Raw genomic sequence first — 57671 nt, 5'->3', positions numbered from 1 at the left:
GTCAATCGACGGCAGATCATAGATCAGCATCATCACCCGCGCGCCATCGCCGCCAAAGTCCCATCCCAGGGAAGGGCCTTGCCAGAACATTTTGTGTGTTCCGGCGTTGCGTGTGAAAAGGTCTCCCTCGCCGTAACGGGCGCCTGCAACAAATGCTCCTGAGCCCTCTTCGCCCAGAATGTAGCCGTTTGGTTCGCCAAACTTACTGAACGCACGTTCGATGACAGAGGCCAATCCGCCAGATACAGACCCAAAGAATTGGTGACCGGCGGTGACAATTTCATCTTCGCCATAGGTTTTAGGCGGGATTACTGACCCTTGATCTGCTCTTCCTGGTGCTGTTGCAATTGAGAGGGCACCCAGGGCGAAAAATGCGATGAGCAGGGTCCGCGCGAAGTGTGTCGAAAACCGGTTCATCAAGTTATTCTCCTTTGTGCAGACTTTCCTGCAGTGCATGGCGATAAGCTGCATTGGTATAGAATGGCAAATGCCGACATGTGATTCGCTTTATCTGTCGGACGAACACGGACCCGAATCAATGATAAAGTGTAGGGCAAATGGGACGAGGATGTGGCTGTGCCTTTGGGTCGCTTGCTGCCTATGCTTTGTTTCCACTCATACTCTGGCACGCCCTGAAGTGTTTCTTCCCGACCCAATTGGCGGTTATGCCATCGGCGGGCACGACCCCGTCGCTTATTTCGTTGATGGAATACCGCGTCAAGGAAGCCGAAAATATGAGTTCTACTGGGGCGGGGTAGAATGGGTTTTTGTCAACGAGGGGAACTTCAAGGCTTTCAAGAGATCGCCAGAGATTTATGCGCCTTTGTTTGCCGGTTGCGGTGGGTACGCGCTTGCAGAAGGCTTTGCGACGGCGGGAAATCCCTTGATTTTTGCGATGGTGGACGGAAAGTTGGTTTTCTTCCATTCGGTCGTCAGTCGTTTCCTTTTTCTAGTGAATGGAAAGCAGTTGATGGCGGATGCGTTGATGCATCAGGACAGAGCAGGCTGTAAACCCACGTTTTGATTGAACGCGATGACTTGGCAGAGAAGTCTTCGATGTGTATCTCTATGGTTAATTAATCGAATCACCATGCCGCTTGGCGGCTTGAAGAGCTTTGACCCGCGATGACCGAACTCAAAGAACTTTCCTCTCTCGATTTGGCCGCCTTGGTCGCAAGTCGTGTTTGCCATGACATTATCAGTCCGGTAGGGGCGATAACCAATGGGCTGGAGGTTCTCGACGAGGAAGGCTCCGAGGACATGCGCGAGTTCGCAATGGACCTCATTCGCAAGAGCGCACGGCAAGCTTCTGCAAAGTTACAATTTGCCCGCCTTGCTTTTGGAGCTGCAGGTTCTGCGGGTGCGGAAATTGATCTGGGAGATGCTCAGGTCGTTGCAACTGGCTTTATGGAAAATGAAAAATCTGATCTGAATTGGCAGATCGGCCGGCATCTAATGCCGAAAAACTATGTGAAGTTGCTGTTGAATTTGATCCTTATTGCCAATCAATGCATACCGCGCGGCGGTGAAATTTCTGTTTCAATGGAAGGAGAGGCAAGTTCTCCTAGCTTCACATTGCTGGCTAAGGGCCTTAATCCGCGCATTCCTTTGGGTATGCAGGAGACATTGTCTGGCGAGGAGCCTGAGCGTGTAGATGGGCATTCTGTTCAACCTATCTATACAGTTCTTCTGTCGCGCGAATGCGGTATGGATCTAAAGATGATCAAAGAAGACGATACCGTTCGCATCGAGGCTTTAAAGGCTCTTTAGACTTACTTCTCAAAAGACTTTGCCTGCTTCAGCGTATCTTAACTGTTTCGGCTCAACCTGACTGACATGGACATAGTGATCCAGCCGCCTTTCTAAGGCGCGGAACCAGTAACCAAGTCGGGTGAGAGCAGGCAATGGACGACCTTCTCAGGGAATTTATTACAGAGACGAATGAAAGTCTCGATGTTGTTGATGTTGAGCTTGTTAAGTTCGAACAAGAACCGAACAATGCTACGATCTTGAACAATATTTTTCGCCTTGTTCATACGATCAAAGGCACTTGCGGCTTCTTGGGCCTTCCCCGACTTGAGGGAATTGCACACGCAGCGGAAACCCTTATGGGTAAGTTCCGCGATGGTGTGCCGGTCAACTCGGAAGCAGTATCGCTCATTCTGAATTCGATTGATCGAATTAAAGCTATTCTGGCTGAGCTGGAAGCTGCTGAAGGCGATGAACCTCAGGGAGATGACAGCGACCTTATCTCTGAACTTGAGCGGATGTCGAACAGCGCTGGCGCTCCTGCTGTTGAAGAAGAGGCTGCTGCGGACGACAACTTCACGCTGCCAGAACAGACCATGGATCGTGAGTTGCGTCCTGGGGAAGTTTCCCTCGATGATCTGGAGCGGGCGTTCCGCGAAACAGAGATCGAAGTTGAAGTTGCCGAGCCTATCGAGGATGTGGTTGAAGCTCCCGCGCCCGTTGAAAAAGCTCCGGAGCCGGTGAAAGCGGTTGCGAAGCCTCCTGCGAAAAAAGAAGAAGCTGCAAAAGCTGATTCTACTGAAAAGAAGTCAGGCGGTCCGTCTGTTTCCAATCAGTCGATTCGTGTTGCGGTCGATACGCTTGAACACCTGATGACAATGGTTTCCGAACTGGTGCTGACACGCAATCAGCTCCTCGAGATCGTTCGTCGTCATGAAGATAGCGAATTCAAAGTTCCGCTTCAACGCCTGTCAAATGTGACGGCTGAGTTGCAAGAAGGCGTCATGGCGACGCGGATGCAGCCAATCGGGAATGCATGGCAGAAGTTGCCGCGGATTGTCCGCGACCTGAGCCAGGATCTGGATAAGCCGATCGAACTTGAAATGATCGGGGCGGAAACAGAATTGGATCGCCAGGTTCTTGAGATGATCAAGGATCCGTTGACCCACATGGTTCGGAATTCCGCCGATCATGGCCTGGAAATGCCAGCCGAACGTAAGGCTGCCGGCAAGCACGAAAAGGGCACTATTACCCTTGCTGCTTACCACGAAGGCGGTCACATCATCATCGAAGTGCGTGATGATGGTAAAGGCCTCGATGTTGAGAAGATCAAGTCCAAGGTGATCGAACGCGGCATTGCGACTGAAGCTGAAATTGAAAAGATGTCGGATGCTCAAATCCACAAGTACATCTTTGCTGCTGGCTTCTCGACCGCAGCCTCAGTTACCAGTGTGTCCGGCCGTGGTGTCGGTATGGATGTTGTCCGAAACAACATTGAGGTCATTGGCGGTACGGTAGATCTGCGCTCTACGCCTGGTAAGGGCAGCAGCTTTATCATCAAGATCCCGCTGACGCTTGCGATTGTCTCGACGCTCATTATTGAAGCTGCTGGGGATCGTTTTGCAATTCCTCAGCTGTCCGTTGTTGAGCTTGTGCGTGTTCAGACCAATTCCGAGCACCGGATCGAGCGGATCAAGGACACGCCTGTTCTGCGACTTCGCAACAAACTGTTGCCGCTTGTGCATATGTCTCAGTTGCTGGGTATCTACAAAGGCGAAGATGTCGCGAACGCAATCGATGACGAGAATGGCTTCATTGTTGTCATGCAGGTTGGTAGCCAAACGTTTGGTGTAGTTGTCGATGGTGTCTTCCATACGGAAGAAATCGTGGTCAAGCCGATGTCGACCATGCTTCGGAATCTCAACATGTTCTCCGGAAACACGATTCTAGGGGATGGATCTGTGATCATGATCATTGATCCGAACGGAGTTGCGAACGCCATGGCCAGCCATGCATCCAGCGCTGTTGCCGAGCAAGTTGTGGAAGAGGCGGAAGATCTGCATCGTCAGACGCAGAGCAGCCAGTCTACTATCTCTCTTCTTCTGTTCCGTTCAGGAGCGGCAGAGCCGAAGGCGGTTCCACTTTCCCTTGTTACGCGCCTCGAAGAGTTCGAGGTTTCGAAAATCGAACGCTCGAATGGTCGAGATCTTGTCCAGTACCGTGGCTCATTGATGCCGCTGGTCTACATCAACGATGGAGATCAACACAAACTCGAAGGCACTCAGCCCATGCTGGTGTTCTCCGACAGTGGCAGATCCATGGGTCTTGTGGTCGATGAAATCGTCGATATTGTTGAAGACCGCATGAACATCGAGGTGGGCTCTGAGCGTCCTGGTGTTCTGGGATCGGCAGTTGTCAAAGAGCGTGCAACTGAAATCATCGACCTTGGCTACTACTTGCCGCAGGCCTTTGAAGATTGGTTCATGCGTAAGGAAATGGACATCTCGTCACTCACCAAAAAGGTGCTGTTTGTCGACGATTCCTCCTTCTTCCGCAACATGCTGACGCCGGTTCTCAAAGCTGCTGGTTATGACGTGACCACATGCAACAGTCCGAAGCAGGCACTTGAATTGCTGGAAACAGGCGTGAAGTTCAACGCGGTTGTCAGCGATATCGAGATGCCGGAAATCAACGGCTTTGAATTCTGTGAAGCCCTGCGGCGTGATCCGCGTTTCCGGAACATGCCGATCCTGGCCTTGTCTGCGATGGTTACACCAGCCTCCATTGAACGTGGGCGCCAGGCCGGATTTGATGACTATGTCGCCAAGTTCGACCGCCCAGGTTTGATTGCGGCTCTTAAAGATGTGTTTTCTGGTGAAATGGAAGTTGCAGCATGACCATTCTCGATACAACTGCTTCAGCCGATAGCGATACAATCCAATACGTCACCATAGTGATCGGAGGCCAGTTGTTTGGCCTCCCGATTTCCCAAGTGCACGATGTTTTTGTTCCAGAAAGTGTCACCCGGGTGCCGCTTTCTGCGCCGGAAGTTGCTGGCGTTCTGAACTTGCGTGGACGGATTGTAACCGCAATTGACATGCGTCGACGTTTGCATTTGCCGCCTCAGGAAGGCGAACAGATGATGGCCGTCGGGATTGAGTACAAGCAAGAAAGTTACGGGCTGGTCATTGATGCTGTTGGGGAGGTTCTTAGCCTGCCGGGCAGCACAGCCGAGGCCAATCCATCCAACCTGGACAAACGCTGGGCCGAGATCTCCGGAGGTGTGCACAGGCTTGATGGAAGGCTGATGGTCATTCTCGACGTTGCTCGACTGCTTGGCTCATTGTTCACAGAGCCGCTTGTCGCAGCAGCTTGATTTTCGGCCGGGATTTCCCGGCCGTCCAGAGGAGACTAACGAGATGAAACAGTGTCTTGTCGTCGATGACTCAAGCGTAATCCGGAAAGTGGCCCGCCGCATTCTTGAAGACTTGAGCTTCAACATCACAGAAGCCGAAGATGGTCAGCAGGCCTTGGACGCATGTCGTAAAGAAATGCCCGATGCGATCCTTCTGGATTGGAATATGCCCGTCATGGACGGGCTTGAGTTCCTGACCAGCCTGCGCGCCGAAGAGGGTGGTGACAGCCCTATCGTGGTGTTCTGCACAACAGAAAACGATGTCGCACACATCGCTCGTGCAATCAGGGCAGGTGCAAACGAGTACATCATGAAACCCTTCGACCGTGACATCGTTGAAGCCAAGTTTCAGGAAGTTGGCCTCATCTAAATTGTGACTGGACCCTCTTATGGCCTTCGCGCAACAAAATATTACAACCGGGGCAAACCCGGGTACGGATCCCATCCGAGTCATGGTTGTTGACGATGCAGTCGTAATCCGAGGCCTTCTGACCCGTTGGTTGGATTCAGATCCCGGATTGACGGTTGTTGGTTCTCATCGGAACGGCAAGCTCGCAGTTGACGACGTCGAAAAGAGCAATCCAGATGTGGTTGTTCTTGATATCGAAATGCCAGAAATGGATGGCATGACTGCGTTGCCACTGATGCTGGCGAAAAAGCGTGACCTGATTGTTATCATGGCCTCCACGCTCACGCGTAGAAATGCTGAAATCAGTTTCAAGGCTTTATCTCTTGGCGCGTCAGACTACGTTCCGAAGCCCGAATCTACGTCTGAGATTACAACGTCTGTGGACTTCCGCAGAGAGTTGGTCGACAAGGTGAAAGCACTTGGGACCCGTGCACGAAGAATTCGTGGTCCAGTCAGAACAATGCGGGCGGAAACAAATGCAGGTCGTACGGCCTCGCAAGCACCAGCCGGTCGTCTTGACAGTGCTCGCGACTCCTTTCGCCGTACTGCGGGAGCCGCAGCCCCTGCTGTTGCTAAAAGCTCCTTCACGATACGTCCTTACGCCGCGGTTCGTCCTAGGATTCTGGCAATCGGGTCGTCTACGGGTGGTCCGCAGGCCCTGCAGCATGTGATGAAAGACATCGGAACAGCGATCAACGACGTTCCTGTGGTGATAACCCAACACATGCCACCGACGTTTACCGCCATTCTTGCTGAACACATTGGAAAGGCTGCAATGCGTCCTGCCAAGGAAGGCGAGGATGGTGATATATTGCAGCCGGGCCACATTTATGTGGCTCCTGGTGGCAAGCACATGATCCTTGAGAAAGATGGTGGTGCAGTCAAAGTGCGCCTTACCAACGGTGAACCAGTCAATTTCTGTAAGCCAGCAGTTGATCCTCTGTTTGACAGCGTTGCCAAGATTTACGGCTCTGCAACATTGGGGCTGATCCTGACCGGAATGGGTCATGATGGGGCTCAAGGTGTCAAGACGATCTCTGCGGGCGGTGGAAGCATCATTACCCAGGATGAAGCAACAAGCGTTGTCTGGGGTATGCCAGGTGCAGCCGCGAATACAGGGCAGTGCAGCGATGTGTTGCCATTGCAGGAAATTGGACCAAAAGTTGCTAGAGTATTGAAGGGGACTGCAAGATGACCCCAGTAGAATTCGACTTTTTGAAAAAGTTTCTACAGGATCGTTCCGGCCTCGTTTTGTCAAATGACAAACAGTATCTGGTTGAGAGCCGTTTGCTCCCAATCGCCCGGACAGCGAAATACGATACACTGAGTGTCCTGATTGGGCATGTGAAGCGAGGCGGTAACGCCAAGCTCGAGAACGAAGTGATTGAGGCAATGACGACGAATGAGTCGTTCTTCTTTCGCGACAAGACGCCGTTTGACCACTTCAATGACACGATGCTGCCTGCACTGCTTGAATCACGGGCGCGTACTCGGACGTTGAAGATCTGGTGTGCTGCAGCGTCTTCTGGCCAAGAGCCGTATTCATTGGGCATCTGCATCAAGGAAGCTGGAGCCAAGCTGACAGGCTGGCGCACTCGGATCCTTGGTACTGATCTTTCCAACGAGGTTCTTGAAAAAGCCAAAGCTGGAATCTACAGCCAGTTTGAAGTTCAGCGCGGACTGCCTATCCAGTTGCTGCTGAAATACTTCGATCAGACTGGCGATCTGTGGCAGATCACGCCTGAAATGCGGGCGATGATTGAGTGGAAAAAACTGAACCTGCTGGATAGTTTCTCTCATCTTGGCGAGTTCGACATTCTGTTTTGCCGTAACGTCTTGATCTACTTTGATCAGAAAACAAAATCAGAGATCCTGGATCGGTTGGCCAAAATGGTTCCCGATGACGGTTATCTGGTTCTGGGTGCTGCTGAGACAGTTGTCGGCTTGACGGATGCGTTCAAGCCTGTTGCTGGGAAACGTGGACTGTTTCAACGCAAGCAGAGCGTTTCCAGAGCCGCAACTTCTGCTGCTGCTCCTCGATTGGTTGCCAGTGGTACGTTGCGCCGCTGAGTTGATCTGTGGATTGAATATTTGGAAACGGCGGCCTCGGGTCGCCGTTTCTGTTTCTACTAAGCATTGCAGAAAGCTAAAATACGCCAAATTATGTTCACGTTGCCGTGACTTTTGGGCGTGATCACCTTTCCATTGAAATCAAATATGCCACTTTAATCTGCAGGCTGAACCAACAGTGAGGATGCAGTGGCATGTTTATGACCTCAAAATGCATTCATTGCTGGGGGAAAAGAGCTCAGCCAGTGAAATGGCCTGTTTCATAAAGGCCTATTGGAGGGTGACATGAGTGATACACAAGTTCAAATCTCGCGACGTACAGCATTGCTGGGAGCTGGTGGCGCTGCGGCTGGGGTTGTTCTGATGAACTCTGCGCCGAGCCTGGCAGCCGCTGACAAGCAAAGTGCTCTTCACAACCCGGTTGCGCGGTATGGGGTCGGTGAGTTTGAAGTGAACACGTTGATGGATGGAGCTGTGCCGGTTTCGGCCCCACAGAAGACATTCGGTATGAATGTTGCTGCGGAAGAGTTTGCAGCGGTCTCGTCCAATAATTTTATCTCGGCGGACAGCTTCAAGACGTTCTTTACACCGACATTGATCAACACAGGGTCTGAGTTGATCTTGTTTGACACTGGCGTTGGTGCAGGTGGACGCCCTGCGCGTGGTAATATGCGTGCGGCTGTCGAGAGCGCCGGGTACACGCCGGAGCAAGTTGACATCGTGGTTTTGACCCATATGCATCCAGATCACATAGGCGGGTTGTTTGAGGGCGCTGCCCCAGCTTTCCCAAATGCGCGCTATATAACTGGTGCCAAAGAGTATGATTTCTGGGCAAAGATGGACCCGGAGGCCAATGGTGTGACCAAACTGCTGGCTAAAAATGTGAAGCCTCTTGCTGAGAAGATGACATTCCTGAATGACGGTGGTGCTGTAACTTCAGGGATAACGGCTGTGGCGGCCGAAGGTCATACACCTGGCCACATGATTTATATGGTTGAGAATGGTGGCAAGCAGCTTCTCTTGGCTGCGGATACTGCGAACCACTATGTCTGGTCTCTGGCGAAGCCGGATTGGGAAGTGCGTTTCGATATGGATAAGGAAGCTGCGGCGGCAACACGCCGGAAGGTTCTGGGCATGTTGGCTGCCGACAAGACTCCCTTCATCGGTTATCATATGCCCTTTCCGGCTGTTGGCTTTGTCGAGGTTGACGGCGACGGGTTTCGCTATGTTGCAGAGAGCTATCAGCTCAGCCTCTAATTACCTGTCTGGGGTCAAAACTCAGCGGAAAACGAAAAAACCCTCGCTTTACAGCGAGGGTTTTAGGCAATCCAGAGAGGATCGGAACGTCGTATCAGATGCTTTTAAGCAGCTTGTTCGATTTCCGGTTCGCGCAGCACATAGCCACGGCCCCAAACTGTTTCGATGTAGTTTTTGCCGGATGTGGCTGCAGCAAGTTTCTTCCGCAGCTTACAGATGAAGACATCGATGATCTTCAGTTCCGGTTCGTCCATACCGCCATAAAGGTGGTTGAGGAACATTTCCTTGGTCAAGGTGGTCCCTTTGCGGAGCGATAGAAGCTCCAGCATCTGGTATTCCTTGCCTGTCAAATGAACACGCTGCCCGCCAACTTCAACGGTTTTAGTGTCCAGATTGACCTTCAAGTCGCCTGTGACGATGATCGACTGGGCGTGGCCCTTCGAACGACGTACAATTGCATGGATCCGAGCAACCAATTCGTCCTTATGGAACGGCTTGGTCATATAGTCGTCGGCGCCGAAGCCCAAACCGCGAACCTTGTCCTCAATGCCGGCATTGCCGGAAAGAATGAGGATTGGCGTCTTAACTTTCGAGACGCGCAAGGTGCGCAGAACCTCGTAACCCGACATATCGGGAAGGTTCAGATCCAGCATAATGATGTCGTAGTCGTATAGTTTGCCGAGGTCGATACCTTCCTCGCCAAGATCCGTCGTGTAGACGTTGAAGTTTTCAGACTTCAGCATGAGCTCTATGCTCTGTGCTGTCGCGCTGTCATCTTCAATCAACAATACACGCATGCCAATCCCCTTCTGTTGCCTTTTCTGGGCAAGTCGCAACGGCTGTGTCGGTGCCTGCTACGTAGGACTGCCTTTAACCCCGACTCATATTATGTGAGTTATGGTTAACAAATTCTGTTTCCTAGCAGCAAGCTCCAAGTGAAGGAATCTGTGAGAAACATGCAAGATATTGAGTCAACTGAAAAACTTCAGTTTCAATAGCCTTAATGTTTAACTTTAGGAAATCGGCGTAACCGACTCCTTTCAGATTCATTCTCTACAAAGCAACTGGACTTTGAAATGGCTCTCGCCTGTCAACGTTCCATTCACTAAGATTAACCAGATACGTAAACGATAGGTTACCAAAACCATTAACTCCTGAAAGGAATCCGCTTTGAAGTCACTTTTTGCCGAAATTGATTCGCTGATTGCGACAGAAATTTACGGACGTGTGGCCGCGGTTCAGGGGCTGCTGGTTGAAATTGCTGGGCCAATTCACGAAATGAGTGTTGGTTCGAGGCTCCTGATAGATAGTGGTGAAGACAATCCTAAGGTCCCGGCGGAAGTTGTGGGTTTCAGGGATAACCATGCCTTGTGCATGCCATTTTCCGGACTTGAAGGGGTTCGGATGGGCTGTAAGGCCGTCATCAGTGCCCGTGACAGTGTTGTTCATCCTGAAAATGGCTGGCTTGGTCGGGTCGTGAACGCCATGGGCGAACCGATTGACGGCAAGGGTGATTTGCCGCGCGGCGAGGTTCCCAGGAAATTACGCAGTGCACCGCCTCCGGCATCCGAGCGAGCTCGTGTTGGTCCGGCGATTGATCTGGGAGTGCGGGCTCTCAATACTTTTGTGACCTGTTGCGAAGGTCAACGCATGGGCATTTTTGCCGGATCCGGCGTGGGTAAGTCTGTGCTGATGTCGATGTTGGCGCGCAATACGGACTGTGATGTCTCGGTCATCGGCTTGATTGGTGAACGAGGTCGTGAAGTTCAGGAGTTTATCGAAGACGATTTGGGCGAAGAAGGCCTGGCACGGTCGGTTGTTGTTGTTGCGACTTCCGATGAAAGTGTGTTGATGCGTCGCCAGGCAGCTTACTTAACGATGACGGTTGCCGAACATTTTCGCGATGACGGGCAGAATGTTCTTTGCATGATGGATTCGATCACCCGGTTTGCGATGGCCCAGCGGGAAATCGGACTGTCGATTGGCGAACCTCCAACCTCAAAGGGTTACACGCCAACTGTCTTTACGGAATTACCACGTTTGCTCGAGCGAGCGGGGCCAGGGCGGGTCGGTGATGGCGCGATCACCGGATTGTTCACCGTGCTTGTCGAGGGAGATAATCACAACGAGCCGGTGGCGGATGCGGTTCGTGGTATTCTTGATGGCCATGTTGTTATGGAGCGCAGTATTGCGGAGCGCGGGCGTTATCCGGCAATCAATGTGCTTAAGTCGGTTTCTCGAACCATGCCGCGCTGTGTACCCGAGGCTGAGCTTCCTGTTTTGCGTAAGGCCAAACAGCTCTTGTCTACCTATACAGATATGGAAGAACTTATCCGTTTGGGGGCTTATCGACGTGGTTCTGATCCTGTCGTGGATGAAGCCATAGAGCGGTTTGAACCGATGGAATCGTTTTTGAACCAGGGAAAAGGCGAAGCAACGTCCCTGCAGGAGGGATATTCTCAACTTGCCAACCTTTTGGAAATGACTCCGCGCTAGGATAAGGCAGCTAGGGGAGTATTGAGTGATGAAAACCCGAGACAGTTTAATTCGTCTGAAGCGCTTTCAGGTCGATGACAAGCGCCGCCAATTGGCGCAAATCGAGACCATGATTGCCGAGTTTAACAGAATGGCCGATGAGCTTGATGAGCAAATTCGGAGCGAGCAGGAACGTGTCGGTATCAACGATGTAGGCCATTTCGCCTATCCGACGTTTGCCAAAGCGGCAGCGACACGACGTGATAATTTGAAGAATTCTGCCCACGAGCTTGATGATCAGCTTGAACGTGCGCATGATGAACTCAATGAAGCGATTGGTGAACTGAAGAAGTTTGAGCAGCTGGAAGAACGCGACCAGCAGCGCGAACGCTCTGCACAGGAAGTTGCTGAGCAGGATGAACTCGACGAAATTGCGGCTCGGGCACGGTCACGCTAAATTTTGACTTCCTAGCTTTCTGTTGCAGATTTAGTGTCAAAAAGGCCTGAAGCACACGATGCTTCAGGCCTTTTTACGCTTAAATTGTTTGACCTGAGCCCGGAATAAACGCGGTTTGCAATTGCCGCATACATTTGGAGGAATTTACATGACCCGGTTTTTAGCGGCACTTGCTCTCTTGGCTTTCGCGTTTTCTCCGATTTCGGTGATGGCAGCCGATGTGACGCACAAGGTGGCGATCCATGTCGATCAAAATGATCATCAGGTCATGAATATGGCTCTTAACAACGCGAAGAACATTGATTCCTACTACAACGCGAAAGGCGAGACAGTTGAGATCGAACTCGTCGCCTATGGGCCGGGCTTGATGATGCTAAGGGATGACAAGAGCCCGGTGAAAGATCGGATTTCGGCGATGAGCCTGGAGATCGACAACATCAGTTTCTCAGCTTGCGGCAACACACATCGGGCCATGAGCAAGAAGGAAGGCAAGGAGGTTGAACTTCTTGATGAAGCCACAATGGTACCCTCAGGTGCCGTGCGGTTGATTGAATTGCAAGAGCAAGGTTTCGCTTACATCCGGCCATGATTTTGGAGCTCTGTTTGGTATTGAGTTGCTGGAGAATTGTGAGAGTGTCTTCCTACGTGTGCAGGGAATTGTTATAGGCTGTGCGGCCAGTTACCGACGGTCTCTGCCGCTTAGGAAGGAAAATACCTGTTCATGCGCTTTGCAATTGCCCTGCTGCTTCCGGTCGCGACCTTTTCCTTTGCGCTTGGTTTAACGCTGCCACTAATGCGGTTTGAAAGGCTGTTCATTCTCGAAGACAGACCGTCTCTGATTGAAATGGTTGCAGCTCTCTGGAACGATCAGGAGCATGCTCTGGCATTTCTGATCGGTGCGTTCTCTATTGGGTTTCCAGCTTTGAAAATCATTCTGACACATGTGGCGGCCTTGTCGGGCCAGCATAGCCGCTCGTTGCACATGCTGAGCATGGTCAGCAAATGGTCGATGCTGGACGTGATGTTGGTGGCTCTGGTGTTGTTTGCTGCCAAGACCAGTGGGTTAGCAGCGGCCAGCGTGCTTCCAGGTTTGTGGTTCTACGCCGGGGCGGCCCTCAGCACTGCTCTTGCGGCTTACTTGTGTTTGCAACGGCAGCTCAAACCGAGTGTTCCTGCCAATTGAAGTGGCAGTTGAAATTGTTGCTAGATAGGCACGAGACGTCGTGGACCTTTTCTCTTCGGACGCTCTTTGCGTTTGGCGGCAAATGCGCCACCGTGAGATTTTCTGGTGGGCGTGTTGCTTGGCGTTGATGTCCCTATGAATGCATTGATCCATTTTCCCGCTTGGTCGCTGGAAAGCTGAAGCTGCTTGCATCTTGCCTTGGCAAGCAGAGAAAATGTGTCCAGAGACAGCTCTGCCTTTTTCGCCATCGTAATCACCTGGTCCATTTTGCCACTGAAGATAGCGTTGCGGGCTATTACTGATGGTGTTTGGGTTCGTTCTCCCAGCAGATCGGCCACATGGGCCAGTCGCTGGTCTTTCAGCATCAGCAGGACAAGTTCATTCAATGTGATGTTGTTGGCTTCAGCATAGGGCCAAAGTTGTTTTTGTTTGAGATGATCCAATTTTGCGCCGTGCGTCTTGCGCAAATCACGCAGGCGGTTGAGTTTTGCGAGATCTTCATCGGACATCGCGCTCTTAACCAGAACTTGCAACCGCTTGCGCGCCGCTCCGTCTGCATGGGGTAAAAGCATGCTGCAAATCTTCGGAGTGAGATCAGTCCTAAGGGAGAGATCTTCCTGCAGCACTGCATCTTGCATCGCATGACGTACAAGTGCCCTCAGGGCAAGGTCTGACAAATGTATCTCGCGGTTACCGGCGATGATGCGGTGAACATTTTTTGTACCCCGCCGGACAATCGTATTCGAAACCTGATGACCAAGATCGCTGCGCCTGGCGAGAACCTGTAAGTGTTCATCATCCATTTTTTCGGCAAGCTGTAGCAAGTCGTGCTGTCCGAATGTGGTGTAGGACTCCAGAACAGGCAGAGCGATGTTGATGCGGTCAGACGCAATATTCATCGCCAGTGCCACAGGAACCAGGGGTTCTGTGGCCACCTTGCGGGACATCTGAACCCGATCTTGATTGGGGGCACTTTTGTAGAGAATCAGAGAAATATCAGCGTAAACTTCAAGCTCGCTTTGGGGGCGGTTTTCGATGCCAGATATGATTGCATCGGTTAGGCCAAGCATCAGTTCGCCGCGTGCTTGCGCGGAACTATCTCTTGCTAAATTCAACAGCTGAGTGCGAATCAAGTGTCCCATAAATTCAAGTTTTAGATAAAATATCGTTATAATACAGTTATCAAGATTTGAGAAAATTTCCAGACAGTCGATGTTCAGCAGGGCCAAGCTTGCTGGATTACGGCTTGCATTTGAGTGTTCCACATGGAAAGCCCTTCATGCAGTACCCGCACTTGCCTGAAGGCGCGACGGGACTTTGTTCTGGACCTGGGCAATTGCCGGATATTCGTCGGGCGATGGACTAAATACAAGATTGGGAGTGATAGCGATGCTGAGCGGAAAGCATTTGATCGATGGTTTGTGGGTTGAAGGTGGCAGCACTTTCAAAACTGTTGCACCTGCGACAGGGCAGACACTGCAAAATGAAGTTTGCGACGCGGATGCTGCGACTGTAGCGAAGGCTGCAGAAGCTGCTGAGCGTGCGTTCCCGGCTTATAGCGCGACTACGACATCTCAGCGGGCTGCCTTCTTGCGTGCAATCGCTGATGAAATTGAAGCGCGCGGCGCAGATCTGACAGAGATCGCTGGCAAAGAAACGGCATTGCCGGACATGCGTTTGAATGGCGAGCGTGGCCGCACGACAGGCCAACTTCGGCTTTTCGCTGACTGGATCGAAGACGGAAGCTGTTTCGATGCGCGCATTGACCGTGCCATGCCTGAGCGCAAGCCTCTGCCGCGCTCTGATATTCGTCTTATACTGAAGCCGATTGGTCCAGTCGGCGTGTTCGGGGCGTCCAACTTCCCGTTGGCGTTTTCAACAGCTGGCGGCGATACGGCTTCTGCTCTGGCTGCCGGGTGTCCGGTCGTCGTGAAGGGGCATCCAGCTCATGCGGGAACGGCTGAGATCGTTGCTGATGCAATCCGCGTGGCAATCGAAAAGACGGGTATGCCAAGCGGAACTTTTGGTTTGGTTCAGGGCGCAAGTCAGGCGTCCGGCGCTGCTTTGGTAACGCACCCTTTGATCACGGCAATTGGCTTCACCGGCTCTCTGCGCGGTGGTCGTGCACTTTTCGACCTGGCAGCTTCTCGTCCGCAGCCGATCCCATTTTATGGTGAGCTGGGATCGATCAATCCTACGTTCCTGATGCCGGCAGCTCTTGCATCTCGTGGTACGGACATTGCCACTGGTTGGGCGCAGTCGCTCACAATGGGTGTTGGCCAGTTCTGCACCAACCCTGGTTTGGTTGTTGCTCTTGATGGGCCTGATCTTGATGGGTTCGTTGAAGGTGCCTGTCAGGCGCTGGGCAATGTTCCGGCCCAGACCATGCTGACACCGGGCATTGCGAAGGCTTATGGCGCTGCCATTGCCGAGCGTGAAGCTGCAGGTACAGCTGTGGTTAAGATGAAGGGCGTCTCGGACGGCGGTGACTGTGATGTCGCTCCTGCCGTCTTTGAAGTGTCTGCTGATGTCTGGTTGGCTAACCCTGTTCTTCACGATGAGGTGTTTGGTCCAGCGGCAGTTGTCGTTCGGTGCCCGGATGCGGCGGCTGTCGCCAAGGTTGCCGAAGCATTGGAAGGTCAGTTGACTGCGACCTTCATCATGGATGACAGCGATATGGATGCTGTTGTGCCGCTCTTGCCGATCGTCGAACGTAAGGCTGGTCGTCTCATCCGCAATAACTATCCGACGGGTGTGGAAGTCTGTCACGCGATGATGCATGGTGGTCCTTATCCGGCATCCACTGATGTTCGTTCAACGTCGGTCGGTACCAAGGCTATTGAGCGTTTCCTCAGGCCTGTGTCCTACCAGGACTTCTTGCCCGATATGCTGCCAAGTGCTCTGCAGGACGGCTCAGATGTTCCTTGCCTGGATAATGGCAAGCGGTCTTGATGATGCCGTTGGCATTCCAATGATGACCATTTGAATAAATTTAAAAAGGCGCAATTCGTTGCGCCTTTTTTTATATTTCTGGTGCAACAAGGATATCATCTTGTCTGACGCTTATGTGATTTTGGCATTGCCTGCTTGCTAGAAACGAACCGGATTTTTCAGATGTTGCTATTTACCCGGGCCTGCGCGGCTTTCCTTCTCTTCCTGTCAATCGTGTGTTCTGTGTTTGGTGAAGGCTCTGCAATGGCCGAGACTGAAGTCTCTCAGAAGACTTCAACGGAAACTGCGGTACCCTCGTTGAATGCCGCAAGCGAAGCCTTGATCAAGGTGCTGCAGGATCCCCAAAGCCGCGAAGCGCTGATCGAAAAGCTTCTGCAGATTCCAGCCGTGGCGGATCAAACGTCTGACGGCGGGGATGTCGCTTCGGAAAAAGCTCAACTCGTTGCTGAGCAAGCCAAGGAAAGCAGTGTTCGTGCAAAACACATGGGCTTTGCTGTTCGGCTTGGAAAATATACCAAGTTTCTTGCCGATGAAATTGAGGCGAGCTTCTTCAAGATTCGGGATTCCTTGCAGGGCTTTGTTCAGTTCGCCGATGGAGAAGTCCAGGTTCAAAGAGCTGCGGCAAAGCTGGCTGCTTTTGAAATCTTTGTGGTTTTGGCTGCTGCGCTGATCGTTTTCATCCTCGGCCAGAAGGTGCTGGTCGCGGTTTTTAAACGCTATGCTGTCCAAGTGACATATGGCAGGGAAGCGCTGCGGGTGTTCATGCTTGTCCTGACCACCATTGGAGATGCGGCAACTGTTCTTATTGGTTGGGCTGCGGGCTACGGTGTGGCTCTGATAGAAATGGGTGACCTCAGAGGTGGCGTTTCGCTGATGGAAAGCCTCGCTCTGAATGCATTTTTGGTGACGGGTCTTGCCAAGGTTGCACTGCGATTCGTGTTCGCACCGGAGCGACCTGTTCTCAGGCTATTGCCTTTTGAAGACACTGCCTCGACTTATTGGGCTTCGCGGCTTGGCCTGGTTGTATCCTGGATTGGATATGGCGTGATGCTGGGCGTGCCGACTGCAAATTTAACCGTCTCGGATACATTGGGCAATGCAGTGCGGGTCTTTGTCGTTCTTCTGGCGGTGATCTATCTGCTGAGCTTGGTTCACCGAAACAGGAGACGTGTCGGAAGCGGTATCAAAGGCTATGGGGAGCACCTTACCAGCGAGCTTGCTAAGGGGGCTCTGGCTCGTCTCTCCGGCTTTTGGCACTGGGCTGCTTATCTTTATATCTTTGTGACCTTTGGCGTTTGGTGGTCCAGTCCGGTCGATGCGATGACAATCATCATACGTTCGACGGCCATGTCGATCCTGACCATCATGGGTGGTTCCTTGATTTCCGTCATGGTGACCCGGGCAATCATCGGCGGCATTCGCCTGCCAGCCGGGCTTCAGGAGAGCCTTCCTGCTCTGCAGGGCAGGTTGAATGCCTTTGTGCCGAGAATCCTGAAAATCATCCGGATCATTGTCTTTGTTGTGACAATCTCGATTTTGCTGGAGATCTGGGGCGCATTCAGTTTCAGCGGTTGGCTGGAATCTCCAACCGGATCTGACCTGGTTGGTAGTCTCAGCTCTGGCCTGCTTGTGTTGTTGGTTGCCTTCATGGTCTGGTTGGGCGTGATGTCCTGGGTTGATCTCAGACTGCGGGCGCATTCAGGTCATGTTGTGACGTCTCGTGTCCGCACCTTGTTTCAGCTCTTCCGGAATGGCTTCACAGTGGTTGTGATGGTCATGGCCACGCTGCTTGCCTTGTCCGAAATCGGGGTTGATATTGGCCCGCTGATTGCTGGTGCCGGTGTCCTTGGTCTTGCGTTTTCATTCGGTGCACAGACGTTGGTCAAGGATATTATTACAGGCGCTTTCATTCAAATTGAGAATGCGATCAACGAGGGGGATGTGGTCACGGTTGGTGGCACCACCGGAACAGTCGAGCGTTTGACGATCAGGTCTGTGTGTCTGCGAGATCTTCAGGGAACCACGCATATCGTACCGTTCTCATCGGTTACGATGGTGTCGAACTTCATGCGTGACTTCTCATACCATGTTGCCGTGATTGGCGTTTCCTATGATACGGATATCAAAACTGCGAAGCTGGCCATGGTGGAGGCTTTCCGACGGTTGAATGAAAGCGATTATGGCAATCGTATTCTCGGCGAACTGGAAATGCACGGCGTGATTAACTTCGGCGATAGCTCGATCGACATACGGGCGCGTATCAAGACAACGCCTGGTGATCAATGGTCAACTGGCCGTGCTTACAATGAAATCCTGAAGCAGGTCTTTGATGAGCAGGGGATCGAAATTCCATTCCCTCAGGTCACTTATCACACAGCAGTTCCGGCTGTTGCGGGTGCGGTGGTTGCCGCCGCTGCAGCAAGTGCGGATCCAGTTGCTGCGCAAAATGAAGAATACGACAGTGGCGAGCCTGCGCCGCCAGATAGCAGCGGTGAATGAGCCGTTTTTCTTGTTGATCTAACCGAAAACCGCCACAGAATCTCTGTGGCGGTTTTTGTTTGATTGAATTTCGTGAAGTTTCGTTTTATTTTCGTTTTAAGATGCAATCCGCGTTTTTTTCTGCGCGGTAGACAGGCTTCTGGAGGCATGCAATGACGCCCGACTATGATCTTGTGGTGATCGGTGGTGGGATCAATGGGACAGGTATTGCGCGCGATGCTGTCGGGCGGGGCGCGTCCGTGCTGCTGGCGGAAATGGGCGACCTTGCGGGTGCGACATCCTCTGCCTCGACCAAACTGATCCACGGTGGTCTTCGCTACCTGGAGTATTATGAATTCGATCTGGTACGCAAAGCGCTGAAAGAGCGCGAAGTGCTCTGGCGGTCCGCGCCGCATATTGCGTGGCCGATGCGTTTCATTCTGCCGCATCACAACGAGCTGCGCCCGGCCTGGTTGCTCCGCCTCGGGCTCTTTCTTTATGATCATTTGGGCGGGCGGAAGCTCTTGCCTGCGACCAAGACTGTCGCGCTGGATCAAGCGCCGTTCGCCAATGACCTCAAATCCATGTTCAAAAAGGGATTTGAATATTCGGATTGCTGGGTCGAAGACGCACGTTTGGTGGTGCTCAATGCGCGTGACGCGGCAGATCGGGGTGCGGAAATCCTGACCCGCACCAAATGCACACACGCGCGCCGGGAAGATGGGATCTGGAAGATCACATTACATGATCTGGGAAACGGTGAAGATCGCGTTGTGACCGCGCGGGTTCTTGTCAATGCGGCAGGGCCATGGGTTGCTGACTTGTTGTCCGGAGTGGTCGGGGCCAACCGGACTTCGAACGTGCGTCTGGTCAAGGGCAGCCATATTGTTGTACCGCGCCTGTTTGAGCATGATCGTTGTTTCATTTTTCAAAATGGCGACGGACGGATCATGTTTGCAATTCCCTATGAGCGGGACTTCACATTGATTGGCACCACGGATGTGGATTATGAGGCTGATCCGGGTGATGTGAAGATTTCGAAAGGTGAGATCGAGTATCTCTGCCAATCCGTAAGCGAGTATCTGAAAAAGCCGGTGAAGCCGGCAGATATCGTGCATACGTATTCCGGTGTCAGGCCGCTTTATGATGATGGTGCCGCTGATGCCAAGGCGGCGACACGAGACTATGTTCTTGAGCTGGAGGCAGCTGAGGGTGTCCCCGCGCTATTGTCTGTCTTTGGCGGAAAGATAACGACCTATCGCAAGTTGGCCGAGCAGGTTCTGGAAAAGCTGGATCCGTATTTGCCGTTCAAGCGTGGGGTGTGGACCGCCTATGCGCCGCTTCCAGGTGGGGATTTCAGGGTGCAGGATGTCGATGTCTTGATCGAAAGGCTCTGTGCGGAGTTTACGTTTCTCGATAACGTCCATGCAGCTCGGTTGATCCGTGGCTATGGCACGGATGCTAGCATGATGCTGTCAGGTTGCGAGAGCGCAGAAGGGCTTGGCAAATGCTTCGGTTACAATCTTTATGAGGCAGAAGTACGCTGGTTGATCGACCGGGAGTGGGCACGATCAGCCGATGATATTGTGTGGCGCCGCACGAAGCTGGGCTTGCGTTTGTCTGCAACCGAGATGGCGGCGTTGGACACATTCGTGGCCCGCTATCTTGCGGAAAAAGCCGAAGAAGCTGCATAAAATACAATGGATAGATTGGCCCGAACCTGAGGAGGGGCGGGGTCTTTATCTCATCAGGGAGAAGTTGCGATGTCTGGCGCTATACTGGCCATTGATCAGGGAACCACATCAAGCAGGGCTATTGTGTTCGGGGCTGATTTTGAACCAGTCAGCACTGGCCAGATGGAATTCGCGCAGCATTTTCCCAAATCCGGTTGGGTGGAGCATGATCCTGCCGATTTGTGGTCAACCACCCTTGCTGTCTGCAAGGAAGCTCTGAAAAGCTCAGCAATGCCGCTCTCCGACATTGCTGCGATCGGCATTACCAATCAGAGGGAAACGACGCTGGTCTGGGATCGCAAGACCGGGGAGCCTGTCTACAATGCGATTGTCTGGCAGGATCGGCGCACGTCAGACTTTTGTGCATACTTGCGCGGCGAAGGCCATGAAACGTTGTTCACGGAAAAGACCGGTCTGTTGCTGGATCCCTATTTTTCCGGCACGAAGGTTGCCTGGATCCTGAAGAACGTCGAGGGCGCAAGAGAGCGTGCAGAGCGCGGTGAATTGGCGTTTGGCACCGTCGACAGTTGGCTCATCTGGAATCTGACGGGAGGCGAGCGTCATGTCACCGATGCGACCAATGCGTCCCGGACACTCCTGTTTAACATTCACGACAATGTCTGGGATGTCGATCTTTGCCGCTTGCTTCATGTGCCGATGTCGATGTTGCCGGAGGTTTGCGATTGCTCTGATGATTTCGGTATGACCAAAGCGGACCTGTTCGGCAAATCACTGCCTATCCTGGGTGTTGCCGGGGATCAGCAAGCTGCGACAGTTGGTCAGGCCTGTTTTGCCCCCGGCATGGTCAAGTCGACCTATGGCACAGGGTGCTTTGCGCTGATCAACACAGGCGACAATCCGGTCTCTTCCCGAAACCGGCTTTTGACCACCATCGCTTACCGGCTTGATGGCAAGACCACCTATGCTCTGGAAGGCTCCATCTTCGTGGCAGGCGCAGCGGTTCAGTGGCTCAGGGATGGCCTTGGCCTGATTTCGGATGCCAGTGAAACGCAAGGGCTTGCCGAACAGGCTGACCCGGAGCAGCAAATCTATATGGTGCCAGCCTTTGTCGGGCTTGGGGCTCCGCATTGGGATGCTGAAGCGCGCGGGGCTATTTATGGTTTGACCCGTGCGACCGGTCCGCGTGAATTCGCGCGTGCGGCGCTGGAGAGCGTTGGTTATCAGACGCGCGATTTGATTGATGCCATGCAGGATGACTGGAGCGCTGAAGGGGAAACTGTTCTGCGTGTGGATGGCGGCATGACGGCCTCAGATTGGACGATGCAGTTCCTCGCAGACATCCTCGGAGCGCCGGTGGATCGACCAAGTGTGCCTGAGACAACAGCACTTGGGGCCGCATGGCTTGCCGGTTCTCGATCGGGCGCGTGGCCCGGACAAGAGGAATTTTCCGCAAAATGGCATCTGGATCGAAGATTTTCTCCGGCCATGGAGGATTCTGAGCGCACCAAACTTTTGGACGGTTGGCGTGATGCCGTGCGCCGAACCCGATCCTCTTAAGCGATGAAGAGCCTGCCAGCAGGTGGGTCACTTGATGTAATAGGTAAACAATTTCAATTATTTACCTAAGGTAATTCGGCGGTTTTCAGTTGATGAAATTTTCTATTTGAATGGTCTAAATTGTTACTTTGATTACGACAGTGATCCTTATGATTGGCCCCATCTGATTGGTCCATTTTGAAAGTTAGTGCATGCTTGGCCTTTGGTCCATCGGGCGGTGGCTTCCGGGGCAGGTGGGCGATAGCCCAATACTCAGTTTTCGGTGCACTGTGGGGTCGTTTTGTGTTGTCGTGTTTTCTCCAGCTTTCGATGATGACTTGAGCCTCCCGCAGAAATTTGAAGATCTCTCCTTTCAACAGTTCATCGCGCAAGCGCGCATCGAAGCCCTCATAGTATCCGTTCTCCCAGGGCGAGCCTGGTTCGATGTAGGCGGTTTGGGCTCCAACGGCCTTGATCCAGTCCCTGACTGCCTGAGCAACGAACTGAGGGCCGTAACACCTTCGGAACGACGTTGATTGAGAGGCTATGACCGCCTGTGCAGTCCTCCAATAGCACTCACTGGTGATCGTAGCCGTGCCTCAGGTTTCTAAAGTGGTTTTGGTCGCTTGATAGCCATCTGTGGTCCTCCGTTTTCCTAACTATACGGGTGGACTAATTCAAAGGGGGAAGATCACACCAAAACCCTCTTCGCCGCGACGCCTCAGGCGGGTGTCGAAAGCATCAAGAAACGATTGGCTGCGAAGGCGGGGTAGGTTTTTTCATTGCTTCAAAATGTGTGAAGGTGCGCGCTGCCGCGCCTTCAGTGCGTTTTGGGTGAGCTTGCAGGGGGTGTGAGCCCCTTTGAGTTTTATCTTGCGGTGAGCGAGTCTATCCGATAATGTAATGTAATAACATTACTAAATTGGAGAGCAAACTTGGCTGATCAACGTCTTCCTGTCACAGTTTTGTCGGGCTTTCTGGGGGCGGGAAAAACCACGCTTTTGAACACTGTTCTGAATGACCGCGAGGGGCGCCGTGTCGCGGTTATTGTCAATGATATGTCCGAGGTGAATATCGATGCGGATCTTGTACGCGCCGACACGGCGTTGAGCCGGACAGATGAAACACTGGTGGAGATGTCCAATGGCTGCATTTGCTGCACCTTGCGCGACGACCTGCTGGTTGAAGTCCAGCGTCTGGCTGCTGAAGGGCGTTTTGATTATCTGTTGATCGAGTCCACCGGTATTTCGGAACCGTTGCCGGTGGCGGCAACATTCGAATTTCGCGATGAAAATGGCGAGAGTCTGTCCGATGTTGCAAGGCTGGATACCATGGTGACCGTGGTGGATGCAGCGAATCTACTCAACGATTTCTCCTCTCATGATTTTTTGCGTGATCGTGGCGAGACGATGGGGGACGAAGACGAACGGACTTTGGTGCATTTGCTAACCGATCAGATCGAATTCGCGGATGTTGTTATTCTGAACAAGGTGGATGCTGCAGGACCGGATAAGGTTGATGCGGCCCGCAAAATCATTCGCAGCCTGAATGCGGATACCGAAATTGTTGAAACCAACCAGTCCGTCGTGGCGTCGGATAAGATCCTCGATACAGGTCTGTTCAACTTTGAGCGGGCGCATGAACATCCGATGTGGGCAAAAGAGCTTTACGGTTTCGCGGATCACGTTCCGGAAACCGAAGAATACGGCGTAGCTTCATTCGTATACCGCGCGCGTCGTCCCTTCGTTCCAGAACGTATCTTTGAGGCTCTGAACGGCGACCTGCCGGGAGTTATCCGCGCCAAGGGCCACTTTTGGATCTCTACCCGGCCTGACTGGGTTGCGGAGTTCTCGCTCACTGGGTCTTTGTCCAGCGTGACGCCGCTTGGAACATGGTGGGCGTCGGTCCCGAAAGAACGACAACCCACGCATGAGAGCGCGCAGGCCTATATGAAAACCCATTGGCAAGAGCCTTGGGGAGATCGCCGCCAGGAGCTCGTGTTTATCGGGGCTGGCATCGATTGGACTACGCTCAAGGCTATGCTCGACGCCTGTCTTGTTCCTGAGCATCTCGCCCTTGGACCTGATGCGCTCCCGAACCTGCCAGACCCGTTTCCGGCCTGGCGGCGAGCTCAGGAGGCCGCATGAAGCTTCAGCACGAATTTATGAAGGACGTGGTCGCTGGTGTTGGTCTCGCGACAACGCCCAACGGCCTGTCTTCCATTGAACATCCTGGATGCGCGGCTGCGATTTGGCAGCGCCAACCCCTCAAGACGTTTCAAGATTGGATTGACAGCCTGGAGAAGGAGGTACTGCCCAGGGCGCGTATTATTCTTCGTCCAGAAGTGGTGCGGGCCGCAATGACAGACCTTTTCGAGGGTTCCAGGTTACCAGAGTGCAACGAGCGCTCCATGCTCGTCGATGATATCGCTGCCATGGCGAATATTCTCGCCAGTGTTATGCAGGTGCCCTATCTCCGGCTTCGCCTTGACGTAATTTCAACCAATGCTTGCCGGAAGTTTCATGTTGATGCAGTCACAGCGCGGCTGATTTGCACCTACAGGGGCAGCGGGACTCAATACGGCATTTCAATGAATGGTGAGGAGCCGCGACGGATTTGCAGCGTCTCAACAGGGTCACCCATGATCTTGCGTGGAACACTCTGGCCTGAAGCGCCAAGATCCGGCCTGCTTCATAGGTCTCCCCCGATTGAAGGGACAGAAGAGACACGGCTCGTGCTCGTGCTTGATCCGATTTCAGATATCGATGGCGGTTTGGATCAACAGCTCATCCATTAGGAATTGCAATTAATAGGAGACCCGGAATGAAAACGCGCGCAGCTATTGCCTGGGAGCCAAATAGGCCCCTCGAAATCGAAGAGATAGACTTGGAAGGCCCAAAGGATGGTGAAGTTCTTGTTCGGATCGTTACAACCAGTCTGTGCCACACCGATGTCTTCACATTGTCTGGTGATGATCCGGAAGGCTTGTTCCCTTGCGTTCTGGGTCATGAAGGGTGCGGTGTCGTGGAAGAGGTCGGCAGGGGCGTCACCTCGGTAAAGCCCGGGGATCATGTGATTCCGCTCTATATTCCCGAGGACCCCAATTGTCCTTACATTAAATCGGGTAAGACCAATCTGTGCCAGACCATTCGCAAAACCCAGGGCGCGGGTGTCATGCCCGACGGTACGTCGCGATTTTCTTATAAAGGCAAGCAGATCCTGCATTATATGGGTACCAGCACATTTAGCGAATATACAGTTCTCCCCGAAATCTCAGTCGCCAAGATCTCCAAAGAGGCGCCCTTGTCCAAGGCCTCGGTCATGGGATGCGCGGTGCCGACGGGTATGGGAGCTGTCCGTAACACTGCCAAAGTTGAGGCTGGTGCGACGGTCGCGGTCTTTGGTCTCGGGGCCGTGGGCATGGCGGTGATCCAGGGAGCCGTGATGAGCGGTGCGTCCAGGATCATTGGTATCGACATCAACCCGTCGAAGTTTCTTTTGGCCAAAGCTCTAGGTGCCACGGAATGCCTCAACCCCAAAGACTATGATGCCCCGATTCAGGATGTGCTGGTCGACATGACGGGCGGTGGTCTAGATTATACATTTGAGGCCGTTGGCAGTGTGGACTTGATGCGTGCGGCGCTTGAATCTTGTCACAAAGGTTGGGGTGAAAGCACCGTGATCGGAGTTGCCGGTGCGGGACAGGAGATTGCAACGCGCCCATTTCAACTGGTCACGGGGCGCGTATGGCGCGGGACAGCCTTTGGCGGGGTCAGAGGCCGCAGTGAATTGCCGGGCATGGTTGATGAATGGATGAACGGTGATTTCAGTGTTGACCCCTACATCACGCACCATATGAACCATAATCAGATCAACACCGCCTTCGACCTGCTTAAGGCGGGCAAATCTATCCGGTCTGTCATCCACTTCCAGCCAGAGGAGACGATGATCGTCAATTCCTTGCCGGGAGAGTTCGTTCCAGAGTGATTTGAAATCGGACGACTTTTGTGGTCCCGTGCGTTTCCTATTTACTATGGGATTTGCGCGGGACTGATTTACGGCGCAACCTGCCTGATAGCCTTTTGATATCCAGCATTTGTTTTGTGATTGCACTTGATGCTTGATAAATTCCATATTTCGAGTATTCTCGAAATATGGAAAAAGAAATTGCTCTCGATGCTTTAGCTGCCCTGGGTCAAGAAACCCGCCTCGACGTCTTTCGCTTGTTGGTGAAGGTCGGACCAGAAGGCATGACCGCAGGCGCCATCTCCGAAAAGCTTGAAGTTCGACCGAATACCCTATCGACGCATCTTGGCGTTCTGTCCCGGTCTGGCCTTGTGCACGCCAGCCGGGATGGTCGCTCCATCATTTATTCCGCCAGACTGCCTGCGATGCAGGATCTTGTCATGTATCTGCTGCAGGATTGCTGCGGCGGAAATCCGGAGCTGTGCGCGCCAGTGTTTAAGACTTTGTCTGGTCCGGCATCAGGACCTGGCGGTTAATGCGAACGTATCAAGCGACTTAAAGCGCGTTTCCTTTGCAGGGACGCTTTATCAAACGTGGTTCTGGGCAAGGGCAATCTGCAGGTCTGGACCGTCGGCGTGACAGACTGACGATAGACCTATGACTTTCTTAAATGCCGTTTGCCCACGGTGAAATTAATTGAAACTGATACTCAGGAGATCGAAGTTTGGATTCCGTAGAACACTCACCCCTTGGACTTTTTGAGCGCTATCTCTCTCTCTGGGTAGCCTCGTGTATCGCAGCTGGCGTCGGATTGGGGCTCTTCGTTCCTGGTGTTTTTTCGACCATCGCCGCCTTGGAATATGCCAGCGTTAATCTGGTTGTTGCCGTGTTCATCTGGGTCATGATCTACCCGATGATGGTCAATGTGGATTTCGCCTCGCTGAAGGACGTTGGCAAGAAACCAAAGGGCCTTTGCATCACGCTGGTGATCAACTGGCTGATTAAGCCATTCACCATGGCGGCACTCGGCATTCTATTCTTTGAAATCATTTTTGCGGGGCTTGTCGATCCGCAAGATGCCAAGGAATACATCGCCGGCATGATCCTACTTGGGGTGGCACCATGTACGGCAATGGTTTTTGTCTGGAGCCAACTGGTCAGAGGTGATGCCAATTACACGCTTGTGCAGGTTTCAATCAACGACATCATCATGGTGTTTGCATTCGCGCCGATCACCGCTTTGCTGCTCGGTGTGACAGACATTGTTGTTCCTTGGGAAACCCTTCTGTTGTCGGTCGCTCTTTATGTGATCATCCCGCTCGCTGCTGGGTATGTGACGCGCAAGGCTCTGGACAGTTCCGGCAACAACGATCGTATCGAGCAGTTCACGGCTCGGATAAAACCGTTCTCTGTGATGGGGCTGCTGGCCACAGTTGTTTTGCTGTTCGGATTTCAAGCACAGACAATCGTTGACAAGCCGAGTGTCATTGCCCTGATCGCGGTGCCGCTGATTGTTCAAAGCTATGGAATTTTTGCCTTGGCCTATGCTTGGGGCTACCTGTGGCGGGTGCCATTCTCGACTGCGGCTCCGGCCGCGATGATTGGAACTTCCAACTTCTTCGAACTTGCCGTCGCCGTTGCGATCAGTCTGTTTGGGTTGAATTCGGGCGCAGCGCTTGCCACAGTCGTCGGCGTGCTGGTCGAGGTGCCTGTAATGCTGTCTTTGGTCGCATTTGCCAATCGGACCCGGCATTGGTTTGATAAGTGATTTTGGATGCGACCCCGAATATCTTCGGGGCGAACCGCACAGGAAGATTTCCTGCAGCGGCTCGCCCCGCAGGAACTCTCAATTCATAGGTAATGGAGCGGTGCCTTATCGTATTCGTTACCGTGTCGCAGCCATGAAAACACTGCCGCCGATCAGGCAGGCCCCGCCTGTGTAACCGACTTTTTTCTGTGCAGCCCGGCTTTGAAACATCAGCCTTGCACGGGCAGCCAGAAGTGCATAGCCGCCAAGGGGTATACAGACTGCAAAAGAGGACGTGATTGCCATAATCGTCAATTGCAGCGCCATGCTTCTGTCTGGGTCAATGAATTGCGAGAGAAACGCCATATAAAAGACGATGGCTTTCGGGTTCAGGACGGCGGTGATCAGACCAGCCCAGAAACTGGCCCAGGAAGAAGATTCCTCCTGCGTTTCGACTATAAAATCAGCCCCGTTTTTCGCATCCATGATCTGACGGTATCCCAAATACGCCAGGTAGAAGACGCCTGCCCATTTCACAATTTGAAACAGCACGGCAGACGTTGCGAGCAGTGCACCGACGCCCATGAATGACAGGCCAATCAGCAATAGGCCGCCGATCACATCGCCCAAGATGCATATGATTGCAGCTTTCTTTCCCTTGGCGACGGCCTGGCCGATGACAAGAAGGACGCTTGGTCCGGGAATCAGTGTCAAGATGATGCTGGCCATTGTAAAGGCGAGCCAGGCTTCAATGGCCATTGGCAGGTTCCAGGTGCATGAGAAAACGATTTGCTTGGGAACGTTGGAAATTCAATCGTCTAGGGAGGGTATTTTTCTAAGATCGGCAGCACCATAATTCCATGGACTTGAATGTGCAACTTGGCTTGGCTTCAAACGCTTTTACCTGCCCGAGCACTGGCCGCTACCATCTTGGGCAAATTGAAGGGCTGGCGGATGCACACTGTGATCAAAACAGAGCTTGCAAACTGGTTCGAAATGCCAAATCTGTGGGGTTATGACTGGACCTCATATTCATATCGTTGGCGCGGGCATTATTGGGCTCGCCACAGCCTCTATTCTTGTGAGCCGTGGCTGCAAGGTAACTATCCTTGATCGGGAGGGCGTCGCCGCGGGTGCCAGCCAGGGCAATGCGGGTGGTATTGCCTGGACGGATGTTGCGCCGCTTGCCTCTCCTGGCGTTTGGAAAGATGCGCTGAAGTGGCTGTCTGATCCGCTGGGGCCACTGACAATCCGGCCGAGTTATGCGTTGAAAATCCTGCCGTGGATGATGAGATTCATGGCCGCTTCCAGCAAATCCCAGGTGCGCGAAAGCACGGAAGCGCTTGCTGCGCTCAATCATGATGCGTTGCCTGGCTGGGAGCGGCTCTGGAGGTTGACCGGAACGCATAATCAGGTGCGCTACAATGGTTGTCTGGAAGTTTTCGACAATGTGGCGAAGCTGGATCGCAATCGCCTGAAATGGGCGAAGCAGCGTGAATACGGCATCGAAGTCAACGAGTTGTCTGGCGGTGATGTGCGGGACATGGAACCGGATCTGGCAAGTTCAATTGTCGGCGGTGCTTTTCTGCCCGGCTGGGCCCAGATGGATGACCCGAAGAAGCTCTGTCTGTCACTGGCCGATTGGCTTGAGGCGCAAGGCGTTGTTTTTGAAGTCGCTGATGTTGAACGAGTTACCGCATCGGATGACGGTGCAGAGCTTACGTTCTCGGATGGATCAAGGCGGGCCTGCGCCAAATTGGTGATCGCTTGCGGGGCATGGTCGAAGAAGCTGGCGTCTCAACTTGGTGACCCTGTGCCGCTTGATACGGAGCGAGGCTACAATATCACAGTGCCGGAACCAGGCGTTTCGATCCGAAATTTCATCATGCTGCCGGGACATGGCTTTGTCCTGTCTCCGCTGGAGAGCGGACTCAGGATTGGTGGTGCGGTGGAGTTTGGCGGTTTGGATCTGCCCGCCAACTGGAGGCGTGTGGATGCGATGATTGCCAAGGCTAAGACGATCTATCCGAAGCTTGATGCCTCTGTTGGCAAACGCTGGATGGGGTTTCGCCCGTCTCTGCCGGACAGCCTGCCAGTGATTGGGACTTCGTCTGCCAGTGAGCATATTGTTTACGGGTTTGGACATGCGCATCATGGTTTGACTGAGGCCGCGACAACGGGCGAACAACTTGCCGCATTGTTATTGGGCGAAAAGCCAAGCCTTGATCTTGCGCCCTTCCGGGCGACCCGCTTTTAACAAGGGAACTGTTCGATGGCCCGACACACGTTTTTTTGCATTGACGGTCATACTTGCGGCAATCCTGTTCGGCTTGTGGCAGGTGGCGGGCCGCGGATTAAAGCCGCCTCCATGTTTGAACGTCGCCAGACGTTCATCGCTGAGTATGACTGGATCCGTACCGGTTTGATGTTTGAGCCACGCGGTCACGACATGATGTCCGGCTCCATTTTGTATCCACCCACAGATGACGCCTATGATGTTGGTGTGCTCTATATCGAGACGTCCGGTTGCCTGCCCATGTGCGGGCACGGAACAATCGGCACCGTGACCATGGCGATTGAAGAAGGTTTGCTGAAGCCGAAGACACCGGGCCAGGCACGGCTGGAAACGCCAGCGGGTCTGGTGCTTGCCGATTATGAAATGGATGGCGATTATGTTTCCTCGGTCAAGCTGACCAATGTGCCGTCCTTCTTGGCGGCGGAAGGTCTTGAGATCGATTGTCCTGAATTTGGCCGGCTAACTTTCGACGTTGCTTATGGTGGTAATTTCTATGCGATCATTGAACCGCAGGAGAATTTCCCTGGGGTCGGATCTGTTCCCGTTGATCAGCTTATGTCCGTTAGTCCGAAGTTGAGACTGGCCCTAAACGAAGCCTTTGAAATGCGGCACCCGGAAAATCCGGAGATCAAGGGTATTACGCATATCCAGTGGACCGGACCTGCCGCAGACCCCAAGGCAGACGCCCGCAATGCCGTGTTCTACGGCGATAAGGCGATTGACCGCAGTCCTTGCGGCACGGGAACGTCAGCGCGTATGGCGCAGCTGTTCGGCAAAGGCAAACTGAACGTCGGCGATACGTTCGTCCATGAGAGCGTCATCGGCTCGCTCTTCACCGGAGGCGTCAAGGCCGACGTTCTGGTCGGCACCAAACGGGGCATCATCCCGACCATCGAGGGCTGGGCAGTTAAGACTGGGACCAGCACCATCACTCTGGACGAGCGCGATCCTTACATGACGGGATTTTCGGTCACTGGAACCGGCGTGAAACGCTATCCGAGGCCGTAGAGTTTTCTTCGAGGTCTTAAGTCGTTGTTTCCAAAAGCAGCACGCTTTCCAAGTCAGCTGCGGACATGGGTTTGCTGTAGTAGAAGCCCTGGACTTCGTCGCAACCGAGTTCTTTCACTTTGGCCGCGATTTTTGCTGTTTCGACGCCTTCGGCCACAATTCGGACGTTCATCAGCTTGCACATAGCAATTACCAATTCGACAATTGCCTCGCTGCCTGGCAAGCGGCTGATCAGACTTCTATCGATCTTGATGCAATCAATTGACATTTCTGACAGACGGGCAAAATTCGAATAGCCTGTACCAAAGTCATCGATTGACATTTGAACGCCAAATGACCGGATTTTCGCCAGGTTTTCATGGACATTTATGTTGGTTTCCATCAGCAGGGTCTCCGTCAACTCCAGCTCGACTGATGATCCTGGGCAGTCTTGATCCTTTAGAATTTGGTGCAGCTGATTTGAAAAATCCGGTGCGTTCAATTGTGAGGGCGAGAGGTTCACTGAAGCCTTGATGTCAAGTCCGAGCCTACGCCAATGAGTGGCCTTGCGCGCAGTGTCTTCCAGAATGATAGACCCTAGCTGGTTGATGAGGCCGTTCTTTTCACACAGCGCTATGAATTCACCGGGAAGGATCAGGCCGCGCTTGGGATGGTGCCATCTTGCCAGTGCTTCGACGACTTTGATGCGCCCTGTTTTTGTACAGTATCGTGGTTGGAAATAGGCTTCGAACTGGCCGGATTTCATGCCTTCTCGCAAATCGGTCAGCAGTTCGAGTTCGAGTTCAATTTGGTCTCGCATTTGGCTCTTGAAGAAGCGATGGCGGTTTCTGCCTGCTGCTTTTGCTTCATACATGGCAAGGTCGGCACCTTGCATCAAGGCATGCATATTTTGGCCGTGATCGGGGTAGAGCGCGATGCCTATACTTGGTGTGACGGCCAATTTGTGGCCATTCATTTCAACGGGTAGTGACAGCACTCGAAGAATGTCATGAGCGCGTGCCTCCAACAGCTCGAGGTTCTGCTCATCTGCGGCAGTCAGGAAAAGGAATTCATCCCCGCCCAAGCGCACGACGGCGTCATCGCCGGACTTCAGGTCATTCAGCCTGTTGGCGACCGCGACCAACATTGCGTCCCCGTAACTGTGACCGAGGCTGTCGTTGATGACTTTGAATTGATCCAGATCGATAAACAGGACTCCGAGCATGCCAGCTTGGTTTTTTGATTGCTGAATCAGCTCGTTGAACAGGACGGGCAGATGATGGCGATTAGGCAGTCCTGTCAGGGAATCTGTGTTTGCTACCTTGCGGGCACGAGCTTCGGCTTCTTTCAGTTCACTGACATCTGTTTCGCTAATCAGGAACGATGGGTCTCCAGAGGTCGGGTCATAACAGCTGCGTGCAGTCAGTTCATGCCAGCGTGTTCCATTGGCAGTGTGAACTTTGGCTACAATTTTGGCCTCGCCCTTGTTCGCGATGGCGGTGATGAGTTCTTCGTGGTCAATTGGTTCGAGGAAACGACTTTGGAGTTCAGACTGTATTCCATCAAAAGCGGCGCGGGCGGCGGGGTTCATGTACAGTCTTTCGCCGCTCTCAGAGTAGAGTGAAATCATCAGATGCGTGTGCAAGAGTGCATCAGCGCTGCGCATTGCATCGGGCTTTAGGTTTGCCTCCTGTTGAGCTTCACACAACATCGCGGTGCGGTCATCATCCAAAATGACGCCAGAAAAGCGCATGTGGAGTGGTCTTGGAACACCCTGAGGGTAAACAGTCCACATTTCGTCAAAGACTGCGTCTCTTTGAATGAAGTCGGCCTGATACTGTTTGAGTCGTTGCTCAACGGCTGGGGACATTTCTTTCTTCATATCCCGGCTGCGCAATTCGTCCAGTGTGTCGGCGTTCCAGTATTCCATGGCCGACTTGTTTGCCCAGACAACGCGCCCATGGTCAATGTCGTAGACCCATATTGCGGTATCCAGTCGGTCAAACAGGTAACTCGGATTGTCTATCCGCCCGTTGCGCGCTGGCCATTGCCCTGGCTGTTTTTGCAGTGTGGAGGCGGTGATCATCTTACAGACTTTCTGTTTAATAGATTCCCCAAAGGTAGGCATTATAAAAAGTTACAATCAAAATACCTATATAAATTTTCATACTAAATATTACGTACATTTTACGATGTGTGTCCTATATTTCTAATTTACACCCTTATTTATGCGTAAAATTATTTAAATATTGTTTTTCATTGTGTTCGGGCTCGAATATTTTTTCATGATTACTCTGTTTTTATATTTATTTAGTTCAAATTTAAACTTCTATTTTGACATCTGATCAGACGCTTGACGTGAAAGCACAAGATTAGGGTTCGATCTCATAGAATTAGATCCACTGGCCTTGAGTCTGAGCAAGAATGGCAGAAAATGCGAGAAGGTCATGCCTTGCGCAGGTCAAAAGCTTGGGCAAGGTTATCAGTTGGCGTTTCATCCGCCGCAGTTTGTTTGTGATTTGGATCGTTCTGCAACAGGCGGTCTGCAATGTTGCATGAACTTGAAAAATCATCCGTGTTCCAATTCTCTCGCATGCTGTATTTGCCCAAATTCACTGCGACCATATTGATCTCATTCATGGCTCCATGACCTAGCCCTGGAAAGCCTGCCTTTTCCGTGGTGCAGAATGGCAAATCAAGTTATGCAGGTGCCATAGAAGAACGAAACGGGAATCAATTTATGGCCTGGTCGTCAGTACAGGAAACGGCGCTGAGTGAGACTGCAGCGTGGCTGAAACGCGGCGACAGGCAGGTGTTTCGGCTGTTTGGCTTTGCCGGTACCGGCAAGACTACTCTGGCACGGCATTTGGCAGAGGGCATCGATGGCGATGTCTGCTTTGGTGCCTTTACCGGCAAGGCTGCGCATGTCCTGCGGCAGAAAGGTTGTGAGGATGCTGGAACAATTCATTCTTTGATCTATCGGCCACGCTCTGCCAAGGAAGAAGAAAATGCGGATGATGATACTGAGGACAATGGTCCTCAGTTTGCCATCAAGCGCGACAGTGCTGCGGCTACGGCAAAGCTGATTGTGATTGATGAATGTTCCATGGTCGATGAAGACCTTGGACGGGATTTATTGTCTTTTGGCACACCGGTTCTGGTGCTTGGTGATCCGGCTCAGCTGCCACCGGTCAAGGGCGGGGGTTATTTCACCGATGCAGAGCCGGATGTGATGCTGACGGAGGTGCATAGGCAGGCGCAGGACAATCCGATTGTCCGCATGTCGATGACCATCCGAGAAGGTGGCTCACTTGATTATGGCGAGTATGGTGAAAGCCAGGTCATCCATCGGCGGGACATCGACAAGGAAAAGATCCTGTCCGCAGATCAGGTTCTGGTCGGCACCAACAAGACACGGCGGCTTTATAATGGCCGTATTCGCGAGCTGAAGGGCTTTACAACGCCGATGCCCGCCGTGACGGACAAGCTGGTCTGTCTGCGCAATGACAAGACCAAAGGTTTGCTCAATGGGGGGTTATGGTCGGTCAAGCGTCTGCGCCCGCCGCGTGGCAACACTCTTCGATTTGATGTGACGCCGGAAGATGAAGCGGCCGGCAAGCAGACCGTTAAGGTCAGTGTTCTGCCCGCCATGTTCGAAGATGGTGCGGAGCAGATCGCCTATGCGATCCGGCGCAAGGCAGATGAGTTTGATTATGGCTATGCCTTGACGGTTCACAAGGCACAGGGATCGCAGTGGGATGATGTGGTGCTGTTTGACGAGAGCTGGGCTTTCCGGGAGCATAAAGCCCGCTGGCTTTACACAGCGGTCACGCGGGCAGCAGAGCGGATTACTGTCGTGCGGTAGGGGCCGCTGTTTTCCGTCTTCGGAGTTTACGCATGCCGCTGAACAGGATCACGCTTTACACCCGGGACATCAACGAAAGCGCCCGGTTTTACGAAACGCACTTCGGGTTCGAAGTGTTTCGGGAGGACGGCGACAGGATCGTCGAGCTGGTTCATCCCGATGGCGGCGCTCGCTTGATGTTGCACCCTGCGGCCAAATCCTTGAAGCGAGGCCAGGTTCTGGTCAAGCTTGGATTTGATGTTGAAGATGTTGCAGGGTTTTGTGCAGCTCGTGCGGAAGAGGGCCTTGTTTTCGGCCCGCTCCATAAGGCGGATGGTTATGTCTTTGCCAATGCAAAAGACCCGGACCAGAATACCATATCAGTCACCAGCCGGGCCTTTCGGGAAACGCCGCGGATAAAGACTTAACCGCTGCTAAGCTTCGGCGATCCGATATCCGGCGCGTGGGAAATGGACATGAAGATCGCCGCATGTGTGATCTTCGCGGTGAATGGTGATCGTATCGGCGCTGGCAGCCACCAGAGTGCCACTGACCGGTTGCTCACCGCCATCGAGATCAGGCGAAACGACAACAGCCATACCTTTTGACAGTCCTTCAGGGTCGTTCTCGACCGCCCCGTCGATTGCCCTTGGTGAGGAGGTGCTGGCACGCTCCAGAGCGTCTTCTGCGCTGAGGTCGGTCATTGTGCCATGGCCGATTTGTGTGACGTTTTCTTCCCAGCGCTCAAGACGCGGGAATTCGCTCAGGAGGTTTGGCCCACCTGCGAACCGACCTCGGAGGAACCAGACGACATGAAAGAACTGGGCGTCAATGGCTCCGGCTGCATCGCCCGCCAGGAACGCGCGTCCATCGCTTAGCTGGGCTTCAAGCCATGACAGTGGTGCCCGCATCTGCGAAACCAGATGGGGCAAATCTGCATTGGCAGCTTTCAGGCCATTGGACCAGTCAGCTCCGAGATAAAGTCGGCCGCGATCTTCCGCAAAGTCTTTTGGCAGGGCGTCGCCGGCCGAGCCCAGAACGATTTTTACAGTCAGGTCAAAGAGCGCACCATCCGTCCAGCGACTGAGCGCCCACATCAGGCCCGCATTTCCGTTAGGGAAAAAGCTTGGTGATGGATGATGTCGCTCAAGTTCGCGAAGAATGGCCTGGCTGTCACAATAGATGTCTGCACCAATCTGCATGACCGGTGTGCGGCGATACCCGCCAGTCAGCTGTGTCAGCATTGGTTTTGGCGGCAGACGGGGAATTTCGACTGATGCCCAGGACAATCCCTTGATGCCCAATCCAACCCGCACCTTTTCGGCAACAGGTGATTGCGGGTAATTGTGCAGGATGATTTCGTTCGTGGGATCAGTCATGGGATCTCCTGAGGGTATCATCCCACTTTGGTAGCCCGAAGAAGACACTTCGTCATACGGAAAAGGATACTGAGGGTTCGAAATGTGATGTGAGACTTTGCGGATTTAGGGGGGCGAAGCAACCGAGTTCGCCTCTTTCCCGGTGGATCTATCGTTTTCGTCTCTTTCTCGACTTATCCTGGGGCTCTATTCTCGCTGATCCTAATATGTTTGATGGAAAGCCCTGATATGTCCGAAGTCTCTGATCTGAAGCCTTCCGCTGCCAAGAAGTCCTCCGGCTCTGCGCCTGAGGTGGCCCTGCGCATTGCGCGCAGGATCGCGGAGGAGATTGCCTGTCGGCCAGATCAGGTCAATGCAACGGTCAGCATGCTGGATGAAGGTTCGACCGTTCCCTTTATTGCTCGCTACCGGAAGGAAGCGACGGGCGGGCTTGATGATACCCAGCTCAGAAAGTTGGAAGAGCGACTGATTTATCTGCGCGAGCTCGAAGACCGGCGTGGTGCCATCGTCAAGTCGATTGATGAGCAGGGCAAGCTGACTGATGAACTGGTCAAGGCGCTGGCGCTGGCCGACACCAAGTCTGTTTTGGAAGATCTCTATTTGCCGTTCAAAAAGAAGCGCCGGACCAAGGCGCAGATCGCCCGCGAAGCTGGCCTGGAACCGCTGTCTGATTTGCTGTTGGGCGATCCGATGAAAAGCCCTGAAGCAGAAGCCGCCGCTTTTGTGGATGCTGAGAAGGGCGTTGCGGATGTGAAAGCGGCGCTCGATGGAGCCAGGCAGATCCTGATGGAGCGCTTTGCCGAAAACGCAGGCCTCGTTGGCCAATTGCGTCGTTACTTGAACAGCAAGGGCGTGGTGACATCAAAGCTGATTGATGGTCAGGCGGAGAAGGGCTCCAAGTTTTCTGATTATTTTGACTATTCCGAACCTCTCGGCAAAATTCCAAGTCACCGGGCGCTGGCTCTGTTTCGTGGGCGCAACGAGGGCATCCTGTCGGTTGATCTGGTGGCGGACGCGGATGACGTGTCGCCTATCAAGCCTGCGGAGCGGTTGGTTGCAGATACCTATGGCATTGAGGACCGGGGCCGTCCGGGTGACAAGTGGCTGATGGATGTGGCGCGCTGGGCCTGGAAGGTGAAGCTGGCGCTGCATCTTGAACTCGACCTGATGGGCGTGCTGCGCGACAAGGCCGAGGAAGAGGCTATCCAGGTGTTTGCGCGCAATTTGAAGGACCTCCTTCTGGCCGCACCCGCTGGCGCGAAATCAACGCTGGGTCTTGATCCGGGCATTCGCACCGGCGTCAAGGTGGCCGTCGTGGATGACACAGGCAAGCTGATCGATACGGCGACGATCTATCCGTTCCAGCCGCGCAATGATGTTGCCGGATCACGGGCGACCCTGTTGGCTCTGATCGCCAAGCACAAGGTCGGGCTGATTGCCATTGGCAATGGCACCGGCAGCCGGGAAACCGACAAGCTGACCGGTGATGCGCTGAATGATGTTCCTGCTGCCAGCCGCCCGGTCAAGGTGATCGTTAATGAAGCAGGCGCTTCGGTCTATTCAGCGTCTGAGCTTGCTGCCAAGGAAATGCCGGATGTTGATGTGTCCTTGCGCGGCGCGGCTTCGATTGCCCGCCGTCTGCAGGATCCTCTGGCGGAACTCGTCAAGATCGAGCCGAAGTCAATCGGCGTCGGTCAGTATCAGCATGATGTCAATCAGACCAAGCTGGCGCGGGCGCTGGATGCGGTCGTGGAAGATGCGGTGAACGCTGTCGGGGTTGATCTCAACACGGCATCGCCCGCACTTTTGGTGCGGATTTCCGGGCTGTCAGACAGTCTGGCGCGGGCCGTGGTCGAACACCGGGACAGCATCGGCAAATTCTCCAGCCGCAAGCAGCTGAAGGATGTGCCGCGTCTTGGGGCCAAGGCGTTTGAACTGTGCGCCGGGTTCTTGCGAATCTCCGACGGGGAGAACCACCTGGATGCATCGTCCGTACACCCGGAGGCCTATCCTCTGGCCAAGCGGATCGTGAAAGCGTGTGGCCGCGATGTGCGCGAGATCATGGGCGACAGCAGCCTTATGGGTGGCCTTGATCCGGCGGAGTTCACCGACGAACGGTTCGGGCTGCCGACGGTGAAGGACATCATGTCCGAGCTGGAAAAGCCGGGCCGGGATCCGCGTCCGGAGTTCAAGACGGCAACCCTTCAAGATGGCATTGAAGAAATTTCCGATCTGAAACCGGGTATGAAGCTTGAAGGTACGGTGACCAACGTCACCAACTTCGGTGCCTTTGTGGATGTCGGTGTGCATCAGGACGGTCTGGTGCATGTCTCGCAGCTGGCGGACAAGTTCGTTGATGATCCGCATAAGATCGTCAAGGCTGGGGACATCGTGAAAGTCACGGTTCTTGAAGTCGATGTGAAGCGCAAGCGCATCTCCATGACGATGAAGGCTGCGGTTGACTATGAGGGCCAGAAGGAGCGGAGCCAGGAGCGTGGCCCGGCAAAAGGGCGTGATGACCGTTCTGGTGGTCGGGTTAACCAGGCAGGTGGCGGTCGTTCTGGCGGATCCGGAAACAAGGGTGGCAACGCGCCTCGTGGAGACAATGCTGGCGGGGGCAACAATGCCATGGCTGCCGCGCTGGCTGCAGCCATGAATAAAGGCCGAAAGTGATTTGAGCGGCGCCAGTCGCCGATTGGCCCGAAATACAAAAACGCCCGGTGGGGAGGCACCGGGCGTTTTTAAAATGATCTACTGTTGCGCCGGTAAAATTCCGCGACGCTCAGGCCGATTACTTGGCAGCTTTGCGTGTCTGGCTGGCACGAAGCGTCTTGTCCATGCGGCCAAGCTGAGCTGGTGTGTTGACGGAGACTACGCCCATAAGAGTTGTACCGAGAATTTGAGCAAGATAGGTCATGGCATTTCCGATCCCGTGATGATGTTGTTGAGACTTGCGAACCTCGTTTTTCAATTCTACGGGCCGCTTGATATCTGTATCTGCCAAAAATATCTTTCAATCAAACGAATTGTATTCATATGATGGTTCAATTTTATTGATGTGAGTGCAAGGGATCAAAAAAAAATGGGCGCGACGCCGAATCCGGGGACCACGCTGATTGACATGGAGCTTTATCGAACGTTCCTCGTCATCGCGGAAACATCAAGTTTTTCAAAGGCTGCCGAATTGGTTGGCAGAACGCCTTCAGCCATCTCCATGCAGATTAAGAAGTTGGAAACCCTGATCGGAGTTTCCGTTTTTGTGCGTGAAGGTCGCACTGTCCGGCTGACATCAGAGGGGGAAGCGCTGCTTGGCTATGCGCGCCGGATCCTGATGCTGAATGAAGAGGCGGTCAGCCTGTTTCTCTCGCCGGATGTGGAAGGTGAGGTTCGCTTTGGCGCGCCATCTGATTTTGGCACACGGTTCCTGCCGACATTTCTGTCCCGGTTTGCAAGGTCTCATCCGGGGGTCAATGTGGATGTGCATCTGGATGGCAGTCCCCAGCTGCACAAGGTGATGAAGAACGGCGACCTGGATCTGGTGCTTTACACTGCCCGTCCCGAAAGCGATCTGATCCGCCAGGGTGAGATTGTCTTCACCGAGCCGCTGGTCTGGGTCGGGCTGGAAGGTGGTGTTGCCTATGAGCGGGATCCCTTGCCACTTGCTGTGTCCACATCCGGTTGCCCTTGGCGTCGGACGGCGCGGATCGCGCTGGACAGTGCTCAAAAACCCTACCGGATTTCCTACACCAGCTTTCACAGCGCCGGGCAGGAAGCCGCGCTTCTGGCGGACCTTGCCATTGCGCCGTTTCCCTCCAGTATTGTGGAACCGCCGTTGCAGGTTCTGGATGAACGTCATGATCTGCCGGAAATTGGCAATTATCACATCATCATGCAGCAACGCCCAAGGGCTGGCAAAGCCACGCGCGCCTTCGCCGAGCATGTTGCCGAGTGTTTTCGGGAAATGGCGCTGGGCATGAGCGGGCCAACGGGATGAGGCCAAATATGAAGTTTCGGATGATCTGTACCTTCTGTCGTAATTTTCCTGTCACAGTTCGCGGGTAAGCGCCGAGTATGACAATACGTGTTTCTTCTGTCCGAAAGACTTTCGGATCTCACGCCGCCCTTGATGATGTGTCGCTTCAGATCGAAGCGGGTGAATTTTTCGTTGTGCTTGGCCCGTCCGGCTGCGGAAAGTCGACGCTGTTGCGTGCGATTGCCGGGCTTGAGCCTGTCGACAGCGGGGAGATCCATCTGGGCAGCACGCAGGTCGCGGGCAAGGGGCTGCATCAGCCGCCTGAAGCGCGCAATGTCGGCGTTGTGTTCCAGTCTTATGCCCTGTGGCCGCATATGTCCGTCCGGCAGAACGTGGCTTTCCCATTGGAAACAGCAAAGCGGTCGAAATCCTATGTTGAGGGGCGGACGAATAACTGTCTTGCGACCGTTGAGTTGCAGCCTTTCGCAGACCGAAAGCCTGCAGACCTGTCCGGAGGGCAAAGGCAGCGGGTGGCGCTGGCACGTTGTCTGGCGCAGGGCGCGGAAACAGTGCTGATGGATGAACCGCTGGCGAACCTTGATCCGCATCTTCGAAGTGCGATGGAAGAGGAACTGGCGGAGTTTCACAAGAAAAGTGGATCAACGACCCTTTTCATCACCCATGATCAGCGCGAGGCGATGGCGCTGGCCGATAAAGTCGCCCTGATGTGGGATGGCAAGGTGCTTCAGGCGGATACGCCGGATATGCTCTATGACCGGCCAGTCAGCGAGAAGGTCGCAGGTTTTATTGGCCGTAGCACGATCTTGTCTGCAGAGATCGCCAGGGTGCGTGAGACGCGGGCACTGGTGATGATCGGCGGGCAGGCCTACGAGGTCCCGTGTTCGCTGGGCACCAGTGAAGGTGCCTCCAAGATCATGGTCCGTCCGGAGCATGTGCGCACAAGCGGAGATGGGCGCGGGCTGGAAACAGTTGTGGAGCGGGTCATTTACCGTGGCGGATATTGGGAGACCAATGTCAGGATCGAGGGGCAGGACCAGCTGGTTCTCGTTAACCTTGGGCACAAGGCTGCCGCTGGCGACAGATTGTCGATCGCTATCGACGGCGGCTGGGTTCTGCCAGACTGATATTTCTCTCAGCCCTGAAAAGTCTCCTCAATCCTTTTGTCGAAACACCACGCGATGGCAAAAGCAAGGGGCAGGCTTGGATCGTATTTGCCGTTTTCGATACGGTGCAGAGGCTACTGGAAGACCCGGTGATCACGGCGAATGGGCTACAGTTTTGGATTGCAACTGGTTTATACGTAAGGCTTAGTATTCTGAAATTCAAAGTTGCCGAAAAGGTTCGCGAGATGTCTTTCAGCGAGAAAACCCTCTTTGAGGTGACCGATGCCAATCGGAAAGCCTGGGATCAATCTGCGCCGCTGCATAAGGCGGGCGCAGAGTGGGAACACCTCAAAAGCGCCTTTGAAGCTGGCAATCACACGGTTTTTGATGCAACAGCGAGCGGCGTGTTGAACGACATTGGCATTGCAGACAAGTCCTGCGTTCAGATTTGTTGCAACAATGGCCGGGAGCTTTTGTCGCTCAAGTCCATGGGGGCCCGCCGGTGTTTGGGCATTGATCAGTCGCAAGCGTTTCTGGATCAGGCGCGGGAACTGAACCGTGCTGCAGGACATGATTGCGCGTTTGTCTGTGCGGATATTTATGCCCTGCCGGAAGACGTTCCAGATGATTTCGATGTTGGTCTCATTACCATAGGTGTGTTGAACTGGATGCCGGATCTTGTTCGGTTTTTCTCAGTTGTCTCGCAGCTTTTGCGTCCAGGCGCTGAACTCGTTATCTACGAAACGCATCCCTTTTTGGAAATGTTCGATCCGAGGGCTGAGGATCCGTTTGTGCCGTCCATGTCCTATTTTCAGCGCGAGCCTCTCGTGGACAGCGACCCGATTGTTTATGATGGAAACCCCGGCGGCACGGGCAGCGAAAACTACTGGTTTGTCCACACGTTCGCCGACATCCTGAATGCCGCAATAGACGCTGGGTTCAAATTCCGGTTCATGCAGGAATATCCGCATTCAAACCGGGAGGTCGATTATGCCATTTACGAGACCCGCGATGTGAAGATCCCGATGTGTTACGCTTTGGTTCTCGAGCTGGCTTAGAGTTCAGCAAGCCCAAGCTGCCCGAGCCTTTAACCCCGATCGGGATCTCGCCCCGGATCTAGTCTCGCCAGGGGATGGTTCCGGCAGGGACTTTGCGCGCCATGACGTTCATTGCGATCATGATGATGATTGTTGCAATCACCACGATGACAGACATGGCCGCGGCCAGGGTCGTATAGCCGCCGTCCTCATAGTTGAAGATGGTCGTGCCGATGGTCTCATTGCCGGTGGACCACAGCAGAGCAGACACGGTGACCTCATTGTAGGCGGTCAGGAAGACCAGAATGGCGCCTGAAGCTGCAGCTGGCGCTACGAGAGGGGCGAAGATGGTTCGCATACGACGTATGAAGCCAGCTCCGGAGACGCGGGCCGCATCATCCAGGCTCATGTCCATTTGCAAAAAGGCGGCTGCGACCGGCTTCAGGCCAACCGCCAGGAAGCAGGAAATATAGGCAATCAGGATGATCCAGAGCGTGCCGTAAAGCGAGACGTTGAGGATTGGCAAGGGCCGTATGAAAGCCAGAATAAAGGCGATGGACATGACGAGGCCGGGAACGGCGAAGGCGATGTCTGCCTGACCTGCTGCAATGCTGGCGAGCCTGCCATGGGTACCCTTTCGGCTGATCAGGAAATAACCCAGCGGAATTGAAATCCCTGCGATGGTGAGGGCAGCCAGCGCTGCGATGCCGGTCGAATTGGCAAAGGCGCGCAGAGTGACCGACTGACGCCACAGGACTTCTGCGAAATTGTCGAAAGTCAGCGTGTCCAGCGAGAGATCCAGCCCATAGGTCTTGACCAAAGCAGTCGCGATCAGAGAGGCGGCAGGCAGCAGCAGAACTGCGCCGATGAAGGACCAGATGACTGCCTCAACCAGCGGGCGCTTTGTTCCAAGGGAGATCGCGAGCGGCGCCTGAGGCAGGCCAACGAGGGCGGAGCGCATGCGTTTTTGCAAAATGCTTTGCAAGGCAATTGCCGTCAGCGCCACAAGCGTCAGGACGACAGAAATCACCGCGACATTGGGCAGAACATCCGGGCCGAAGCTGGCCAGACGTCTCCAGACCAGTACGGGCAGGGTGGTGTAGCGCGCAGGAATACCGATCAGCGCGTTGATGCCGAAGTTGCCAAGCGCTGCCACGAACGAGAGTGCAAATCCGGCCATCAAGGCAGGGCCTAACAAAGGCAGCGTGATCTTGAGCAGCATGCGCGGTGCACGGGCACCGCTGACGCGGGCTGCATCGGACAGCTCGCGCGGAAACGAGCGCAGGGCCGCACGGACCAACAGGAAGACCAGCGGGCTGTGCTGCAGTGTCAGCAGCATGACCAAGCCGCTGAGGGAATAAAGTGGATGGTCGGAGCCGAGTTCCGGTGCGATGTTTAGCCAGCGTAATATCGGACTTGCGGGCCCAAGCGCCTGAATCCAGGCAATCGCTGTTACATGCGGCGGGATCATCATCGGCAGCAGAATGAGGAAGACCAGAAGTCCCTTGGCGCGGACGTTGGTCAGGCCGATCACCAGGGCCAAGGCTGTTCCCAGGAAGGTTGCACAGAGGGCCGATAGTGCGCTGCTTTCCAGCGAATGCCAAAGGGCACGCAACACGGACCGGCTTTGCAGGGCTTCGAGCAGAGGCCTGAGGTCAAGGCTGCCCTCGTTGATCAAGCCGATCTTGAACAGGAGCAGAAGCGGCAGGGCGCAGATCACGGCAATCAGCAGCGACAGGGTAACGACGGTAAATTTCTCGGCAGTGAAGGGGTTCATGTAGCAGCGATCAAATGCCGATTGGGCCGGGGTCAAAGAATGGGCTGGGCTTCAAGACTGCGGCGGGGTGCCGTTTCGGGTCGGGAAGAGTGTCAGGGACCAGCACAAATTTGCGCCGGTCCCTGTGGTGTTTATGATTGCCAGAAAGGCTTAGCCACCAAATACTTCGGTGAACTTCATCTTGTTGGCCGTGTCCGTGGCAAGAGCTTTTGCCGGATCGAAGGCCATTAGCTTGATCTCGTCGCGTGCCGGGAAGCCTTTTGGAGCGGCAACAGTTGGATCAGCTGGCAGATAGCCCATGGTTGACGCCAGTTCCTGGCCTTCCCTGGAGATCAGGAAGTCAACGAATGCCTTGGCAGCATCCGGGTTCTTGGCGGTGGAGAGGATTGCAACTGGCTCGGTCACAGCAGAAACGCCTTCTTCCGGGAAGACGAATTCAACCGGAGCACCATCCAGCTTGTTGCGGATCGGCAGGAAGTCGACGACGAAGCCATAGAGCTTTTCTCCGCCAGCAACTGCCTTGTAAGTGCCGCCGTTGCCGCCCTTTGGGTTTGCGCCCTGAGCTGCAAGACCTTCATAATAGTCCCAGCCGAGATCCGGGTTGGATGTCAGAGCGTCCATATGGATGGTTGCTGCGCCGGAGGTGAGCGGCGATGGCATGGCGATCTTGCCCTTGGCTTCCGGCTTTAGCAGATCCTTGTAGGAAGTTGGCTTCATCTCAGCATTTGTGTTGTAGACGATGCCGGTGGTGATCAGCTTGGTGGAAAAATACGTCTTGTCCTTGTCCATGATCGCGGGATCATAGGCAGAGACGTCTGCGCCTTCATGGGCCATCAAACGGCCTTCGGCCTTCAGGGCTTCCATGTTGACCATGTCGGCGATCAGCAGAAGATCTGGTTGCGGGCTGCCAGCTTCGATTTCGGCGCGCAGCTTTGCCATGATCTTGGTTGTGCCATCACGAACCCACTCGACGTCTACGCCAGGGTTGGCAGCTGTGAATGCATCAACAGTTGCCTGTGCGTCCTTGTTTGGCTGGGACGTATAGAGCACCAGCTTGCCGGATACATCAGCAGCGAAAGTTTGACCTGTGGCAGCGGCCAGCATGGTGGCCGCGATAAGAAGCTTTTTCATCTTGATCGTCCTCATGAATAGGGGCCGCGAGGTCTGCGACTGAAGGCGCTCTAACAGTCTTTTATGACAGTTTTTACGGGAAAGTAATTTTTGGGTGAGTTTCTCAAACATTCTGCGGGCAAGACTTGTCGTCTTGAATGAGATGGACTTTCCCGTGTCTGAAATTTTAATGGCCTATCGACTTATTCAAAAAATTCCTGATGGCGTTCGGCGAGTTTTGAGAGCGTGTTCAGGACAGATGTCAGGTGTGTTTTCATGAAGCTTCGTGCTTGCTCAATGTTTTGCGCGATCAAGGCCTCATAAATTCCCAGATGCTCTTCGTAAAGCGCTTGCTTGTGACCTGCATCCACCAGGGAAATGACGCGGAGCCGATCCAGAACCATTTTCTCGCGCTCCAGAATGTCTGCCATGCGCGGAAAGCCTGTTGCAAGAGCAAGTGTCAGATGAAACCGATCATCCAGACTTGCGAACTCGTCATTTTCGAGATTGCGCTCGATACACCGTTTCTGTGAATCCAGAATATCTTGCAGGTCTTTTTGTGCAGAGGCCTCGATGCCTGTTTCACACAGTCTTTCAACGATTCCGACTTCTATGACCTCACGGATGAAGCGGGCTTCGCGAATGCGCAGTTCGCTGAGCTTGGTTGCAAAGTTTCCGCTGCCCGAACTCGTCACGACCAGTCCGGCACCTCGAAGTTGCATCAGAGCTTCGCGTACAGGGGTTCGACTTGCTGAAAAGCGGCGACCGACTTCTGCTTCCGGAATGAGCGAGCCCGGTGCGATGTCCATGCTCAAGATGGCCCGCTTGAGTGCGTCGAATATCTGCTCTCCAGCCGCCCGGCCATGGTCCAGCTGCTGTTGATACCCGTCTTCAAAAAAGCGCCCAATAGAGCGGTCACTCTTGGCCATCTGCCTGTTTCCCAAGCCTTGTCAAAATTACCTTGAAAGCAAACCTGTATACTGCTTTATATAGGCCTGTATACAGGTTTTGAAAATTATACGTTGGGAGGACAGGCCATAGTGTCTGCAGCGTTTGGGAAAAAAATAGCCATTGTCGGAGGAGGGATGGTTGCGAAGTCGCATCTTCTTTCGATCAAGGATCTTGCTGATGAAATCACGCTGACCGGCGTTCTGACATCTTCGGAGAAAAGCGGCAGGGCCTTTGCCCGTCAGGCAGCTGATATTTGCGGATACCAGGTTGAGGCTTATGAGAGCCTTGATGCTCTTTGCGCTGACGGCAAGGTTGACTGGGTGATCGTCCTGACGCCGCCGAACGCGCGTCTGGAAATCGTTCAGAGCCTGGCTGCGGCTGGAAAATCAATCTTGATGGAAAAGCCAGTCGAGCGTGATCTTGCTGCGGCAACTCGGATCGTCGAGATCTGTGAAGCGGCTGGAGTGCGCCTGGGCATTGTCTTCCAGCACCGGGTCCGTGAAGCGTCCAGAGCATTGGCCGCGTTGATCAAGGGTGGCGCGCTTGGGCAGCTGGCGATTGCTGAAGTTATCGTGCCCTGGTGGCGTGAGCAGGCTTACTATGATGAGCCGGGCCGGGGCACCTATGAGCGGGACGGCGGCGGGGTTCTGATTTCCCAGGCCATTCATTCGATTGATCTGATGTTGAGCCTGACAGGGCGCGTCTTTGAGGTTCAGGCCATGGCGCATACGACGATGCTGCATGGCATGGAATCCGAAGACTACGTCACTGCGGGCCTAAAATTCGAGTCTGGCGCTGTCGGGTCCCTGATCGCCTCAACAGCCAGCTTTCCCGGCGAAGCGGAAAGCATCACCCTGCATTTTACCAAATGTGTCACCCATCTTCAGTCTGGTGAATTGAAGGTGAAATGGCGCGATGGCCGCGAGGAGCTGTTCGGGGCATCGGCAACGACGGGCGGTGGTGCAGACCCAATGGCGTTCACCCACGATTGGCACAAAGATGTCATCGCTGATTTTAACCGCAACTCTGATGAGGGCGGTACGCCACTCGTGTCCGGGCGCGAGGCGCTTGATGTCCACGCCCTGATCGATGCGCTCATTACATCTTCGAACTCAACATGCGCCGCCAAGGTGCCATATCCGGAAGCCTGATTGTTCATGTCTAAGAAATTGAAATTCGCTGCGATTGGTCTCGATCATCGTCACATTTTTGGTCAATCTGCCAATATGCAGGAAGTGGGCGCCGAATTCGTCGGGTATTGGACGGAGGGAGACCCTGGAACCCTTGACGGGTTTGAAAAGCGGTTCCCCGGTGTTGACCGGGTTGCTGATCGCAGGACGCTGCTGGAAAATACGGAAATCGACCTGATCCTGATTGCGGCCATCCCGTCTGACCGTGCTGCCCTGGCGATTGAGGCCATGGAGCATGGCAAAGACGTGATGGTGGACAAGCCGGGGTGCACGACGTTGGAAGACCTTGAAGCGATCAAGGCTTGTGCTGCGCGGACGGGCCGTATCTGGTCGGTTGATTTTTCAGAGCGATTTGAAGTGGCCTGTGTCACCAAGGCAGCCGAATTGGTGCAAGCTGGTGCGATCGGCCGTGTGGTTCAGACCCTGGGCATGGGGCCGCATCGCCTTAACAGGCCAACACGGCCGGACTGGTTTTTCAAGAACGAGCACTACGGCGGCATCCTGACGGACATCGGGTCTCACCAGATCGACCAGTTTCTGTTTTTCACAGGATCAACTGATGCTGAAGTCACCATGGCCAATGTGGCCAATTACGCCAATCCGGATGATCCGGGCCTGCAGGATTTCGGCGAGCTGTCCTTGCGCAGTGACAAGGCCCACGGTTATGTGCGGGTGGACTGGTACACGCCGGATGCCTTGCCCACATGGGGCGATGGCCGCCTGACCATCCTTGGCACCGAAGGCTATATCGAACTTCGCAAATACACCGATGTGACGCGCAGCGAAGGCACTGATCACCTTTATCTCGTCAACGGGGAACGTTGCGAGTACATCGATGCATCCGATGCTGGCTATCCATATTTCGGTCGTCTTGCAGATGATATTGCAAACCGGACGGAAACCGCCATGCCGCAAGCGCATTGCTTCAAGGTCATGGAACTGGCGCTGAAGGCCCAGAAGATGGCTGATGATCAGCGGAAGGGGCGCTGAGATGAAGGATATCATCACCGTTGCCGTGATTGGCGCCGGTATCGGCCAGAAACACCTGCGGGCCTATCTGCAACTACCTCAGAGGTTCAAGGTTGTTAGTTTGTGCGATATTGATCTGGAGCGCGCTGCAAAAGTCGTCTCGGAAGAAGGGGCCGATCCGGATGTTGTGAAGTTGTCCAACAGCTTTGATGATCTGATTGCTCGTGACGATATCGACGTCATCGATATCTGCCTGCCTCCGCATCTTCACTTCGATATGTCGATCAAGGCCCTTGAGGCTGGTAAGCAGGTGATCTGCGAAAAGCCGCTGGTGAGTTCGCTCAAAGAAGCGGATCTGCTGATTGAGGCTGAGAAAAAGGCGAAGGGCACGCTGACGCCTGTGTTCCAATATCGATATGGATCAGAAGTCGCAAAGCTCAAGGCTCTGATTGAGGCTGGTCTTGCCGGCAAGGCGCTTGTCGCCAGTGTTGAGACACACTGGAACCGAACGGCTGCCTATTACGACAATCCATGGCGCGGAACCTGGAAGGGCGAACAGGGCGGCGCGGTTCTGGGTCACGCCATACACAATCATGATTTGCTCTGCGCTTTCATGGGTCCAATTCGCCAGCTGAATGCTTTTGTCGGCACACGGGTCAATGACATTGAAGTCGAAGATTGTGCTTCGATTTCGTTCCAGATGGAAAATGGTGCGCTTGCGACAAGCTCGATCACTTTGGGGGCTGCGACAGACATGAGCCGCTTTCGTTTCTGCTTCGAGAAACTGACGGCTGAAAGCGATATCCTGCCCTATGCGCCTGCTGAGGGCACATGGTCGTTCAAGGCACGCGGTTCTGAGGCCGACCAGGCCAAGGTGGATGCGTGTCTGGCTAAGGTTCCTGACATTCAAAGCGGGTTTTGCGGATTTCTGGAGGCTCTGGCTGATCGTCTGCAGTACGGCGGGACAAATTCGGTTACGCTCGATGATGGTCGCAGATCAGTTGAACTGGTCACCGCGATTTACCAGTCGGCCAGAACCGGAAAATGCATCATGTTACCTCTGTCAAATGACTGTAACCTCTATGAAAGTTGGCAGCCATAAAGCAGAGACACATGAGGGAGAGAACTGCAGATCACATGATCTGATGAGCAAAGACAAAAGGGAGGAAACCTATGTCCATAAAAATGAATCTTATCAAGCTTGCGGCAGGCACGGCGACGCTTGGTGCTGCCATGGGAATGAGCGCAGCGTTTGCGCAGGAAATCAAATATATGTGCTCCAGCGATGGCACTGAGTGTGAAGTCGCACGTGAGATTTTTGACCGGTTTGAAGCTGAAAATCCTGGCGTTACCATCAAAATTGATGAGGTCCCCTACAAGGCTATTCTGGAAAGCCTGCCGGTTCAGCTTGCTGGTGGCACAGGCCCTGATTTTGCGAAGGTTACAGACCTTGGCGGCCTCAACAAATATTACCTTGACCTGACCCCTTACGTGGACGCTGCCTATTGGGAAGACAGCTTCGGCGGGACGCTTGATTGGTATCGCAAGGGACCAGACGACAAGGGCATCTACGGGATGCACTCCCAGCTGACCATCACCGGTGCTTACATCAACACCACACTGTTCGAACAGGCTGGTGTTGCTATTCCGGGACCAGATGCGACATGGGATGACTGGGCAGAGGCAACCCGTGCTGTTGCCAAGGCGACCGAGACCAAGTTCCCGATGGCCATGGATCGTTCCGGCCACCGGATCGCAGGTCCTGCCATTTCCTATGGTGCCAAGTTGTTCGATGCTGACGGCAATTTCATCCTCGTGGATGATGGTTTCACAGGCTACGTTCAGAAGTTCGTTGACTGGAACAACGATGGCACGATGGCACGTGATGTCTGGGCCGGTATTGGCGGGACCAGCTATCAGGATGCGTCCAAGGAGTTCATCAACGGTCAGCTGGTCTACTACTACTCCGGCAGCTGGAACGTCGAGAAGCTCGAAGATCAGGTCGGCGATGCGTTTGATTGGGAAGTCGTAGGCTCTCCATGCGGCGCGGGCGGTTGCTCCGGAATGCCGGGCGGTGCGGGCGTCGTTGGTTTTGCCAGCACTCAGCATCCTGAGCTTGTTGCCAAGGCAATCGACTATCTAGCGCGTGAAGACAACTACACCGAGATGACTGCCAAGACGCAGAATATTCCAGCTCACCTTGGTGTTGCCGCCAAGGGGGTGGATTATGTCGGAGCAACGCCGATTGCAGGCAAGGCGATCAACGCCTGGGGCCAGCAGGTTGGCAAGATCTCTCCAGTTGCCTTTGCGTATCAGGGCTACAAGCACAACCGGGCGATGTTCAACATCACGGTTCAGCGCGTGACCCAGGCAATCGTTGGCGAGTTGACTGTTGAGCAGGCGATGGACCGCGCAAAACTGGATGTGGCGAAAGCGCTCGCCGAAGCGCAATAAAAAGCCATTTTGCCTCGCCAGGCGGATTGCCTGGCGGGGCATTTTCATCCTGATACGCGGTCATGCAGTTTCTCGATGCAGGGGTATGCCATGCTGAATGTGATAAGCATCTTCATGCGTTTCATCGAAGTGCCGATGAAATTCCTTCAGGACAAATTGGGCCTGAAAACACCAGCCTGGCTGTTTCTTGCGCCAAACTTGGTCCTTTTTGCTCTCTTCGCTTTTCTTCCCGTGATTTTGAATATCGTCTATTCGCTGACGGGCACGGATCAGATCCTGCTGTCCGACCGGACCTTTGTGGGTGGTGAGAATTTCTCGGTTTTGGCGCGTTGCGACAATTACCTTGATCCCAATTCATGCTCCGAGGATCTGTTCTGGCGAGCGGTTCACAACACCGTCATTTTCGTCGTTCTGCAGGTCGGTTTGATGGTTGGGTTCTCCCTTTTGACCGCGCTGGTTCTGAACCGTGAAATCAAGGCGCGCGGATTCTTCCGGGCGGTGTTCTTCTTTCCCGTTCTCCTGTCGCCCGTTGTTGTTGCGCTGATCTGGAAGTGGATCCTGCAGCGCGAAGGTGTGCTCAACGCCTGGATGGAAGGCGTGGGTCTTGAGAGCTTCAATTGGTTGCTTGACGCCAGCTGGGCCTTCGGCTGGACGGTGTTTCTGTCGATCTGGGCGCATATGGGGTTTTACACGCTGATCCTTCTGGCTGGTCTTCAAGCCATTCCCAGGGATGTCTATGAAGCGGCGATGATGGACCGTGCCTCTCCCTGGAGGGTGTTTCGGCGGATAACTTTGCCATTGCTGATGCCGACCATGCTTGTTGTGCTGGTGTTGGCGCTGATCAAGGGCGTGCAGACCTTTGACGAGGTCTTTGCCTTCACAGGCGGTGGTCCAGGGTCCGCAACAACACTGATCATTCAGTATATCTACGAAACCGGATTTGCCGCCACACCGCGCCTGTTCGGTCTGGCCTCTGCGGCGTCCGTCATGCTGGCGTTGATCCTGGTCGTGCTGACCGTCGTGCAGCTCTGGATTAACAGGAGAAACGTCAATGGCTAGAGTGCTCTCCTTTCTCACCCGAACGCGCGGCAATGGGGCTGGCAAGCTGCATTGGACCGACTGGCTGTCTTATGGCTATCTGTTGTGCGGCGTCTTGCTGATGTTCGTGCCGGTCATCTGGCTGGGTCTGTCCTCTTTCAAGACAGAGGCCGATCTGCAAAGATTTCCGCCCCGGTTGTTGCCCATGGCACAGGAAACGATGGTCCTGCCGGGCTATGATGAACCATTGCCTTTGTACACGATCACTGACGGAGAATATGCTGGCGAGGTTTTGGCTCAGGTCCGGCGGATCGGCATCATTGCACAGATGGTGCGGCCTGATGCGCCGACCGAGAGATTGAAGGTCAACATCAAACTGCGCGAGCCTGTCGAGAAATTCAGACTGGCAACCGAGAACTACACAGAGCTGTTCGAGAAATTCAATTTCGCGCTCTATTTATGGAACAGCGTCTTCATCACGGCAACGGCCACAGCCATCATGTTGCTGGTCAACTCAATGGCTGCCTTCGCGCTGTCAAAATACCAGTTCCGGGGCAGTAATGTTGTGCTGGGTATGGTGATCGGGGTTCTGATGGTGCCTCAGACCGTGGTGCTCGTGCCGCTGTTTCTGATCTCCAAGGAACTGTATCTGATCGACAGCCTTTGGGGGGTTATCATCCCCGGCGCTGCGACACCGACGGGGGTGTTCCTCTTGCGTCAATACATGCTGACCATTCCGGATGAGATCCTGGATGCTGCCCGTATGGACAAGGCCAGTGAATGGAAGATCTTCTGGCGAATTATCCTGCCGCTCAGTGCACCGGCCATAGCTGTCCTGGCCATTCTTGCCATCATGTGGCGCTGGAATGACTTCCTCTGGCCGCTGATAGTTCTGTCCGACAGCGACAAGTTCACGCTGCAATTGGCGTTGAATACATTCCAGGGGGATCTCAACACCCAGTGGAGCAATCTCCTGGCCATGACGATGTTGGTGTTGCTGCCTATCGCGCTGGTGTTTGTCTTCTTACAAAAATACATCGCGACTGGAATCGCGTCGACCGGGGGGAAATAACGTGGGACAGCTTGTCTTAAAGGACGTCAAAAAATCCTATGGATCCCACGAGGTGATCAAGGGTGTCGATCTTGATATCGAGAAGGGCGATTTTTGTGTCTTCGTCGGGCCATCAGGCTGCGGCAAGTCCACGTTGCTGCGGATGATTTCAGGGCTGGAGCCGATTACCGGAGGCACCATCAGCATCGATGATGCGGTTGTGAATGATGTGCCTGCGGCAGATCGCGGCCTGGCCATGGTGTTCCAGTCCTATGCGCTCTATCCGCATATGTCGGTCAGGCAGAACCTGTCTTTTGGCCTGGAAAACATCCAGACTCCAAAGGCCGAGATCGCAGCCAAGGTCGATGAAGTCTCCAAAATGCTTCAGATCGACCCTCTGTTGGAGCGCAAGCCGAAGGATCTGTCCGGCGGTCAGCGTCAGCGGGTTGCGATTGGCCGGGCCGTGGTGCGTGAGCCAACAATCTTTCTGTTCGATGAGCCCTTGTCGAACCTGGATGCGGAGCTGCGCGTTGACATGCGCGCCGAGATCGCCGGACTGCACAAGCGTCTCGGCAACACCATGGTCTATGTGACTCATGATCAGGTCGAGGCCATGACCATGGCTGACAAGATCGCGGTGTTGCGGGCTGGGGTCGTCGAGCAGTTCGGCGCGCCACTCGATATCTACAACAAGCCTGAGAACCTGTTTGTGGCCGGTTTTATCGGCTCGCCGAAGATGAACTTCTTGGAAGGCGCCGTTGGCACTGTCAGCGCAGCCGAGTTTGAGTTCGTACCTACATCCGGTCCCCCGTTCATGCTGGATCACGCCAGCTTTGACATTGAGGCAGGCATGAAGGTGACGCTGGGCTTCCGGCCCAATCATCTGGCTGTTGTTGAGGCGGACAAGGCCGACATGACCGTCAGCGTGCGCGGCACGGAGCAGTTGGGTGGCGAATCCTTCGTCTATTCAAACACACCCGATGGAGCTGCCCTGACCCTGCATCTCAGCGGCCAGACCAGCATTGAGCCGGGAACTGAAATCGGTCTGAGCCTGGATCGGGCGCTGTGTCATCTGTTCTCGACGCAGACGGGCGTGAGCCTGCGATCCTGATCTTCGCGTTTGTTTCCTGCATCCTTTCGCGATCTTCGCATTTGTCGGTCGGTAAACGCTGAGAAATGGATTCTGCAATTGCCGGATGGGTCTCACATGGGCTATCTAACCGGCAACTGGACATACTCAAACGCGTAGATTGCGAAAGGACTTCCTGATGGCCGAAGTGATGACTGGCGCTGCCGAAATCGGATTGATCGGACTGGGCACGATGGGGGGCAACCTTGCGCTGAACATTGCGGAAAACGGGTTTTCCATCGCCGTGTTCAACCGGACCGTTGCAAAGACCGACAGTTTCTTTGCCTCTGCGGGTCCTTTGGCGGACAAGATCGTGCCGACAAAGACGCTGCAGGATTTCGTCGCCTCGATCAAAAAGCCACGTGCCGTCATCCTGATGGTGCCAGCGGGCGAGGCGGTCGACGCGCAGATTGCAGCGCTGCGTCCCCTGCTGGACAGCGATGACCTGATCATTGACGCGGGCAATGCGAATTACCACGACACCAACCGGCGCAATGACGACGCGAAGGCCAGCGGCACGCGTTTCATGGGCATTGGCGTGTCCGGCGGTGAAGAGGGCGCGCGTTTTGGTCCGTCAATCATGGCAGGCGGCCCAACGGATGCCTGGGATCAGGTCGGCCATATTCTGGAAGCGATTTCGGCCAAACATGGCGATGTGCCTTGCGCCGCTCATCTGGGCGATTCCGGTGCCGGTCATCTGGTCAAGACCGTGCACAATGGCATTGAATATGCCGACATGCAGATGATCGCGGAAGTCTACGGTGTGATGCGCGACGGCTTCGGTATGAGCGCTGCCGAGATCGGTGACGTTTTTGATCAGTGGAATGGCGGCATCCTGCAGTCTTATCTGATCGAGATTTCCGCCAAGGTTGCCAAGACCGCAGATCCGGACAGCGGCAACCCGATGCTGGACATCATTCTGGACCGTGCCGGCCAGAAGGGCACCGGTCGCTGGACGGCCATCGAAGCCTTGATGCTGGGCACACCTGCCAGCGCGATCGAGGCTGCTGTTGCGGCCCGCACCATGTCTGCCCGGCTGGACGAGCGCAAAAAAGGCGAAGCTGTCTTCGGTGCTGCCCCTGCTGCCGTCGACAAGGCCGCGATTGCCACTTCCATGCTGGAAGCCGCACTCGTGGCTGGCAAGATCGTCTGCTACGCGCAAGGCTTCGGGCTTATCCTTGAAGCTGCCAAGCAATATGGCTGGGCGATGCCCCTGCCGGAAATCGCCAAGATCTGGCGCGAGGGCTGCATCATCCGCTCTGCCATGTTGAACGACATGGCCGACGCCCTGGCTGAAGACCCTGAGCGCAACCTGATGCTGGCGCCGTTCTTTGCGGACAAGCTCAAGGACACTCATGACGCCCTGCGCAAGGTTGTGGCCGAAGGCGCGCTGAAGGGTCTGCCAGTTCCGGCGCTGTCCTCAGCCCTGTCCTATTTCGACATCATGCGCACCCAGCGCTCCACCGCCAACATGCTGCAAGGCCAACGCGACTTCTTCGGCGCCCACGGCTTTGAACGCACCGACAAGGATGGCTCCGGCTATCACGGGCCTTGGGCGATGAACGCGGGTTAAAGTCCGGGTTGTTTGACTGGATGTGAGGAAGGCCGGGGAAACCCGGCCTTTTTTGTTGGGAGGGATGACACACCTCTCCGCCGTCATTGCCGGACTTGATCCGGCAATCCATGCCGTGACCTGTCCAGATCGATGGGCTGTCGATGGAGGTGAGGGCAGGGAATGGGTCCCATGGTCGAGCCATGGGATGATGGCTGAGTATAGGCAAGGTTCTCTTCACCCCTGCGGTCATCCCCGCCTCCGCGCGGGGATCCAATCCACGTTGCTTCAAATCTCTATGGTGTTGTTCGTGTTGCAGGCGCTCTGCGTTCAATGGCGCGGCTTCGGGTGCCAATGTATCCCCGATCCAGTCGGGGATGACGGCTGAGGGGATAGCGTGGGGAGACGTTCGTGGGGATGGCGGCTGGTCGGCTGCTGGAGGGTGGTGGATGACTCACCTCTCCGCCGTCATTGCCGTACTTGGTCCGTTAATCCATCCCGTTGCCTGTCCAGATCGATTGGCTGTTGGTGGATGTGAGGTCACGGAACAGGTCCCATGGTCGAGCCATGGGATGAGGCTCTTGTGTGTTGCAAATGCCCTCCTCCTGCGGTCATCCCCGCCTCCGAGCGGGGATCCAATCCACTTTGCTTCTAGCCGAGGTGAGGCTGTTCGTTTTGAAGGCGCTCTGCATCCAATGGCGCGGCTTCGGGTGCCAATGGATCCCCGATCCAGTCGGGGATGACGGCTGTGAGGGGGCGGCATTAGGTAGCAAACGCACCAAATCACAGGCAGTAAAAAACGGCTGGTTCTTTACAATGCTTTGTCATGAAGCCCGCCAAACTCCAAAGTTACGACAGCACCATACGCGGCCTGTTTACCAAGTGCGTCACCCTCTTTCACGAGAGAGAAGAACAGCTATCAAGACTCGCCAACCTGGACAACGACATAAGCGCCATAGACCGCACTATTCGACTTCTAGGGTATGAGGGTGATTTAAACGCCCTGATGCCTCAGAACGCAGGAAACAGACGTTACAAACAGGGTGAGATAAGCAGGCATGTGTCTGACATTCTTAGAACTGCCAGAGAGCCGCTTACAAGCCGTCAGATTGCGTTACAGATAGCAGATCGGCGCGGAGAGAACCCGAACGACCACAAGCATATGGTTCGCCTAACGAACAACGTTTCCCGTGCACTGGGCAACTTCCGTTCTCAGGGGTGGGTTGTTTCTGAGGGGAGTGGGAACAATTTGCAGATGTGGCGGCTGGCGCGATAACCAGCCGCCTATTTTGTTCAGCTTAAGCCGCTGCTGGTGCAGGGAGCAATTTAGGCAAAAACTCAAGAGCCAAGTTATCGCGTCCCGTAAAGTATTTCACCGCCCTATTGGGAAGCCATTCCTCTCGGAAATGCCGCCGCCAGTGATGAAGAAGAATCTCAGGATATGCCTTGGCAGATACCCGCCTTCCATCTTCAAAAGCGTGGGTGTACGTCGGCAGGGAATTGGTATCAATTCCGTGCTCGTCCCTCAGCCACTTGCAGAACATGCGGCCATGAGAAATATCAGGCATCATATGCTCTGGAAGTGAATATCCCATGATTTCCATCGGAGCGATGAGAGCCTGTGTAAGCTCTGTTAGAATTGAAAAATGACCAACAGGAACGTTTGGCTGGTTTGCGACATACCGGCGCAGGTGATAGGGGATTTCAGAGCGAACAGGGGCACCCCTGCCAGACATCCAGTCGAAAACCCACTTACTGACCTTCACCGCAAATTCTGGAGAAAGCCACTGAGCGAGGTGGATAGCTACCTGCGGATGGACCCATGTCCCCTGCACCCGAGGGTCGCCACCCTTAAGAGATTGAACCAATTCCGATATGGGAATTCCCATATCGGTTTCTAGTTCAATGAGAAAGGGTTCAGTTGATTTCAATCGGCGATAGTCAGCCCAAAGTTTGCCCGCCGCCTGACACATAGCTGTGGCATTGATATAGCCGTCTTTGGGACGCTGGTAGATGATTTCCCCCTGAGCTTCGTGGGGGATCAGTTCAAAGTGCTGCTGCATTCCGACATAAACCTTTCGTTATGTCTTTATGCGGAGGTCTTAAATCGGCCTTGACATTTTCATACGCACATACAATATGCGTTAGTGATCACAGACCAACCGCAAGGTTGTTCAAAAAATTGGCCCGGCTAGGTGTTACCGCACCGCCGGGTCGTTCCTTTTATGTTACGTACGAATACGCAACCATAGATTCATGGGGTCTGCAACCATGGATTACAAGAGGTATGTGTTAATTTCCCTTAACTTTCTATGCGCTGCCAATAGCCTTTCCACTCTCTGCTAACTGGATGCGCCATTGACAGTCCAAGCGCACGGCCTACAAGAGCGCCGTTGCTTTCGCGACGATGATCCTCAAGCCA

The 57671-nt window shown here is 54.1% G+C and carries 49 protein-coding genes and 2 pseudogenes (2 of these 51 running past the window's edge); 37 read left to right on the top strand and 14 right to left on the bottom strand.

All coding sequences use genetic code 11. The annotated features are described in order from the left end of the window. Window positions 1–417, bottom strand: the 5' portion of a protein-coding gene (locus V6575_RS02875) for a DUF1134 domain-containing protein (RefSeq protein WP_340272522.1). It extends 183 nt beyond the left edge of the window; 417 of the gene's 600 nt are visible here — the first part of the coding sequence; its start codon is at window positions 415–417; the stop codon falls past the left edge of the window. A 70-nt stretch (window positions 418–487) separates the two neighbouring features. Here V6575_RS02875 and V6575_RS02870 point away from each other — a divergent pair, with 70 nt between their 5' ends. The 8 genes from V6575_RS02870 to V6575_RS02835 all read left to right on the top strand — a co-directional run bounded on the left by V6575_RS02870 (window position 488) and on the right by V6575_RS02835 (window position 8900). Beyond that, window positions 488–1024, top strand: a complete 537-nt coding sequence (locus V6575_RS02870; RefSeq protein WP_340272521.1) for a YHS domain-containing (seleno)protein — start codon at window positions 488–490, stop codon at window positions 1022–1024. Between the two features lie 101 nt (window positions 1025–1125). After that, window positions 1126–1770: a histidine phosphotransferase ChpT gene (chpT, locus tag V6575_RS02865; protein ID WP_340272520.1), complete on the top strand. Its 645-nt coding sequence runs from the start codon at window positions 1126–1128 to the stop codon at window positions 1768–1770. A 134-nt stretch (window positions 1771–1904) separates the two neighbouring features. Beyond that, window positions 1905–4646: a hybrid sensor histidine kinase/response regulator gene (locus V6575_RS02860; RefSeq protein ID WP_340272519.1), complete on the top strand. Its 2742-nt coding sequence runs from the start codon at window positions 1905–1907 to the stop codon at window positions 4644–4646. After that, entirely contained in the window at window positions 4643–5125 is a 483-nt protein-coding gene (locus V6575_RS02855; RefSeq protein WP_340272518.1) for a chemotaxis protein CheW, read from the top strand. The genes V6575_RS02860 and V6575_RS02855 overlap by 4 nt, the downstream gene beginning before the upstream one ends. A gap of 43 nt (window positions 5126–5168) precedes the next feature. After that, the gene (locus V6575_RS02850; protein WP_340272517.1) at window positions 5169–5534 is read left to right on the top strand and encodes a response regulator; all 366 of its coding nucleotides are present in this window, start codon (window positions 5169–5171) and stop codon (window positions 5532–5534) included. A gap of 19 nt (window positions 5535–5553) precedes the next feature. After that, window positions 5554–6768 (top strand): protein-glutamate methylesterase/protein-glutamine glutaminase, encoded by a 1215-nt coding sequence (locus V6575_RS02845; protein ID WP_340272516.1) that lies wholly within the window; start codon window positions 5554–5556, stop codon window positions 6766–6768. Next, a complete protein-coding gene (locus V6575_RS02840; protein ID WP_340272514.1) occupies window positions 6765–7643 on the top strand; it encodes a CheR family methyltransferase in 879 nt (292 codons plus the stop codon). Before V6575_RS02845 ends, V6575_RS02840 begins: the two co-directional genes overlap by 4 nt. 285 nt (window positions 7644–7928) lie before the next feature. Continuing rightward, on the top strand, window positions 7929–8900 hold the full coding sequence (locus V6575_RS02835) for an MBL fold metallo-hydrolase (RefSeq protein WP_340272513.1): 972 nt from the start codon (window positions 7929–7931) through the stop codon (window positions 8898–8900). A 104-nt stretch (window positions 8901–9004) separates the two neighbouring features. Here V6575_RS02835 and ctrA read toward each other — a convergent pair whose 3' ends face one another. Further along, a complete protein-coding gene (gene ctrA, locus V6575_RS02830; RefSeq protein ID WP_340272512.1) occupies window positions 9005–9697 on the bottom strand; it encodes a response regulator transcription factor CtrA in 693 nt (230 codons plus the stop codon). Window positions 9698–10070: 373 nt separating this feature from the next. Here ctrA and fliI point away from each other — a divergent pair, with 373 nt between their 5' ends. The 4 genes from fliI to V6575_RS02810 all read left to right on the top strand — a co-directional run bounded on the left by fliI (window position 10071) and on the right by V6575_RS02810 (window position 13015). Continuing rightward, window positions 10071–11396, top strand: coding sequence for a flagellar protein export ATPase FliI (gene fliI / locus V6575_RS02825; protein ID WP_340272511.1), 1326 nt, complete (start codon window positions 10071–10073; stop codon window positions 11394–11396). A 28-nt stretch (window positions 11397–11424) separates the two neighbouring features. Next, a complete protein-coding gene (gene fliJ / locus V6575_RS02820; protein WP_340272718.1) occupies window positions 11425–11832 on the top strand; it encodes a flagellar export protein FliJ in 408 nt (135 codons plus the stop codon). A 148-nt stretch (window positions 11833–11980) separates the two neighbouring features. After that, window positions 11981–12421 carry a DsrE family protein gene (locus V6575_RS02815; RefSeq protein ID WP_340272510.1) on the top strand — a complete coding sequence of 147 codons (441 nt, stop codon included), beginning with the start codon at window positions 11981–11983 and terminating at the stop codon, window positions 12419–12421. Window positions 12422–12553: 132 nt separating this feature from the next. Continuing rightward, complete coding sequence (locus V6575_RS02810) at window positions 12554–13015, top strand: paraquat-inducible protein A (protein ID WP_340272509.1); 462 nt, start codon at window positions 12554–12556, stop codon at window positions 13013–13015. Window positions 13016–13035: 20 nt separating this feature from the next. Here V6575_RS02810 and V6575_RS02805 read toward each other — a convergent pair whose 3' ends face one another. Continuing rightward, window positions 13036–14280 carry a DUF2336 domain-containing protein gene (locus V6575_RS02805; protein WP_340272507.1) on the bottom strand — a complete coding sequence of 415 codons (1245 nt, stop codon included), beginning with the start codon at window positions 14278–14280 and terminating at the stop codon, window positions 13036–13038. 124 nt (window positions 14281–14404) lie between these two features. On the opposite strand from V6575_RS02805, the gene V6575_RS02800 reads away from it, so the two are divergent. The 4 genes from V6575_RS02800 to glpK all read left to right on the top strand — a co-directional run bounded on the left by V6575_RS02800 (window position 14405) and on the right by glpK (window position 21696). Beyond that, window positions 14405–15967, top strand: coding sequence for an aldehyde dehydrogenase (NADP(+)) (locus V6575_RS02800; protein ID WP_340272506.1), 1563 nt, complete (start codon window positions 14405–14407; stop codon window positions 15965–15967). A 162-nt stretch (window positions 15968–16129) separates the two neighbouring features. After that, the gene (locus tag V6575_RS02795; RefSeq protein WP_340272505.1) at window positions 16130–18466 is read left to right on the top strand and encodes a mechanosensitive ion channel domain-containing protein; all 2337 of its coding nucleotides are present in this window, start codon (window positions 16130–16132) and stop codon (window positions 18464–18466) included. Between the two features lie 152 nt (window positions 18467–18618). Beyond that, window positions 18619–20139: a glycerol-3-phosphate dehydrogenase gene (gene glpD, locus V6575_RS02790; protein ID WP_340272504.1), complete on the top strand. Its 1521-nt coding sequence runs from the start codon at window positions 18619–18621 to the stop codon at window positions 20137–20139. Window positions 20140–20208: 69 nt separating this feature from the next. Then, entirely contained in the window at window positions 20209–21696 is a 1488-nt protein-coding gene (gene glpK / locus V6575_RS02785; protein WP_340272503.1) for a glycerol kinase GlpK, read from the top strand. 184 nt (window positions 21697–21880) lie between these two features. Here glpK and V6575_RS02780 read toward each other — a convergent pair. Further along, window positions 21881–22187: pseudogene (locus V6575_RS02780) on the bottom strand (integrase core domain-containing protein); the annotation flags it as partial. A 423-nt stretch (window positions 22188–22610) separates the two neighbouring features. Here V6575_RS02780 and V6575_RS02775 point away from each other — a divergent pair. The 5 genes from V6575_RS02775 to arsB all read left to right on the top strand — a co-directional run bounded on the left by V6575_RS02775 (window position 22611) and on the right by arsB (window position 27409). Next, on the top strand, window positions 22611–23822 hold the full coding sequence (locus V6575_RS02775; RefSeq protein ID WP_340272502.1) for a GTP-binding protein: 1212 nt from the start codon (window positions 22611–22613) through the stop codon (window positions 23820–23822). Further along, on the top strand, window positions 23819–24472 hold the full coding sequence (locus V6575_RS02770) for a DUF1826 domain-containing protein (RefSeq protein ID WP_340272501.1): 654 nt from the start codon (window positions 23819–23821) through the stop codon (window positions 24470–24472). The genes V6575_RS02775 and V6575_RS02770 overlap by 4 nt, the downstream gene beginning before the upstream one ends. 26 nt (window positions 24473–24498) lie before the next feature. Continuing rightward, the gene (locus tag V6575_RS02765; RefSeq protein WP_340272500.1) at window positions 24499–25662 is read left to right on the top strand and encodes an S-(hydroxymethyl)glutathione dehydrogenase/class III alcohol dehydrogenase; all 1164 of its coding nucleotides are present in this window, start codon (window positions 24499–24501) and stop codon (window positions 25660–25662) included. Between the two features lie 167 nt (window positions 25663–25829). Then, complete coding sequence (locus V6575_RS02760) at window positions 25830–26177, top strand: ArsR/SmtB family transcription factor (protein WP_340272499.1); 348 nt, start codon at window positions 25830–25832, stop codon at window positions 26175–26177. A gap of 188 nt (window positions 26178–26365) precedes the next feature. Next, window positions 26366–27409, top strand: a complete 1044-nt coding sequence (gene arsB / locus V6575_RS02755; RefSeq protein ID WP_340272498.1) for an ACR3 family arsenite efflux transporter — start codon at window positions 26366–26368, stop codon at window positions 27407–27409. 117 nt (window positions 27410–27526) lie between these two features. On the opposite strand, the gene V6575_RS02750 is transcribed toward arsB, so the two are convergent. Further along, window positions 27527–28147: a LysE family translocator gene (locus V6575_RS02750; protein ID WP_340272497.1), complete on the bottom strand. Its 621-nt coding sequence runs from the start codon at window positions 28145–28147 to the stop codon at window positions 27527–27529. Between the two features lie 256 nt (window positions 28148–28403). Between V6575_RS02750 and V6575_RS02745 the strand changes: the two genes are divergently transcribed. Together V6575_RS02745 and V6575_RS02740 are read left to right on the top strand one after the other, a co-directional pair. Further along, a complete protein-coding gene (locus V6575_RS02745) occupies window positions 28404–29645 on the top strand; it encodes an NAD(P)/FAD-dependent oxidoreductase (protein WP_340272496.1) in 1242 nt (413 codons plus the stop codon). Window positions 29646–29660: 15 nt separating this feature from the next. Beyond that, a complete protein-coding gene (locus V6575_RS02740; RefSeq protein WP_340272495.1) occupies window positions 29661–30692 on the top strand; it encodes a 4-hydroxyproline epimerase in 1032 nt (343 codons plus the stop codon). A gap of 16 nt (window positions 30693–30708) precedes the next feature. On the opposite strand, the gene V6575_RS02735 is transcribed toward V6575_RS02740, so the two are convergent. Both V6575_RS02735 and V6575_RS02730 read right to left on the bottom strand, forming a co-directional pair. Next, a complete protein-coding gene (locus V6575_RS02735) occupies window positions 30709–32757 on the bottom strand; it encodes a putative bifunctional diguanylate cyclase/phosphodiesterase (RefSeq protein WP_340272494.1) in 2049 nt (682 codons plus the stop codon). Between the two features lie 359 nt (window positions 32758–33116). Further along, window positions 33117–33311, bottom strand: a complete 195-nt coding sequence (locus tag V6575_RS02730) for a hypothetical protein (protein ID WP_340272493.1) — start codon at window positions 33309–33311, stop codon at window positions 33117–33119. 100 nt (window positions 33312–33411) lie between these two features. Here V6575_RS02730 and V6575_RS02725 point away from each other — a divergent pair, with 100 nt between their 5' ends. Then, window positions 33412–34536 carry an ATP-dependent DNA helicase gene (locus V6575_RS02725; protein ID WP_340272492.1) on the top strand — a complete coding sequence of 375 codons (1125 nt, stop codon included), beginning with the start codon at window positions 33412–33414 and terminating at the stop codon, window positions 34534–34536. A gap of 32 nt (window positions 34537–34568) precedes the next feature. Then, window positions 34569–34943 (top strand): VOC family protein, encoded by a 375-nt coding sequence (locus V6575_RS02720; RefSeq protein ID WP_340272491.1) that lies wholly within the window; start codon window positions 34569–34571, stop codon window positions 34941–34943. A gap of 6 nt (window positions 34944–34949) precedes the next feature. Here the strand turns inward: V6575_RS02720 and V6575_RS02715 are convergent, their stop codons facing one another. Further along, entirely contained in the window at window positions 34950–35894 is a 945-nt protein-coding gene (locus V6575_RS02715) for a glutathione S-transferase family protein (protein ID WP_340272490.1), read from the bottom strand. Window positions 35895–36122: 228 nt separating this feature from the next. On the opposite strand from V6575_RS02715, the gene V6575_RS02710 reads away from it, so the two are divergent. Beyond that, window positions 36123–38567: a Tex family protein gene (locus V6575_RS02710; protein WP_340272489.1), complete on the top strand. Its 2445-nt coding sequence runs from the start codon at window positions 36123–36125 to the stop codon at window positions 38565–38567. Window positions 38568–38685: 118 nt separating this feature from the next. On the opposite strand, the gene V6575_RS02705 is transcribed toward V6575_RS02710, so the two are convergent. Then, a complete protein-coding gene (locus tag V6575_RS02705) occupies window positions 38686–38811 on the bottom strand; it encodes a hypothetical protein (protein WP_340272488.1) in 126 nt (41 codons plus the stop codon). A gap of 165 nt (window positions 38812–38976) precedes the next feature. Here V6575_RS02705 and V6575_RS02700 point away from each other — a divergent pair, with 165 nt between their 5' ends. The 3 genes from V6575_RS02700 (at window position 38977) to V6575_RS02690 (ending at window position 42049) form a co-directional block, all read left to right on the top strand. After that, the gene (locus V6575_RS02700; protein WP_340272487.1) at window positions 38977–39888 is read left to right on the top strand and encodes a LysR family transcriptional regulator; all 912 of its coding nucleotides are present in this window, start codon (window positions 38977–38979) and stop codon (window positions 39886–39888) included. Between the two features lie 77 nt (window positions 39889–39965). Beyond that, window positions 39966–41012, top strand: coding sequence for an ABC transporter ATP-binding protein (locus V6575_RS02695; protein ID WP_340272486.1), 1047 nt, complete (start codon window positions 39966–39968; stop codon window positions 41010–41012). Window positions 41013–41236: 224 nt separating this feature from the next. After that, a complete protein-coding gene (locus V6575_RS02690) occupies window positions 41237–42049 on the top strand; it encodes a class I SAM-dependent methyltransferase (RefSeq protein ID WP_340272485.1) in 813 nt (270 codons plus the stop codon). Window positions 42050–42107: 58 nt separating this feature from the next. Here V6575_RS02690 and V6575_RS02685 read toward each other — a convergent pair whose 3' ends face one another. The 3 genes from V6575_RS02685 to V6575_RS02675 form a co-directional block, all read right to left on the bottom strand. Next, window positions 42108–43805 carry an ABC transporter permease gene (locus V6575_RS02685; RefSeq protein ID WP_340272483.1) on the bottom strand — a complete coding sequence of 566 codons (1698 nt, stop codon included), beginning with the start codon at window positions 43803–43805 and terminating at the stop codon, window positions 42108–42110. Window positions 43806–43955: 150 nt separating this feature from the next. Next, the gene (locus tag V6575_RS02680; protein WP_422785504.1) at window positions 43956–44936 is read right to left on the bottom strand and encodes an ABC transporter substrate-binding protein; all 981 of its coding nucleotides are present in this window, start codon (window positions 44934–44936) and stop codon (window positions 43956–43958) included. A gap of 182 nt (window positions 44937–45118) precedes the next feature. Then, window positions 45119–45844, bottom strand: a complete 726-nt coding sequence (locus V6575_RS02675) for a GntR family transcriptional regulator (protein ID WP_340272481.1) — start codon at window positions 45842–45844, stop codon at window positions 45119–45121. 156 nt (window positions 45845–46000) lie between these two features. Between V6575_RS02675 and V6575_RS02670 the strand changes: the two genes are divergently transcribed. The 8 genes from V6575_RS02670 (at window position 46001) to gndA (ending at window position 55270) form a co-directional block, all read left to right on the top strand. Next, window positions 46001–47017, top strand: coding sequence for a Gfo/Idh/MocA family protein (locus V6575_RS02670; RefSeq protein WP_422785503.1), 1017 nt, complete (start codon window positions 46001–46003; stop codon window positions 47015–47017). 6 nt (window positions 47018–47023) lie between these two features. Beyond that, window positions 47024–48046 carry a Gfo/Idh/MocA family protein gene (locus V6575_RS02665; RefSeq protein ID WP_340272480.1) on the top strand — a complete coding sequence of 341 codons (1023 nt, stop codon included), beginning with the start codon at window positions 47024–47026 and terminating at the stop codon, window positions 48044–48046. A gap of 1 nt (window position 48047) precedes the next feature. Next, the gene (locus V6575_RS02660; RefSeq protein WP_340272479.1) at window positions 48048–49127 is read left to right on the top strand and encodes a Gfo/Idh/MocA family protein; all 1080 of its coding nucleotides are present in this window, start codon (window positions 48048–48050) and stop codon (window positions 49125–49127) included. A 71-nt stretch (window positions 49128–49198) separates the two neighbouring features. Next, window positions 49199–50479, top strand: coding sequence for an ABC transporter substrate-binding protein (locus V6575_RS02655; protein WP_340272478.1), 1281 nt, complete (start codon window positions 49199–49201; stop codon window positions 50477–50479). Window positions 50480–50569: 90 nt separating this feature from the next. Further along, window positions 50570–51538: a carbohydrate ABC transporter permease gene (locus V6575_RS02650; protein WP_340272477.1), complete on the top strand. Its 969-nt coding sequence runs from the start codon at window positions 50570–50572 to the stop codon at window positions 51536–51538. Next, window positions 51531–52589, top strand: coding sequence for a carbohydrate ABC transporter permease (locus V6575_RS02645; RefSeq protein ID WP_340272476.1), 1059 nt, complete (start codon window positions 51531–51533; stop codon window positions 52587–52589). Before V6575_RS02650 ends, V6575_RS02645 begins: the two co-directional genes overlap by 8 nt. A 1-nt stretch (window position 52590) precedes the next feature. Then, window positions 52591–53679 (top strand): ABC transporter ATP-binding protein, encoded by a 1089-nt coding sequence (locus tag V6575_RS02640; RefSeq protein WP_340272474.1) that lies wholly within the window; start codon window positions 52591–52593, stop codon window positions 53677–53679. A 157-nt stretch (window positions 53680–53836) separates the two neighbouring features. Then, window positions 53837–55270, top strand: a complete 1434-nt coding sequence (gndA, locus tag V6575_RS02635; RefSeq protein ID WP_340272473.1) for an NADP-dependent phosphogluconate dehydrogenase — start codon at window positions 53837–53839, stop codon at window positions 55268–55270. Window positions 55271–56547: 1277 nt separating this feature from the next. Here the strand turns inward: gndA and V6575_RS02630 are convergent. Together V6575_RS02630 and V6575_RS02625 are read right to left on the bottom strand one after the other, a co-directional pair. Beyond that, on the bottom strand, window positions 56548–57312 hold the full coding sequence (locus tag V6575_RS02630; protein ID WP_340272472.1) for a KilA-N domain-containing protein: 765 nt from the start codon (window positions 57310–57312) through the stop codon (window positions 56548–56550). A 239-nt stretch (window positions 57313–57551) separates the two neighbouring features. Further along, a pseudogene (locus tag V6575_RS02625) lies at window positions 57552–57671 on the bottom strand (transposase) (its annotated part continues 105 nt past the right edge of the window); the annotation flags it as partial.

This window comes from Roseibium algae, from assembly GCF_037783265.1.
GTDB classification, from domain to species: Bacteria; Pseudomonadota; Alphaproteobacteria; order Rhizobiales; family Stappiaceae; genus Roseibium; species Roseibium algae.
The sequence above is the reverse complement of the archived record's forward strand: the minus strand, read 5'-3'. Positions and strand labels throughout refer to the sequence as shown.

Excerpts from the sequence above, each read along its gene's own strand:
- V6575_RS02870 (WP_340272521.1), top strand. The coding sequence starts at position 488 with ATGCCGACATGTGATTCGCTTTATCTGTCGGACGAACACGGACCCGAA.
- chpT (WP_340272520.1), top strand. The coding sequence starts at position 1,126 with ATGACCGAACTCAAAGAACTTTCCTCTCTCGATTTGGCCGCCTTGGTC.
- V6575_RS02860 (WP_340272519.1), top strand. The coding sequence starts at position 1,905 with ATGGACGACCTTCTCAGGGAATTTATTACAGAGACGAATGAAAGTCTC.
- V6575_RS02855 (WP_340272518.1), top strand. The coding sequence starts at position 4,643 with ATGACCATTCTCGATACAACTGCTTCAGCCGATAGCGATACAATCCAA.
- V6575_RS02850 (WP_340272517.1), top strand. The coding sequence starts at position 5,169 with ATGAAACAGTGTCTTGTCGTCGATGACTCAAGCGTAATCCGGAAAGTG.
- V6575_RS02845 (WP_340272516.1), top strand. The coding sequence starts at position 5,554 with ATGGCCTTCGCGCAACAAAATATTACAACCGGGGCAAACCCGGGTACG.
- V6575_RS02840 (WP_340272514.1), top strand. The coding sequence starts at position 6,765 with ATGACCCCAGTAGAATTCGACTTTTTGAAAAAGTTTCTACAGGATCGT.
- V6575_RS02835 (WP_340272513.1), top strand. The coding sequence starts at position 7,929 with ATGAGTGATACACAAGTTCAAATCTCGCGACGTACAGCATTGCTGGGA.
- ctrA (WP_340272512.1), bottom strand. The coding sequence starts at position 9,697 with ATGCGTGTATTGTTGATTGAAGATGACAGCGCGACAGCACAGAGCATA.
- fliJ (WP_340272718.1), top strand. The coding sequence starts at position 11,425 with ATGAAAACCCGAGACAGTTTAATTCGTCTGAAGCGCTTTCAGGTCGAT.
- V6575_RS02815 (WP_340272510.1), top strand. The coding sequence starts at position 11,981 with ATGACCCGGTTTTTAGCGGCACTTGCTCTCTTGGCTTTCGCGTTTTCT.
- V6575_RS02810 (WP_340272509.1), top strand. The coding sequence starts at position 12,554 with ATGCGCTTTGCAATTGCCCTGCTGCTTCCGGTCGCGACCTTTTCCTTT.
- V6575_RS02800 (WP_340272506.1), top strand. The coding sequence starts at position 14,405 with ATGCTGAGCGGAAAGCATTTGATCGATGGTTTGTGGGTTGAAGGTGGC.
- V6575_RS02795 (WP_340272505.1), top strand. The coding sequence starts at position 16,130 with ATGTTGCTATTTACCCGGGCCTGCGCGGCTTTCCTTCTCTTCCTGTCA.
- glpD (WP_340272504.1), top strand. The coding sequence starts at position 18,619 with ATGACGCCCGACTATGATCTTGTGGTGATCGGTGGTGGGATCAATGGG.
- glpK (WP_340272503.1), top strand. The coding sequence starts at position 20,209 with ATGTCTGGCGCTATACTGGCCATTGATCAGGGAACCACATCAAGCAGG.
- V6575_RS02770 (WP_340272501.1), top strand. The coding sequence starts at position 23,819 with ATGAAGCTTCAGCACGAATTTATGAAGGACGTGGTCGCTGGTGTTGGT.
- V6575_RS02765 (WP_340272500.1), top strand. The coding sequence starts at position 24,499 with ATGAAAACGCGCGCAGCTATTGCCTGGGAGCCAAATAGGCCCCTCGAA.
- V6575_RS02760 (WP_340272499.1), top strand. The coding sequence starts at position 25,830 with ATGGAAAAAGAAATTGCTCTCGATGCTTTAGCTGCCCTGGGTCAAGAA.
- V6575_RS02750 (WP_340272497.1), bottom strand. The coding sequence starts at position 28,147 with ATGGCCATTGAAGCCTGGCTCGCCTTTACAATGGCCAGCATCATCTTG.
- V6575_RS02745 (WP_340272496.1), top strand. The coding sequence starts at position 28,404 with ATGACTGGACCTCATATTCATATCGTTGGCGCGGGCATTATTGGGCTC.
- V6575_RS02740 (WP_340272495.1), top strand. The coding sequence starts at position 29,661 with ATGGCCCGACACACGTTTTTTTGCATTGACGGTCATACTTGCGGCAAT.
- V6575_RS02735 (WP_340272494.1), bottom strand. The coding sequence starts at position 32,757 with ATGATCACCGCCTCCACACTGCAAAAACAGCCAGGGCAATGGCCAGCG.
- V6575_RS02730 (WP_340272493.1), bottom strand. The coding sequence starts at position 33,311 with ATGAATGAGATCAATATGGTCGCAGTGAATTTGGGCAAATACAGCATG.
- V6575_RS02725 (WP_340272492.1), top strand. The coding sequence starts at position 33,412 with ATGGCCTGGTCGTCAGTACAGGAAACGGCGCTGAGTGAGACTGCAGCG.
- V6575_RS02720 (WP_340272491.1), top strand. The coding sequence starts at position 34,569 with ATGCCGCTGAACAGGATCACGCTTTACACCCGGGACATCAACGAAAGC.
- V6575_RS02715 (WP_340272490.1), bottom strand. The coding sequence starts at position 35,894 with ATGACTGATCCCACGAACGAAATCATCCTGCACAATTACCCGCAATCA.
- V6575_RS02710 (WP_340272489.1), top strand. The coding sequence starts at position 36,123 with ATGTCCGAAGTCTCTGATCTGAAGCCTTCCGCTGCCAAGAAGTCCTCC.
- V6575_RS02705 (WP_340272488.1), bottom strand. The coding sequence starts at position 38,811 with ATGACCTATCTTGCTCAAATTCTCGGTACAACTCTTATGGGCGTAGTC.
- V6575_RS02700 (WP_340272487.1), top strand. The coding sequence starts at position 38,977 with ATGGGCGCGACGCCGAATCCGGGGACCACGCTGATTGACATGGAGCTT.
- V6575_RS02695 (WP_340272486.1), top strand. The coding sequence starts at position 39,966 with ATGACAATACGTGTTTCTTCTGTCCGAAAGACTTTCGGATCTCACGCC.
- V6575_RS02690 (WP_340272485.1), top strand. The coding sequence starts at position 41,237 with ATGTCTTTCAGCGAGAAAACCCTCTTTGAGGTGACCGATGCCAATCGG.
- V6575_RS02685 (WP_340272483.1), bottom strand. The coding sequence starts at position 43,805 with ATGAACCCCTTCACTGCCGAGAAATTTACCGTCGTTACCCTGTCGCTG.
- V6575_RS02680 (WP_422785504.1), bottom strand. The coding sequence starts at position 44,936 with ATGAAAAAGCTTCTTATCGCGGCCACCATGCTGGCCGCTGCCACAGGT.
- V6575_RS02675 (WP_340272481.1), bottom strand. The coding sequence starts at position 45,844 with ATGGCCAAGAGTGACCGCTCTATTGGGCGCTTTTTTGAAGACGGGTAT.
- V6575_RS02670 (WP_422785503.1), top strand. The coding sequence starts at position 46,001 with ATGGTTGCGAAGTCGCATCTTCTTTCGATCAAGGATCTTGCTGATGAA.
- V6575_RS02665 (WP_340272480.1), top strand. The coding sequence starts at position 47,024 with ATGTCTAAGAAATTGAAATTCGCTGCGATTGGTCTCGATCATCGTCAC.
- V6575_RS02660 (WP_340272479.1), top strand. The coding sequence starts at position 48,048 with ATGAAGGATATCATCACCGTTGCCGTGATTGGCGCCGGTATCGGCCAG.
- V6575_RS02655 (WP_340272478.1), top strand. The coding sequence starts at position 49,199 with ATGTCCATAAAAATGAATCTTATCAAGCTTGCGGCAGGCACGGCGACG.
- V6575_RS02650 (WP_340272477.1), top strand. The coding sequence starts at position 50,570 with ATGCTGAATGTGATAAGCATCTTCATGCGTTTCATCGAAGTGCCGATG.
- V6575_RS02645 (WP_340272476.1), top strand. The coding sequence starts at position 51,531 with ATGGCTAGAGTGCTCTCCTTTCTCACCCGAACGCGCGGCAATGGGGCT.
- gndA (WP_340272473.1), top strand. The coding sequence starts at position 53,837 with ATGGCCGAAGTGATGACTGGCGCTGCCGAAATCGGATTGATCGGACTG.
- V6575_RS02630 (WP_340272472.1), bottom strand. The coding sequence starts at position 57,312 with ATGCAGCAGCACTTTGAACTGATCCCCCACGAAGCTCAGGGGGAAATC.